Source organism: Burkholderia sp. Se-20378, assembly GCF_017104665.1.
Taxonomy (GTDB): Bacteria; Pseudomonadota; Gammaproteobacteria; order Burkholderiales; family Burkholderiaceae; genus Burkholderia; species Burkholderia lata.
In genome coordinates this window covers 1-51,375 of the sequence record NZ_JAAGPG010000012.1, presented here as the reverse complement: position 1 = coordinate 51,375, position 51,375 = coordinate 1, and the positions used below count along the sequence as shown (strand labels likewise).

The following is a 51,375-nucleotide window of genomic DNA, read 5'->3' as shown; positions in this document are numbered from 1 at the left end:
ACACGCGCAGGCATCGGGCGCGGGCGCCACGCCGCCGTCCGGCGCGGCGGCGGCCGTACTGCCGACGATCGACGTGACAGGGAAGGCCGACCGCACGTCGAGCGGGCTCGTCGGGCTGCGCACCACGGCCGGCACGAAGACCGACACGCCGGTGGCCGAGATCCCGCAAACGATCAATCTCGTGACCGCACAGCAGATCGAGATGACCGGCGCGACCGACCTGAACCAGGCGCTGCGCTACGTGCCGGGATTCGCTACGTTCGGCGCCGACAGCCGCACCGACTGGTATGCGGCGCTGCGCGGCTTCACGCCGACGCTGTACGTCGACGGCGTGGCCGCGCCGAATACGGCCGTCATCGCGAACTGGCGTGTCGACCCGTACACGATCGACTCGATCGCCGTGCTGCGCGGGCCGACGTCGGTGCTGTACGGCGCGGGCGAGCCCGGCGCGATCGTCGACGCGCACACGAAGCTCGCCGACGGCGAGCGCGTCCGCGAAGCCGGCGTGCAGATCGGCAATGACGCACGCAAGCAATTCATGGTCGACGTCGGCGATACGCTCGATCCGGACGGCCGCTATGCGTACCGCTTCGTCGGCGTGGCGCGCGACGGCAACGCGGTCACCGGCCCGAACGGCGACCGGCGCGTCGCGCTGGCGCCGTCGTTCCGCTGGCGGCCGAACGCCGACACGTCACTGACGCTCTCGGCGACGTTCCTGCAGGACAGCGGCGATATTTCGTCGAACTTCCTGCCCGCGTCGGGCACGGTGTTGCCGAACCCGAACGGCCGGCTGTCGCAGGACATCTACATGGGCGACCCAGGGTTCAACGACTACCGGAAGAAGCAGTGGTCGCTCGGCTACGCGCTGGAGCATCGCGTGAATGCGATCTGGTCGCTGCACCAGGACGTGCGCTGGTCGCACCTGTCGCTCGACGACGCCACCGTGTTCGGTAACGGCTACATGCCCCGCAGCACCACCAACATGATGCGGTTCGCGGGGCTGTTCCAGCTCAACTACAGCCGGCTCGATATCGACAACCATGCGCAGGCGCGCTTCGGCACGGGGCCGCTCGAACATACGCTGCTGCTCGGCGTGCAGTATGACCGGCAGACGACGACCAACAGCGTGTGGCTCGCGCTGGCGCCGTCGCTCAACCTGTACCACCCCGTCTACCGGCCCGTCACGGATGCGATTTTCTCCGGCCCGACGTCGCTCGGCCACGTCGACCAGTACACGGCGATGAACGCGTTCGGCGTGTACGCGCAGGACCAGATCCGCTGGAAGCGCTGGACGCTGACGCTCGGCGGTCGCGAGGATTTCGTCAATGCGCGGTTCGACGACCGGACGGCTGGCACGCAGGCGCAGCAGGACGTCAGTGCATTCTCCGGGCGTGTCGGGCTCACCTATCAGGGCGACGCCGGGCTGTCGCCGTACGTGAGCTATTCGACGTCGTTCGATCCCGTCATCGGCGTCAGGATGTTCGGCGGCGGCTTGCCTAAACCGACGCGCGGCAAGCAGACGGAAGCCGGGCTGCGCTGGCAGCCGCCCGGCAAGAACCTGATGCTGAGCGCGGCCGTCTACCAGATCGACCAGACCAACGTCGTGACGCCGACACCGGTGAGTCTCGACCCGACCGGCACGACGTCGGTGCAGACCGGCAAGGTGCGCTCGCGCGGGATCGAACTGAGCGCGGTCGGCAAGGTCAGCCGCGAGCTGTCGGTCGTCGCGTCGTATGTGTATCAGGACGTCAAGAACGTGCAGGCGAACGACGCGTCGCTGAACAACTGGCCGGTGTCGGTGCCGCTGCCGCGGCAGATGGCGTCGATGTGGGCCGACTGGACCTGGCGCACGGGGGCGCTGTCGGGCCTCGGGATCGGCGGCGGCGTGCGCTACCAGAGCGCGTCGGCCGGCGCACCCGACAACTCGCTGACCGTGCCGAGCGTGACGCTGGTCGACCTGGCGCTGCACTACGAGATGCCGCACTGGCGGTTCGCGCTGAACGTCGCGAACCTGTTCGACCGGAGCTATGTCAGTGGCTGTCAGTCGTACGCCGTCTGCGTGTTCGGCAACGAGCGGACCGTACTGGCCACCGCGAAATACAACTGGTAATCGCAAACGCGCGGCATGGTCCTACGCGCCGCGTTGCGGCTCCCGTCGCGCGGCGCGTTCGCCGGCTTGGCGCTGGCGTCGCCACTCGGTCGGCGTGAGGCCGAAACGCTCGCGGAATGCGGTCGCGAAATTCGCCGGCGTGGAAAAACCGATTTCCTTCGCGATGCTCGCAATGCTGAGCGACGTCGAATCCAGCAGATCCTGCGCGATCCGCAGCCGTTCGTGCCGCAGATACTCGAACACCGTCTGGCCGAGATTGTCGCGAAACGCGCGTGACAGCCGCTTTTCATGGGTGCCGACCGCGCGGGCCAGCTGCTCCACCGTTGGCGGATCGTTCAGCGTCCGTGCCAGGTGGCGGATGGCCGCGCGCACGATGATGTCGTCGTCCTTGCCGGCCACGAACGGGCTTTCCAGGTCGACGGGCCGCTCCCGCTTCTCCCGCGCGAGCTGCACGCGAATCCGCGCGAGCACTTCGGCGGGCTCGAACGGCTTCACCACATAGTCGACGCAGCCGATTTCGAATCCCTCGAGGCGTTCGTGCAGCGCGCCGGCCACGGTCAGGAAGATCACCGGAATCGCACACGTCAGCGGATCGGCGACAAGCAGCCGGCACGCGGTGAAACCGTCCATCCGTGGCATGCGGACATCCATCAGGATCAGGTCGGGCATGAGCGCCTGCGCGCGCTGGCACGCCTGCAGCCCGTCGGATGCGATGCTGATCCGGCACCCGGTGCCGCGCAGGATGTCGATCAGCAAGCGAAGCTGGTCGGGCTGATCGTCGACGATCAGGATATGGGCGTCGCCCAATGCGGAGATCGATGGATGCATCGTGCACCTGTTCTGGAATGGCTGCTGGCTGCGTTCCTGCGGGTGGCCGGCCCGGTTCGGAGTAATCGTCGGAAGCCGCTCTATGGCGACGCACAAACGCATCGATATTCGGATTTCGCCCCGCTACGCGACAGACAACCGGTCGGCGTAATACCCGGCATTGCTTGTTTTGATCACTGATCCGGTAATGGCGCGGAGCGTTGCCGTCGTCGCGCGCCGAAAAGTGCGCAACCGTCGGTATCGATGCGAGCCGAATTGTAGGGGCATATTTCAATTCTTGCCAGACGCATTGACTCTATCTGCTTCATTCCGTTTTTCGGATTCTTCATCGTGTATTGTGATTTGTGTTTGCAGTACGGAACGCCGCTGCCTGTCCAATTCCGCCATTTTCATTTGCTCCGCCGCGTACGGTCGCGCAGCGCCGCATTTTTTTGAAAAAACTTTTTTCTGGCATTTACTTTTAATCCGCCTCAGCAAAGATTTTATCCGCCCGGCGAAACACTTCTAATAATTTCAATGGCGCGAAATCGTTTGCGAGATGCGTATTTTTAACGTAACACATTGAATATATTGAATTTTACAATCTATAAAGAATGTCGCCTTCAATAATTTTCGGTCGTGTCCCATAATTCGTCCGAACTTTGAGCGCAGGGTTGCACCGAGCAACACAAGGCACGGCGGGTTGGGACGGACGTTGTGCGATTCGGGTCCGAGGGCATCAATTGATGTGACTCCGAACGCATGTCCGTCACGCGCAAGCGAAAATCCGGTTGCCGTGGATGAAATAAAAGAAGCGGGGTTGGTCGCGGTCGGCGCGACATCAAATCAGGGGTGTCCATAACGGCGGGTTGAATCTCCGGATTCAGTCGTTGGGCGAATTCGCCCATATAAAACGATATGCATTCCTAACGCATTGCCTGAATTAACGGAACGGGCCGTCACACGAACGGCGTGCCCGGGCTTTCGAACGTCCCATCGCTACGGGCGGACGATGCGTGTCGCCTTCGACACGCCCGGGCCGCGCATGGGAATCGGGTTCCGCACTGAAGTCGCAATCGTAACCGCAGCTGAAGTCTTCAACAAAAGTAAGTAGTCCGTATTCAAACCAAACGCAAAAAAACGGAGCAGAAGGCCATGAAGAGGAAGCAGATTTCGGCGCTTGCCGCCGCCATGTTCACGGGTGCAGGTGTCCTGATCTCGGGCGCCGCGCATGCGGACAATTTCGTCGACCGCGGCAACCCGGACAACGCGCTGAGCGGTCAGTGCATCGACGGCACGAACCCGCTGTGCGTGTCGACCAAGAGCGGGGGCTACGCCGCGGTGAGCACGACCAATGTCACGATGGGAACGAATGCCCGGGCCGGTACCAGCGGCATCGCGATCGGCGACCAGTCGAATGCGGCCAGCAAGGGAGGCACCAGCAGCGGCGGTTCGATTGCTGTCGGCGTCGGCGCGCAGGCGCTGGCGAACTCGGCGACGGCGATCGGTACGGTGGCCGTCGCGCAAGGCAATACGGCGCTCGCCATCGGCCGCCAGTCGGCCGCGGTCGGCGACTTCTCGATGGCAGTCGGCAACGTCGCGGACGCTCGCGGCACGAGCTCGATCGCACTCGGCCACTCGGCGCTGGCAAGCGGCGATCGCTCGGTCGCGATCGGCGGCGCCAACCCGACGACGAGCGACGGCGTGTCGGCCGGCGCATCGTATGACGCGGCCACCCAGACGCGCGCCGGCGGCACGCAATCCGTGGCGATCGGCGCGGGCGCGCAGACGAACGACAACAACCAGGTGGCGATCGGTTCGGGCAGCGTCGGTGCGAACAATGGCGGCACGCCGGTGTTCGGCGGCACGGCCGCGCCGGTTGGCGGTGCGGTGTCGTTCGGTGCAATCGGCAAGGAGCGCCAGCTCAAGAACGTCGCGGCAGGCGCGGCCGATACGGATGCCGTCAACGTCCAGCAGTTGAAGAACGTGAACGGCACGCTCAGCACCAGCATCGCCACGGTCGACGCGCGCGTGACGTCGGTCGGCAATTCGCTGTCGACCACGATCTCGAACGTCGACCAGCGCGTGACCAACGTCGGCAACAGCCTCAGCACCAGCATCGTGACCGCAACGAAGAACGTCGTGAAATACTCCGACGATTCGCACGCGGCGATCGCACTCGACGGCAGCAACGGCACGACGATCAACGGCGTCGCGGCCGGTGTCGCCGACACCGATGCGGTCAACGTCGGTCAGCTGAAGGGCACCGTCGCACCGCTGCAGACGTCCATTTCGACGGCGGCGTCGAACATCACGAACCTGCAGACCAGCGTCACCGGTATCAACACGTCGCTGAGCACCGCAACCACGAACATCAGCAACCTGCAGGCAGCCGACGCACGCAACGTGAAGTACGACGGCCAGAGCGGATTCGACTCGGTGACGTTCGCCGGCACGAACGGCACGACGCTGCACAACGTCGCGGCCGGGGTCGCGAACACGGATGCCGTGAACGTCGGGCAACTGAATGGCGGCCTGTCGTCACTCAGCACGAGCGTGACGAACAACATCAGCACGACGCTCGGCAGCCTGAGCACGTCGATCACCAACCAGATCGGCGACGCGACGAAGAACGCCGTGCAGTACGACGATGACGCCCACAGCGGCGTCACGCTCGGCGGCAAGGGTGCGCAGTCGCCGGTCGCGCTGCACAACGTCGCGGACGGTGTTGCCACGGGCGACGCCGTGAACGTCGGCCAGCTCGGCAAGGCTACCGACACGCTGAACCAGTCGATTACGAATGTCGGCAACAGCGTGACGACGCTCGGCAACCAGGTCACGACGAATACGGGCAACATCGCCGCGCTTCAGCAGGATGCGCTCCTGTGGAACACGAACCTCGGTGCGTACGACGCGAGCCACGGCGGCAACGGCCCGCAACGCATCGGCAACGTCGCGGCCGGCGTCGCCAACACCGACGCGGTCAACGTCGGTCAGTTGACGAACACCGTCGCACCGCTGCAATCGTCCATCTCGACGGCAGCATCGAACATCACGAACCTGCAGGGCAACGTCACCGGCATCAATGCATCGTTGAGCACGGCGACCACCAATATCAGCAACCTGCAGGCGGCCGACGCACGCAACGTGAAGTACGACGGCCAGAGCGGATTCGACTCGGTGACGTTCGCCGGCACGAACGGCACGACGCTGCACAACGTTGCCGCTGGTGTCGCGAACACGGATGCCGTGAACGTCGGGCAACTGAACGGTGGCCTGTCGTCGCTCAGCACCAGCGTGACGAACAACATCAACACGACGCTCGGCAGCCTGAGCACGTCGATCAACAACCAGATCGGCAATGCGACGAAGAACGCCGTGCAGTACGACGATGACGCGCACAGCGGCGTGACGCTCGGCGGCAAGGGTGCGCAGTCGCCGGTCGCGCTGCACAACGTCGCGGATGGTGTCGCCACGGGCGACGCCGTGAACGTCGGCCAGCTCGGCAAGGCCACCGACACGCTGAACCAGTCGATCACGACCGTCAGCAACAACGTGACGACGCTCGGCAACCAGGTCACGACGAATACGGGAAACATCGCCGCGCTCAAGCAGGACGCGCTCCAGTGGAACGCGACCCTCGGCACCTACGACGCGAGCCACGGCGGCAACGGTCCGCAACGCATCGGCAATGTCGCGACCGGCAAGAACGGCACGGACGCGGTCAACGTCGACCAGTTGAACGCGGCGATTCAGGACGGCACGAGCCAGCTCGATGCGCTCGCGGTGAAGTACGACGATGCGAGCAAGAAGCAGGTTTCGCTCGGCGCGGGCAACGGCGGGAGCCCGGTGCGCCTGACCAACGTCGCGGAAGGCAACGTTGCGGCCGGCAGCACGGACGCGGTGAACGGTGCGCAACTGCGCCGCGCGACCGACGGTACGGCAGCCGCGCTGGGCGGCGGTGCAACGGCGAATCCGGACGGCTCGATCACGGCGCCGGCCTACAAAGTCGGCGGCGGTTCGTTCAACAACGTCGGCGATGCGCTCACGAACCTCGACGGTCGCGTCGGCAGCAACACGACGACGCTCGAGAATCATGAAACGCGCATCGGCAATGCCGAAACGAACATCGCCGGCAACACGGCCGCGATCGCCGGGCTGCAGCAGGACGCGCTGCAGTTCGACCCGAAGGCCGGCGCCTACAACGCGGCGCGCGGCGGTGCACCGACGAAGCTGACGAACGTGGCCGACGGCAACATCGCCGCGGGCAGCACGGACGCGGTGAACGGCGGCCAGTTGTCGGGCGTGAAGTCGTCGCTCGAACAGCAGATCACGCAGGTGTCCAACCAGGCGGGCGAGGCCGTGAAGAACGTCGTCAAGTACGACGTCGACACGAACGGCAACCGGCTGAATTCGGTATCGCTGATCGGCGGCGACACGAATGCGGCGGTCGTGCTGAAGAACGTCGCCGCGGGCACCGACGATACGGACGCGGTGAACGTGAAGCAGCTGAAGGGCGTCCAGTCGAGTCTCAACCAGCTCGGCGCGCTCGCGGTGCAGTACGACGACAGCTCGAAGAGTTCGATCACGCTCGGCGGCGCCGGCGGCACGCGCATCACCAACGTGCAGGCAGGCACGCTCAGCGCGACCAGCACGGACGCGGTGAACGGCTCGCAGCTCTACGCGACGAACCAGCAGGTCGCGAAGAACACGACCGACATCACGAACCTGCAGGGGAACGTGACCAACATCGCGAACGGCAAGGCCGGCCTCGTGCAGCAGCAGGATCCGAACGGCGCGGTCACGGTCGGGAAGGACACCGGCGGCACCAGCGTGAACTTCTCCGGCACGGCGGGCGACCGCGTGCTGACCGGTGTGGCGGCGGGCGTGAACAACAACGACGCAGTCAACATGGGCCAGTTCAACAATGCGCTGAAGAACGCGGCGGCCAACGACCAGATCCGCGCGGCGGCGACCGATGCGAACACCACGTGGATCACGCGTGCCGATGCAGGTTCGATCGGCTCGACGGCAACCGCAACCGGCAAGAACGCGGTGGCGGTCGGCCAGGGCTCGGTCGCCGATCGCGACAATTCGTTCTCGGTGGGCGCGAAGGGCAGCGAACGCCAGGTCACGAACGTCGCGGCCGGCACGGCGCCGACCGATGCGGTGAACGTGCAGCAGCTGAACGACAACCTGTCGGCCGCGTCGAATCAGGCGAAGGGCTACACCGACCAGCGCATCGGCCAGGTGTACAACTCGTTCAACGACCTGAAGAAGGACATGTACGGCGGCGTGGCATCGGCAATGGCCGTGGCCGGCCTGCCGCAACCGACGGGCGCGGGCCGCTCGATGGTCTCGGCGGCGACGTCGAACTATCACGGCCAGCAGGGTTTCGCCGCCGGGTACTCGTACGTGACGGAAAGCAACCGCTGGGTCGTCAAGGCGTCGGTGACGGGCAACACGCGTTCGGACTTCGGCGCGGTGGTGGGCGCGGGTTACCAGTTCTGACGCCGTCCGCGCAGCATCGATTGACCGTGAGGGCCGGGCAGGGTTTGTGATGTCCGGCACGGGCGGGAAATCCGTGGCCCGGGGTGGCTTTGTCTACCCCGGGCCATCGATGTTTGATGCACCACGAAGTTCGACGTCGCTGCGCCGAGCCTGTCCGGCAGTGCATGCCGCTTGCCCTGCGCCCGAGTCTCACGCTGCAAACACCGGAACAACGAAGTCGGCCGGATGCCGCCACCGATTCTGGCCACCGGCCACGGCAAATCGGTCAGTGTGACTCGCGATCCGGTGGATTGTGTAATTTGTATGAAAGCAAGCGTGTGGCCGGTGCCAGGTGCCCGCGCATTTCAAGCGTTACCGCCAAGGCGGGAAGCAACGCCCGTCAACGCCGTCGATGGATGATTTATTCGCCGATAGTGGTGATAATCGTCGACTGGCGCAACGCAACCCGCGTTGAGCGTGTCCGAGCACGTCTTCCAAGCCCGTATTGGCGCCGACAACGACAAACGAAAACGATGAAACCCGTCAACAAGATGCTTCCCGCGCAGCGCTTTGCGTTGCCGCGTCAAATTCGGCTGCCTGCCTACGCGGCGCATGCCGCCATGCCGTCCGCTTTTCCGGCTGTGTACGACGCCCGGTGCCGCTGAGCGCCCGGTCACGCCGCTCCATTCGTTCAACCAGCCCCGGCGCCTGAATCGATCGCCCGGGCAATCGGTATCGCACGGCGATACCCGTCGGTGCATCCCGTGAAGTCGCATCGGGTCACATGACGACGCGTCACGGAACCGCACACGAGGGTAAAAACACATGATCGGAAAGTATGCGTGGCTGTCTGTCGTTTCGCTTCTGGTCGCGGCATGCGGGGATCGATCGGGGCTCGCCGATACCGCATCGAATGCGCAGCCGGCGGCGGCTTCGGCGACACCCGCCGTCGCCGCGCAGAGCGCGGGGAGCGAGAAGATCCCGGCACCCGTGCCGCCGAGGCCCGGCCGGGTGCTCGAGGGCATTTACCAGCGGGATGCGCATGGCGAGGACACGATGGAGATTGCCAATGGAAGCCAGGCCTCTTACTGGTACGGCCACGCGTTCGATCTGAACGGCAACCATTACTTCACCGGCTTCGCTTACGACACGCCGAACAAGTACGCCGAACAGGAGAAAACCGCCGCCCCGGCGCCCGACGCGAGGGTGACGCTCACCGAAGCCACCTTCGAATGGACCACGGATGGCGGCGTGGCCGGCTGGAACATGGTCGAGTCGGAACGCTCGATCGGCGAGTTCGGCGGCTACGAGAAGGCCGACACGATCGACGACAAGGAGCCGGCCGTGAGCACGACAACGCCGGACGGGCAGATCGTGCTGGCGGTCCCGACCTGGTATCTGGCCTCCGGCACCCGGATCAAGTCGTTCAGCCTGTTCGTCTATCAGCGCACCAATGCGTCAAGCAATCCTGACGATACCGACTGGACCTATGCCGGCAACGTGTCTCGCGGCAATGACAACGGCGCGGCGTGCGATGCCGACGGCACCGGCAATCACGTCCCGTGCGTGACCGGCTCGTCGACCCTGACCTTCGTGTCGACCGATCGTCGCGATTGGCCGCGCGTTCGTGTGGCAATGAAGGGGACGGGCATCGACCACGCCGGTCAGAAGAAAACCTACGGCGCGGCGGATGTCGTCGAATACCGGTTCAATCCGAAGACGAAGGTTTACGAAGCGGCAAAGACGTAAGACGGCATGCAGCATGCCGCATTCAACGATGGTTTCACTTGTCCACGAAGAGGATCGAATGACGAAGCCCGTCTCGAGAAACCGCATGTCGATGGTGTGGGCGTGTGCGGCGATTCCGTTCATTGCGGGTTGCGCGCATGTCTGTTCCGCCCTGGATTCCAGCCCGGTGTGCGCGACGATGTATCCCGGCCCGGTTCAGAAGGCGGCCAAGGCCATGGTGGGGCAGCCGATCTCGGTGGCGTTCAAGGCGTTCGGCCCTCCGTTCATCAATCATCCGCCGCTATCGCAGTCGCCGGAGTCGGCAAGTTATACCGGGAACTACTTCTGGGACAACTCGCGGGTCCACGTGAGCCCGAACCTGTCGTTCGTCCAGACCGGCAGCCAGTACGTCGGCAATCATATGGTCGGCGTGACTCGAGCGGGAGACGGCCACGCGGACATTCCGGTGTATCAGGACGACTATCGGGCCACCGGCTATTACGACCACGAAACCGTGCTCGACTACGTGTGCATGATCACCATCAAGACGAATCATGCCGACATCATCACGAAGGTGGATGTGGGCGGGTGCCGGAAATGACGGTGTTCCGGCCGATCCGGGCCGAATGCGAGTAGCGCGATCCGCGGCGATCCCAACTGTGCCGCGGCCCCCGGTTTCACGCGGGTTCGCGCGCGGTCCGGACGTGCGGCCAATGCGAGTAGTCGAACGTGAGCGTCGGCTCGTATTCTGAATGCGTCGGGCGGAACGGCATGGGGCCGCCGCCGATCAACGCATGACAGAGACTCGCAATGACTGCCATTACGCAAACCATGAAGCTCAACCACCTGAGCTTCCCCTCGGCCGACACGCTGGCGACGGCCCGATTCTTCGAGCGCCACCTGGGCTTCACGATCGCGGGAAGCTGGGAAAAATCCTGGATCCTCAAGCGTCCGGGCTTCGACGTGGTGATCGATCACGTCGGCGATGACACGCCGGCATGGCCGACGAATTTCCACGTCGGGTTCGAACTGCCGAGCTTCGACGACGTTCGCACGCTGTTCGAGCGCTTCAGGGAAGAGGGCGTCGAGATGGTGACGGACGTCTTCAACAACGGGCGCGGTTCGCGTTTCTTCTGCCGCGCACCGGGCGGTGTGATGTTCGAACTGAACACGCGCGCGGATGCCGCGCCGGAATATCAAGGCACCTTCGACGACTGACGCAGGTACGCGTCGCGCCGCGCTCAACCGCTAGCGCGGGTCAGCCTGGCGATGACCGCGCGGGCAGGCGAAGGCTGGGTGATTGTCGTCGTGCGCAGATCGTAGCAGCGCGCGACATCGCCGATCCGCACTACCCGCAACCCGATGCGCGGTTTGCCGTTGCGCAGGACTTCAAAAGCAAGAAACGGAGTGCCTGCCCGCGTATGCCCCCCTACATTGCCGTGATGAACCTCACTCACGGGATGTAAAAACAATGACCTTGCTCGAAGGAAAAGTCGCCATCGTCACCGGCGCCTCGACCGGCATCGGCCGTGCGATCGCGTTGATGTTCGCGGCGCACGGCGCGTCCGTCGTATTGGGCGCGCGAAGCGAAGCCGCGCTGAATCAGGTTGCCGACGAGATCCGTCGTCAGGGCGGGCAGGCGCGCGCATGCGCCGGCGACGTCGGTCACGTCGATACGCATCGACGGCTCGTCGCGACGGCCCTGAGCGAGTTCGGTGGTCTCGACATCGCGATCAACAACGCGGGGACGGTCGGGCCGCTCAAACCGCTCGCCGACGTCTCGCTCGACGAGTGGCAGCAGACGCTGTCGACCAACCTGACGGCGGCCTTCCTGGGCGCCAGTAACCAGATTCCCGTGATGCTCGAACGCGGAGGCGGTTCGATCGTCTTCACGTCCAGCTTCGTCGGAACCAGTGTCGGGCTTCCCGGCATGGCCGCATATGGCGCGTCCAAGGCCGGCTTGACGGGATTGGTGAAAGGCATCACCGCGGACTATGCGGCACGCGGGATTCGGGCAAACGCACTGTTGCCGGGCGGCGTGGATACCGCGATGGGCGGAGACCGTGACCAGAAGGAATGGGCGGCCGGGCTCCACGCGATGAAGCGTATCGCGCGCCCGGACGAGATCGCCTCCGCGGCGCTGTTCCTGGCGAGCCCGATGGCGAGTTTCGTTACCGGCTCGGCCCTGTTCGCCGACGGCGGCAATGCGGCCGTGAAGTGAGGTCCTGTTGGCCCGGGCTCAACCGCCGGCGCGGGTCAGTCGGTCGATGACCGCGCGGGTATGCGACGGCCGGGTGATTTCCGTCCAGTGCAGATGCGCGAATTTCGGGTCGTCGCGCAGCGCGGCGAACTTGATGCGATTCCTGGCGAACGTGGTGTATGACCACAGCAGCACCGACTCCCGGGAGAATGCCATCCGCAGCGACTCCCGGTTGCCGTGCGACAGCTCGGTGCGCAGGAGCCCGCGGCTCAACGTGCGCCAGAGCACGCGGGAGAATACCGTCCGTCGCCCGAAGTTGAGCCAGATCACGTGCGTGGCTCTCGACCAGAGTACGTCGCGTACGGCGCTGTAGTTTCCGTCGGCGACCCATCGGTCGCCGGCGGTCGCGGCCAGCACGGCGTTCTCGAATTGTTCCGGCGGCACGGCTGTCCAGTCGGGGCCCCAGTAGAGTCGATCCAGCTCGATATATGGGCAGCCGGCTGCAGCCGCCAGTGCGCTGGAAAAAGTGGATTTCCCCGCTCCGCTGGTTCCAACGACGACGACGCGCATGTGTTTGACCGCGGTTGAATTTTGAAGCCGCGTATTGTGCCTCATGCCCCGAAACGGTGCTGCATCATCGATCGGTTCGAGGCCGCCGGCGCACCGGTCGTCATGCACGTCCGGTCGTACTCGATACGACGGTAACGACAGGCGTGGCGCGTCGTGCAGGCATGTCGCGCGTTTTGTACAATCTCGCGCGAGGGTCGCGCAGCGCACGGCCATCACGTACGTCAACAAGATCGAAAGAGAGAAACGATGGCGACCGAACTCGGGGTGCGAGGGAGCATGTACGCGGGCGGCGCTTGCGACGGAATCCCGCGATGGAGGTACGGCTGGACAAAGGCCGGGCACGCGTCTCAATCGGATCGAGCCAGCGCATGAGCGACAAACCCGTTCTTGCCGCCGGCGCGCCGTGCGAACCTGCCGCGTCGACTGCGCCGCTGATGACGCTCGCGTGCCTGCTCGTCTTCATGGCGCAAATGGCGACGACGGTGTACCTGCCGTCACTGCCTGTCGTCATGCGCGAATTGACGATGACGCAAGGCGGCGCCGAGTTCTCCATCTCCGCGTACGTGATCGGCGCGGCGCTGCCGGTACCGTTCTGGGGCGCTGCCGCGGAACGCTGGGGCAGGCGTGGCCCGTTGCTGATTTCGCTGCTGCTGTTCGTCGCCAGCAGCCTGCTGCTCGCCATCTGCACGGTCGCACCGGCGCTGCTCGTGTTGCGCGCCCTCCAGGGCGTCGGAGGTGGCGGCGCGGCGATCATTGCCAGAATCATCGTCCGCGACAACTGGCGCGGCGACGAGCTGGCGCGACGGCTCTCCGTGTTGTCGATCGCCTTCATCACGGCGCTGGGCGGCGGCCAGTTCGTCGGCGGGCTGATCGGCCGATACAGTCATTGGCAAGCGGGTTTCGTGCTGATGGCGGTCATCGCCGCGCTGGCGATCGGTCTGTCGTATGCGTTGCCGTTGAAGGCGGGAAGCCGCACCACGGTCACGTCAGGCACGGCCGGCACATACCGGGCCCTGCTGCGGCGCCCGGGTTTCCTTTGGCCGGCTTGCGCGGGCGGGTTGGGGTTCGCGACGACCGTGACCTTGCAGGAAGTGAGTCCGTTCGTGTTCCAGGCGCATTTCAAGCTGGCCGTGACGAGCTTCGGCAGTATCGGCCTGTTGCTCGGCGTCGCCTATTTCAGCGGCGCGATGCTGGTCAATCGCCTCGTGAAGCGGCTCGGCGGCGTGCGGTTGATGCATGCCGGCGCCGCGCTGGTTGCGCTCGCAACCACGTTGATGCTGGCGTCGTGGCTGGGCGGCCTGCTGACCGATTTCACTGGCCTGTGGATCTTCATCGCGCTGTATTGCCTCGCGATTTTCGGCCAGGCGGTGCTGTTTCCGAACAGCATGGCAACCGCCGTCAGCGATGCGCACGAGCATGGCGCGCATGCGATGGCCTTGTGCGGCTTTCTACAGCAAGGACTGGCGGGCATCGCGGCGACGGCGGCGGTGCTGCAGCACCATGGCGGCACGTGGACGCTCGCCGTATTCGTGCTGGGGGCGCTCACGTGGCTGGTGGTGCGGTTCAAGGTGAGGGCCGGCTAGGCAGCGGACGTCACCGGATGGTTCGTCGGCCGCATGCGGCTCGCCCGGAAGCAGCAGCGTGCGAAACCAATGACTGAGCGCGGGCATTCCAATATCAGAAGAAACGTGGCGCGACATGCGACCGGTCGCGCCGCGCTGCGCCGCTCCGCTCGAGCGAACGATTCGTAGAAAGCATTATCTCGCGTGTCGCGTGACAGGCTTTCACTACGAATTCAAAGGGATCGCCATCAAAAGCGAGAGCCGAAGAGGCATTAAAGGTGCATGGATGCGCCGGGAATGGCAACAATCAAAATAAATATTTAATAAGGCAAGTAGTATCTGCCGATTTACCCCGGCGTCACGTCATCCGTCCTGCGCAACCCGCGCCACGCGCTGCCTCGCCCAGGCAGCACCGGGCTCGCCGGCCCATTCCGCCGATGCAACGTTGCCGATCCCGCCATCGCGGCCGACGAGATCATTTCAGATTTATCACCAAACCATGACTCGATTAACGTCGATGACAGCAAAAATTAAACTGTCAGAAAATATCTTGTAATTATAAAAATGACCTTCTAGCATCCCTCTGCGGTTCGTGACATGTCTTACATCAAAGTCTGTACTTGATGCATTCCTCGAACATCACCCACTTATAAGCCGGGGGATTACATGAAGAAACTGTCTCGTCTGCTGTCCATCTCCGCGATTACCGTCGCGAGTCTCAGTGCTTTTGCCCAGGCCGGCGACCAGTCGGCTACGGTCGACAAGGCACTGCAACTGATCCAGCAGAACCCGTCTGCCTTCAGCCTTGCAACTGGCGGCGCGGCACGCACGTTGAAGTTCGCAGGGCCGCAGGCGAGCGCGCCGGCGGATGGCGATCAGTTCCAGGTACGCGACGTGATCGTCGACCCCGACGGCACCGAGCACGTGCGCTTCGACCGCTTCTACGCAGGCCTGCCCGTGATCGGTGGCGACGTTGTCGTCCATTCGAGCAAGGGGCAGTTGAAGCAGGCGAGCGTGACCCAGCTCGCACCGATCAATCTCGCCGGTAACATCGGCAAGGTCGGCGACCGCTCGGTGGTACGCAACGCACCCGACGTCGGTGCTGCCCGGGTCAAGCGCATTGCAGCCGCGCGTTTCAACTCGGACGTGCGCCGCGTCGATGACGCGGAACTCGTCGTGTTCGCACGCGACGTCGCACCGACGCTGGCCTACGCGGTGCGCGTCTACGGCAAGGCGACCGATGCGCATGGCGATGCCGTGCTGTACTACGTCGATGCGCGTAACGGCGCCGTGCTCGACGCGCAGGACCTGATCAAGACCGCCGCCGCGACCGGCACCGGCCGCTCGCTGTACTACGGCAACCTGACGCTCACCACGGACCAGACGGGCACGAACGCGTACCGGATGCTCGATCCGAGCCGAGGCTCCGGCTCGGTGTACGACGGCCGCGGCCTGACCTCGGACGACGTCGAACAGGCGACCGACCTGCCGATCTTCACGAGCAGCACGAACGTGTGGGGCAACAATACGACCACCGACCGGCAGACTGTCGCCGCCGACATCGACTATGGTCTCGCGCTCACTTGGGACTACTACAAGACCGCGCACAACCGCAACGGCATCTTCAACGACGGCCGCGGCGTGAAGAGCTATGCACACGTCGTGTTCAACACCGGCAGCGGCACGACCGGCGCGAATGCGGCATGGCTGAATTCGCACGTGATGGTGTACGGTGACGGCCAGCCCGGCACCAGCCTGCCGAAACCGGTCGTTTCGGTCGACGTCGCCGGACACGAGATGAGTCACGGCGTGACCGAGGCCACGGCCAACCTGAACTATTCGGGCGACGCGGGTGGCCTGAACGAGTCGACGTCCGATATTTTCGGCACGCTCGTGAAGTACTACGCCAACAACCCGAACGATCCCGGCAACTACGTGATCGGTGCGCGTGTGGTGAGCGGCGGCCTGCGCAAGATGTACAAGCAGGATCTCGACGGCCGGTCGTTCAGCTGTTACCCGTCCGGCGGATTCTCGTGGTCGAATCCGCGCCACGACCCGCATTTCACGTCGGGCGTCGGCAACCGCCTGTTCTACCTGCTCGCGGAAGGCCCGACGGTGCCGTCGACCGATACCGGCCTGACGAAGGCGCAGCTGGTCTGCAACGGCGACACGACCTTCAGCGGCGTGGGCCGCGAGAAGGCCGGCAAGATCTGGTACCGGACGCTGACCGTGTATCTGAACGCCAACTCCAGCTACCCGAACGCACGTCGTGCATCGATCCAGGCGGCGAACGACCTGTACGGCGCGAATTCGGCCGAAAGCACGGCGGTCGCTCGCGCGTGGAGTGCGGTCGGGGTGAACTGATGGCGCCCGTGTGAGTGCGTTGAACGCCCGGAGATCGCGTGGCGGACCCTTCGCTTCGGAGCAGTGCGAGCCGATCGAAGCCACGCGACGCCCGGGCGAACGACGGGCAGAAGTTGATCGGCCGCCTGCGGTTGCAGGCGGCCGATTTTTTGGTATCCGGATTTCATCACACCCGCCGTCTGTCCCGATGATCGCGCAGCGCTTCGCCTTGCCACGTGTCAAGCCGTTCGCCGGGATGCACGTGTCCGTCCGATCGATCACCTTCCGGTCCGTCCGCCGCCATCCAGTGTCATCCCCGGCTGTCGGGTAAACCTCCACAACGGCATGCCGTCGCCCGCACGCAATCGCCGTTCGCGAATCGCCCGTGCGCCGAACGCGACTTGGCGCACGTGTGCCGGGCATTTACCCTTGGTGACGCATCCGGTGTATTGCGAGGACGTCGAGTTGGGGACGAAAGAGAGAGGGAGAGGAGGAGGGCATCATGACGGAAGCCATGTCCGGCGGCTACCTTGACCGATTCGTGATCGGTGCGACTTACCGGCACCCGATTCAGCATACGCTCACCGAGGCCTGCAACCTGCTATTCAGCACGCTGACGCATAACGCGGAGCCGTTGTATCTGGACGTCGAGCATGGCGGATCGTCCCCGTACCACGCACGGGTGGCAAACAGCACGTTCGTATTGTGCGTGGCCAGCGGTGCGCACGCGTACGAACTGAATCAGACGATTCGTTCCATCGGACTGGGCTGCACGGACGTCCGATTCGTCCGGCCCGTTTTCGTCGGCGATACGATCTGGGCAGAAAGCGAGACCGTGGACCGGTGCGATGCGGGTCACGAAGGCGCCGTGATCGAGTTCGAATGTCGTGTCTACAATCAGCGCAACGAGCTGGTCATCAAGTTTCGGAGCCAATGGTCGATGTCCACGCCCGCATTGCCGCTCCAGTGACGAACGCCGGCGCGATGCGCGCGATCTCGCCCGACCGACGGCGCACGCGCGATTCGCGAGCAGGCCGTGTGCGTTGATGCTACCGTGTGCATCCGACATCAGAGGAACGGCGCCGGTAGTCACGTTGCCGATCCGATGCATCGGCCATGCAACCGGTGAACAGGAAAGACGGCTTCAACTGTTCGTTTCCCGGACAGGATTCCCATAAAAACGTGCCTCCCCGATGAGCGGCGGGTCAACCCGCGCCATCGTGGGGCGAGCACAGTGCCGTGTCGCCGCCAGTCGATCGCTGCCGCGAGCGTACGATCGGGCGACCGGACGGAAGGAGACATCATGAGTGCGTTGAGCGTGCACGGTTTGACCCGCCGGGTCGACCTCTTTACGTTGCGCCTGTTTCTTACGGTCGTGGAGGAACGCCAGATCCGGCGTGCCGCGACGCGGGAGAACATCGCGCCTTCCGCCGCGACCAAGCGTGTCCAGGACCTGGAGGACATTGCCGGCGTGCAATTGCTCGAACGCATCCCGAACGGGGTCGTTCCGAATGCGGCAGGTGAAGTGCTCGCACGCTACCTGCGGCAGATGTTCGAAAACTTCGAGGACATGCGGCGCGAGCTCGGCGAATTTTCGGCGGGCGTGCGCGGACACGTCAGCGTTGCGTCGACGGGCGCCAGCGTCGTCCAGTATCTGGGGCGCGAATTCGGCGAGTTCGCACGCAATTTTCCGCAGGTCGAACTCGAGCTGAAGCAGGAACCGAACACGAACCTCGTGCGAGCCGTGATGACGGGCGACGTCGATCTGTGCGTGTACGTGGTGAGCGCCGACGTGGACGACTCGCCGCTGGAAACGCTGCCTTATCGTACCGACAGCTTCGTCGCCGTCGTGCCGCGCAATCATCCGCTCGCGGAACAACGCACGGTGAAAACCCTCGATCTCGTTCGCGAGCCCTTCATCGCGCAACCGGTCAATACGACGCTGATGTTCAAGGTCAACGAAGCCGCGCATGCGCTCGGGGAGACGATTCGCGCCAGGTTCACCGTGTCGGGCGCCGACGTCGCACTGAGTCTCGTACAGGCGGGCCTCGGCGTGACGGTGCTCCCGGAATGCATGGTCCCGATGGACAGCCACGAACGGTGTGCGGTCCTGCACATCCAGGAGCCGTGGGCCGTGCGGGTGCTGCGGGTCGGCACCCGAAAAGGCAAGGCCACGACTTCGGCCACGCGCGCGCTGATCGACCAGCTTACCGGGCAGCCGAAGGCCGCGCCGTCGTCCGGCACGCTGGCCGATTGATCGACGGGCCGGGCGCGGCCACAGCGCGCCGCGCCCCGTTTCCCCGACTCCCGCTCCACATTCCCGGTGCTCGACCGCGTGGCCGCCAACCTCTGGCGTTACATCGCGGGCGGCACCGCGTCCTCCGTCATCCTGACCGGTTCCCGACACCGCATCGTCCACCGCGCCCGACGTTCGTGAACGGCGAACGGCCGTCTCGCAATTCGTGATTTGAAGATGCAGCGCGTGCCTCATAGCATTGATGGCGCCACCGATGCAACGCACGCCGTGCGAATGCGCGGCGGCCGCCGGCGGCCCGGTACACGAGCCATGCTGAATGAAAAAAGGAAAGGCACTGCGACCTTCCAGACACGGAGACATAGGAACCATGCGTCAATTCGATTTGCAGGCGGTGATCGACGAAGCCCGATTCGGTCGATTCCATGCCGTCGTTCTTTGCTGGTGCATCCTGATCATGATTCTCGACGGGTACGACCTCGCGATCGTCGGCATTTCGCTGCCGTTGATCATGAAGGCGATGCACATTTCGCCCGTCACGGCCGGCGTGATCGCCAGTTCGAGCCTGTTCGGCATGATGGTCGGCAGCATCCTGCTGGGCAGCATCGCCGACCGTATCGGGCGACGCCCGGCGATCGTGCTGTGCGTACTGCTTTTCAGCGTGTTCAGCGCCGCGGCCGGCGCGGTCTCGAGCGCCGTCGCGTTTTGTGCGCTGCGGTTCCTGGCGGGACTCGGCCTTGGCGGCATCGCACCCACGTGCGCCGCGCAGATGACGGAGTATTCGCCGCGGCGCATGCGCAGCATGCTCGTTTCGCTGATGTTCGCGGGCTACTCGGGCGGCGGCGTGCTGGCGGCGCTGCTCGGCAAGACCCTGATGGAAAACTACGGGTGGCGGTCGATCTATTACGCAGCGGCCGTGCCGATCGTGCTGGTTCCGGTGATCTGGCGCACGCTGCCGGAATCGCTGTCGTTCCTGGTGCTCAAGGGCCGTGACGCGGACGTGCGCAGGATCGCGCAACGGCTGATGCCCGGCCAGGTTCTGCAGCCGGGCGACCGCTTCGCGATGCCGAAGGCGGCGGCCGGCCCGACGAGGCTGCTTGGGGCGATCTTCAGCGAAGGGCGCGCGTTCAGCACGCTGATGTTCTGGGTGACCTGCATCACCAATCTGTTCATGGTCTACGGGCTGAGTTCGTGGCTGACCAAGCTGATGGCGTCCGCCGGCTACAGCCTCGGCTCGGCGCTGACGTTCGTGATGGCGATGAATCTCGGTGCGGTGGTCGGCGCGATCGGCGGCGGCTGGCTGGCCGATCGCTTCAATATCCAGCGCGTACTGATCGGCATGTACCTGGTCGCGGCCGTCTCGATCGCGCTGCTCGGCTACAACGCGCCCACCGCGTTGCTCTATGCGGTCGTGACCGTCGCCGGCGCCTGCACGATCGGCACGCAGATCGTGGTCTACGCCTACGCGGGCCAGTTCTACCCGACCAACGTGCGCTCGACGGGGGTAGGCTGGGCCGCGGGTATCGGGCGCCTCGGCGCAATGTTCGGCCCGATCCTCATCGGGGTGATCGTGGGGCTCGCGCTTCCGCTGCGTTTCAACTTCTATGCGATGGCGATTCCCGCGGTGATCGGCGCGCTCGCCGTCGCGCTGGTCAACGACCGGTTGTCCGACCGCGTCAGGAGCCGCGCGGCGCAGGATCGCGCCGGCGAGCTGGGCGCCGTTGGCGAAGGCAGCGCCTAGCGCGCGGTGCGTATACCGGGGCGCAGTGAAGTTGAGTAGCGTCAGTAGTCCGAAAATAAACTGAAGTCGACAATCGAACCCACCGAACAGGAGTGTCACATGAATCGCATGAAAGGCAAGACGGTCATCATCACGGGGGCCGCGAGCGGCATGGGCGCGGCCGGGGCCGGATTGCTCGCGCGCGAGGGCGCCAACGTGCTGGTCACGGACATCCGCGCCGACGGCGCGGCGCAGGTGGCCGCCGGGATTCGCGAACAGGGGCTGAGCGCGGAGCACTGCGGCCTCGACGTCACCGACGCGGCGCAATGGCAGGCCGCCGTCGACAAGGCGCTCGCGGCGTGGGGGCGAGTCGACGTGCTCGTCAACAACGCCGGGCTGCCCGGCACGCCGGTTACCTGGGAGCAGGCGACGCTCGAAAGCCTGAACAAGCTGATCGAGCTGAATCTCAACGGCCAGTTCCTGGGGATCAAGACGGTCATTCCGGTGATGGAGCGCACCGGCGGCGGATCGATCGTCAACATGTCGTCGATCGCCGGCATGGTCGCCTTTCCGGGGCTCCACCCAGGCTATGGCGCATCGAAGGGCGCGAATCGGCTGCTTTCCAGGTGTGCAGCGATCGACCTGGCCGGCCGCGGGATTCGCGTGAACTCGGTTCATCCGGGCGTGATCCGCACGCCGCAGAGCGAATACCTGTTCGACGATCCGGAGGTCATCCAGGTCATCCACTCGAAGATTCCGCTGGCGCGCGCGGGGCGGCCCGAGGAAGTCGCGAACGTGGTGCTGTTCCTGGCCAGTGATGAATCGTCCTACGTGACCGGCGCCGAACTCGTGGTCGACGGCGGCTTTACCGCACTCTGACGCAAACCATCGAACGCACGTTCCACGAAGGGCATCGCGCCAATCCATGCGCGATGCCCTTCGTGCTTCCGGGTTTCAGATGACTTGCCGCGAGCGCAGCGCTGCGACTTCGTCGCCGTCCATCTGCAGCCACGCCTCGAGCACGGCCTGCGTGTGCTGGCCCAGCTGCGGCGGCAGGCCGGCTTCGGGCTCCGGCACGTCCGACATCTTGATCGGGTTGCCTGCGACCTGGATCGGCCCCCAGACCGGGTCGTCGAGCGTCATCAGCATCTCGCGGGCAGCCACGTGCGGGCAGTCGAACAGGTCGGCGACATCGTTCACCACCGACGCCGGCACGCCGCCGTCACGCAACATCCGGACGGCGTCCGTGCGGGTCCGTTCGGCCAGCCATGCATCGATGTGGCGGTTGAGCGCGTCGCCATTGGCGCGGCGGGAGATGCCGTCGACAAAGCGAGGATCGTCGGGCAATTCCGGTCGGCCGATCACGTCGCAGAACCGTCGCCAGATATGCTCGCCGAGCACGGCAATGACGATATAACCGTCGTTTGCGCGGTACGTGCCGAACGGCGCGGTGACCGCATGCACGCCCGGCGGCGTCGGCTGGCGCAGCGCGGAATACATCGCGACCGAGATCTCGTTCTGGATCAGCGACGCGTCGTAGAGCGAGATGTCGACTTTCTTGCCGCGGCCGGTGCGCTGGCGCTGATAGAGCGCAAGCAGCGCGCCCTGCATCGCCAGGATGCCGCCTTGCAGGTCGGCCAGCGAAAAGCCGAGATAGGTCGGACGATCGCCGGTGCGATCGGGCCGGTACATCAGCCCGCTCATCGCCTGCCCGACGATGTCGAACGCCGGGTAATCCGTATACGGACTGGGCTTCACGTCCGTGTGGCCGAACCCGGAGATCGCGACGTAGATCAGGCGCGGATTGCGTTCGCGCAACACGTCGTAACCGATGCCGAGCCGATCCATGACGCCGGGGCGCAGGTTCTCCACGACGATATCGGCTTCGCGCGCGAGCTCGATGAAGATCCGCTTGCCGTCGGGATGCTTCAGGTCGAGCGTGACGCTCTTCTTGTTGCGGTTCGAGCGCAGAAACGACAGGCCGTGCGCGACCCCGTTCGCGTCGGTCTTGACGGGGCTCGTGCTGCGGGAAAAATCTCCGCCTTCGCGCGATTCGACCTTGACCACTTCCGCACCGGCATCGGCGAGCCACATCGATGCGTAGGGGCCCGCGATGAAATTCTCGACCGCGAGTACCCGCACGCCGTCCAGCGGCCGGTCGACGGTGTTCGCCGTCATGTTGTCGGTTGCATTCATTGCAGGACCCCCTCGGCGCGCAGCGCATCGACTTCGCGAGCGTCGATGCCCCAGTCGCACAGCGCATCCGCCGTATGGGCGCCGGGCGCGGGCGCACCGCCGCGCAGCGTCGGCTTCGTCCGGCTGAAACGGGGCGCCGGCCCCGGCTGCACGATGCCGTCGATTTCGACGAACGTGCCGCGGGCGACGTTGTGCGGGTGATGCGGCGCTTCGGCGAGCGACAGCACGGGGGCGAGGCAGACGTCGGTGCCGGCCGCGAGCGCGCACCATTCGTCGCGCGTCTTCGTGGCGAACACCCGAGTGAAATGCTCGCGCAGCACGGGCCAGCCGTGGCGGTCGTGCTGATCGGGGAGCGGCGTGTCGGAGAGCCCCAGCAGCACGAGCGTTTCGCGATAGAAGCGCGGCTCGTTGGACGCGAGCGATACGTAGCGATCGTCACGCGTGCGGTAGACGCTGTACCACGGCGTGCCCGAATCGAGCCGGTTGTCGCCGCGCCGGTCGCTCCATGCGCCCGCCGCGTACATGCCGTAGATCAGCGTCATCAGGTGCGCGGAGCCGTCGACCATCGACGCATCGACGACCTGTCCGGCGCCGGAGCGCGCGGCTTCCAGCATCGCGCACACCATGCCGAACGCGAGATACATCGCGCCGCCGCCGAAATCGCCGACCAGGTTGAGCGGCGGCACGGGTGGCCCGTCGCGTTCGCCGATCGTGTGCAACGCACCGCTCAGCGAGATGTAGTTCATGTCGTGTCCGGGCGCCTGCGCGAGCGGGCCGTCCTGGCCCCAGCCGGTCATGCGCCCGTAGACCAGGCGCGGATTGTGGGCCAGCAGGTCGTCGGGGCCAAGGCCGAGCCGCTCGGCCACGCCGGGGCGAAAGCCTTCGAGCGCCGCGTCGGCGGATGCGGTGAGCCGCTTGACCAGCTCGACGGCCTGCGGCCGCTTCAGGTCGATGGCGACCGAGCGGCGGCCGCGGTTGAGCAGATTGAAGCGGTGATCCATGTGCACGCCGCTGTCCGACGGCACGATGCGGTCGAGGCGCAGCACGTCGGCGCCCATGTCCGCCAGCAGCATCGCGCAGAACGGGCCCGGCCCGATTCCGCCGAGTTCGATGATTTTCAGACCGGCAAGCGGTCCGGCTCCTGCGTTGTCTTTCAAGATTGTCTCCCGGTGTCATTCTGTCGCGCAGCCGTCCGGCCCGGAGCGTGCCGGCCCGGATGCGGGCCATGCGGAAATACTAGAAGCGCGCGATGAGCGCCTCAAGTGACGATTCGTGAGCGCACGAGTTCCGGAATACGAACGCGTCGCGACGGCATCGCATCGCGACGATTCGTGCATCGTGAATCGCGGATTCGCGAGTCACGACTTGAGCGTTGCCGGGCGCGATGACTACCATCATCGTTACTACGCCGCATGCGTCGGGCCACGAGTCGAACGAACCAGGAACAGGCGCTCGCAGGTTTCTTAGCTGCGTTGCGCGAACAATTAGAAATACAAATGATTGAAGAAGCACGGAGGGTGAAACGCATTGCTTCGGATGATTGGCGCTGCCGGCTGCACGCGAGCGGGGCGCTGTCCACGAATGCCGGCGTGACGAATACCCACGGCCGGTCGGCGACCGGCCTGACCATCGGCGGCGCGTTACAAGCGCGCGACAGGCACGACGATCGTGCTTCAACAGCAGGATCGCTCGCAAGTTCCAGCGCAACGCCGCATCGAGCGGCCGGCGCAATCGACGCTGCACGCGACAGGGACGAGGATCGCCCCGTCGATGACGCGCAGCGAAACATCAAGAATCGTCATTAACGGAGACAGGCAGTGACCGCTCATTCCATGAAGTCAGAATCCGAACATCCCGGCCTGGCCGCGGCGCTTGCATGGTGCCGCTCCGGCGCCAAGCAGCATTTCATCGACGGCAAGTGGGTGCCGGCCGCGTCCGGCAGGACGATGGAGACGTTGAACCCGGCGACGGCGGACGTCCTCGCTCGCATCGCCGAAGGCGACAAGACGGACGTCGACCTTGCGGTGGCCGCCGCGCGGCGCGCGTTCGAATCGTCGGGCTGGCGCGGCATGGCTCCGCATGCGCGCACCGCCGTGCTGCTGCGCCTTGCAGACGCGATCGAGCAACACGCGGACGAACTGGCCGCACTCGAGACGCTCGACAACGGGATGCCGGCCTGGTTCAGCGCGGCGGTGGTGAAGATGACCGTCGACACGTTCCGTTACTACGCGGGCTGGCCGACGAAGATTCTCGGTACGACCGTGCCGACTGACCCGTCGGCCTTCATCTACACGCTGCGCGAGCCGATCGGGGTCTGCGGCCAGATCAATCCGTGGAACGTGCCGCTGCTGCTGGCCGGCGTCAAGTTCGGGCCGGCGCTCGCGTGCGGCAACACGATCGTCGCGAAGCCTTCGGAACTCGCGTCGCTGACCTGCCTGCGGCTCGTCGAGATTTTTCACGAAGCCGGGCTGCCGCCGGGCGTGATGAACGTGGTGACCGGCTATGGGCAGACGGTCGGCGCGGCGATCTCCGAGCATCCGGGTATCGACAAGGTCGCGTTTACCGGCTCGACCGCAATCGGCAAGCAGATCCTGCTCGCGTCGGCCGGCAACCTGAAGCGCGTGACGCTCGAACTCGGCGGGAAAAGCCCGCATATCGTGTTCCCGGATGCCGATCTCGACAAGGCGCTTGCCGCCGCGGTCAACGGCTTCACGCGCAATTCCGGGCAGATCTGCTCGTCCGGCACGCGCCTGTTCGTTCATCGCAGCATTCACGATGAATTCGCGAACGAAGTGGCGAAGCTCGTCGCGAGCCTGAAGGTCGGCAACCCGTTCGATGCCGACACGAAACTCGGCCCGCTGATTTCGTCGAAGCAGCGCGAACGCGTGATGTCGTACGTGGACGCGGGCAACGACGAAGGCGCGACGCTGATGACCGGCGGCCGGCAAGCGGGCGATGCCGGTTACTACGTCGAGCCGACGGTGTTCTCCGGCGTGAGCAACACGATGAAGATCGCGCAGGAGGAGATCTTCGGCCCGGTCGTTTGCGTGATTCCGTTCGATACCGAGGAAGACGTGATCGCACAGGGCAACGATTCGACCTACGGGCTTGCCGGCGGCATCTGGACGCGCGACATCGGCCGGGCGCACCGGATCGCGGGCGCGTTGAAGGGGGGCCGGATCTGGATCAACACGTTCGGCGAAACCGATCCGGTGATGCCGTTCGGCGGCTACAAGCAGTCGGGGCTGGGCCGCGAGTTCGGCGCCGAGTCGATTCAGACCTACACGGAAGCGAAGTCGGTGATGCTCCGCTATTGATCGGGGGCGGGCCGGTCGGAATCCTGAGCGATATCGGCAGCGGCCCGCTCTTTTTCACGTGCTCGAACTTGCGCGAAAGCCCCGCATCAAGTACGTGCGCGCACGTCGAAAAGAAGGCCTTCTTCCGGAGGCGCATTCGCTGCATCCGCGATCAGGTTCCGCGCGAAACGCGGCACCTCCGGCATGTACGTGCGCATGCCGGACGCAACGATTCGTGCAATGCGAATCGCGGGTTCGCAAGTGAAAACTTGAGTGCGGCCGGTGCGCACGACTAGCATTGAATCAAAGCAATGCCAGGTCAAACCGGAGACGTGAATGGAAACTGCATGGCAGGTGGCCGACGTGGCGTGGCGCCCTGAACCCGAGGCGGCACGCGCCAGTGCACTGGCTGCGTTCATGCGATATGTCGGCATCGAGCAGGCCGATCCGGCCGGGTACCGGCAACTGCTGGAATTCGCTGCGACACGTCCCGACGCCTATTGGAACGCGCTCATCCGGCATATGGACCTGCGTTTCTATCAACCGTACGACGCGGTGGTCGATACGCGCGACGGCATCGAGTGGGCGAAGTGGTGCGTCGGCGGCACGACCAATGCGGTGCTGAATTGCCTGGACCGCTATCGCGGCACGGCACGTGACCGGCAGGAGGCCGTGGTCTGGGAAGGCGAGGACGGCGCCGTGCGCCGCTGGACGTATGCCGAGCTCGACGCGCAGACGAGCCGCCTCGCGGCCGGGTTGCGCGAGATCGGCTGCCAGCCGGGCGACGTCGTCGCGCTCTACCTGCCGATGGTGCCCGAGGCCGTGGCAGGCATGCTGGCGATCGCGAAGATCGGCGCGATCGTGCTGCCGCTGTTTTCCGGATTCGGCGCGCAGGCCGTCGCGAGTCGCCTGCAGGATGCGGGCGCGGTGGCGGTGCTGACGGCGGATGCGAGCACGCGTCGCGGCAAGGTGACGCCGATGAAGCAGACGATCGACACGGCGCGCGCGGATGTGCCGACGCTGAAACACGTCATCGTGCTGCGCAACCGCGGCGCCGAGACGGCATGGGATGCGCGGGTCGATCATTGGTGGCATGACCTGATCGACGGCCAGTCGATCGATGCGCCGACCACCGAAATGCCGGCCGACGCACCGATGATGCTGATGTACACGTCGGGCACGACCGGCAAGCCGAAAGGCACCGTTCATTCGCACTGCGGATTGATCACGAAGCTCGCGCTCGACATGGGGCTGTGCGCGGACATGCGCGCCGGCGACCGGCTGATGTGGTTGAGCGACATGGGCTGGCTGGTCGGGCCGATGCTGATCTACGGCACCACGCTGCTTGGCGGCACCATCGTGATGGCCGAAGGCGCGCACGATTTCCCCGACGGGGGGCGGTTCTGGCGGCTGATGGAACAGCATCGCGTGAGCGTGCTCGGCATCGCGCCGACGATCGTGCGCAGCTTCATGCAGGCGGGCGGCGCGGGCATCGAAAACCGCGATCTTTCCGCGTTGCGGATCGCGCTGTCGACGGGTGAGGCGTGGACGGTCGACGCGTGGCGCTGGATGTTCGACAAGGTGTGCGGCGGCAGCCGGCCGATCATCAATTATTCGGGCGGCACCGAAGTGGGCGGCGGCATCGTGACCGGCACCGTGATTCATCCGCTGAAGCCGTGTGCGTTCGCGGGCCCGATTCCAGGCATGGGGGCGGATGTCGTCGACGACGCGGGCCGGTCGGTCGGGCCGGGCGGCACCGGCGAGCTCGCGTTGCGCGGGCCGTCGATCGGCCTCACGCGCGGGCTGTGGCACGACAACGAACGCTACCTGGCCAGCTACTGGGGCAAGACGCCCGGAATGTGGCGGCACGGCGATCGCGCGGCGATCGACGAGGACGGGTTCTGGTACGTGCTCGGCCGCGCCGACGATACGCTGAAAGTTGCCGGCAAACGCACCGGGCCGTCCGAGATCGAGACGCTCGTGCTGGCGACGGGGCAAGTCGCCGAAGCGGCGGCGATCGGCGTGCCCGACCGCGTCAAGGGCGAGACCGTCGGTCTCGTGGTCACGTTGATGCCGGGTGTGGCCGCCGGCGCGGGCGTCGAGAACGCGTTGAGCGCGGCCGTCGTATCGGGGCTCGGCACCGCGTTTCGGCCGGCGCTCGTGCTGTTCGTCGACGATCTGCCCAAGACACGCAACATGAAGATCATGCGCCGCGCGGTGCGTGCCGCATGCCTTGGTCTTCCGCCCGGCGACCTGTCTTCGCTGGCCAACCCGGAGACGCTGGATGCGATCGCGGCGGCGGCAAGCCGGCACGGCATTTCAAGTGCGGTGGACGGCAGATGAGCGAGTGCTTCGAGGATCTCGTCGTGTCGATACTCCATCGCGTGGCAACGACCACGATCAATCGGCAGAACAGGACATACGCAACGCGTTCGGAAACGGCGGCGGCATACACACGGACCCCGGCACGTCCGACTGCATGTACGCGCCCGATGAATCGTACAAAGGCGTGCGCGCATACCCAGGAGCGTCCACTGGATTTCCGTCACCGCATGAAGTGACGCCAGCGCGACGCTCCATCATTTTTCCGCATCAACCAGGCAACCAGGAGACAAATGTGACTACGAATGCCATGAGGCCGGCCCGATCGCTGCTGTTCGTGCCGGGCAACAAGCCGGACTGGATCGAGAAATCGGTTACCGCGAAAGCGGACGCGCTGATTCTCGATCTCGAAGACAGCGTACCCGTGCCGCTGAAAGTCGAGGCCCGCGCGGTCGTCCGCTCGAAGCTGGCATGGCTGGCCGAGCAGCGGCAGCGCGTGTACGTCCGGATCAACCGCAGCCCGTACCTGTACGACTTCGACGACATCCTCGCAGTGGTCGGGCCGCACGTGGAGGGGATCGTGATCTCGAAGCCCGTCGGGCCGGAGGACATCGACTGCGTATCGATGATGCTCACCGAGGCGGAATTCCGCAACGGCGCGGCGCTTGGCTCGACGCGCGTGATACCGCTGCTCGAGACCGCGCGTTCGCTGCAGTTCGCGTATGAAATCGCGTCGCGCGAGCGCGTCGGCGCGATCGTCGGCGCAACGGCGAAGAACGCGGACGTCGCGCGTGCCCTCGGCTATGTGTGGACGCCCGACGGCCGCGAAAGCCTGTACTTCAAGTCGCGCGCCGTGATGGCCGCGCGTGCGGCCGGCAAGCATGCGATCGGCGGCGTGTGGCAGCAGGTCAAGGATCTCGACGGGTTGCGCAAGTCGTCGCTGCTCGACCGCAATCTCGGCATGTCCGGCGAGCTCGCGCTGCATCCGTCCAACGTCGCGACGATCAACGACGTGTACAGCCCGTCGCCCGACGAAGTCGCGTACTACGAAGGCATGATCGCCGCGCTCGACGAGGCGCAGGCCGGCGGCCGCGCATCGTGCATCTATGACGGCGAACACATCGACATCGCCCACGTCAAGACCGCGCACGAGATCGTTGCGCGGGCGAAATCCCTCAATCACTGACTGAACAAGGAACCAGACAAATGCCCGGACTCTATTTCGAAGATTGCCGTGAAGGCCTCGTGGTCGAACACGCGATCCGCCGCACCGTGACGGAAACCGACAACGTGCTGTTCTCCGCGATGACGTACAACTGCGCGCCGCTGCACATCGATGCCGAGTACAGCAAGGGCTCGATCTACGGGCAGCGGCTCGTCAACAGCATGTTCCTGCTGGCGCTCGTCGCGGGCATCACCGTGTATGAAACGACGCTCGGCACGACGCTCGGCAACCTCGGCTTCCAGGAGATCAAGTTTCCGAAGCCTACCTTCCACGGCGACACGATTCGCGTACGTACCGAGATCGTCAACGCGCGGCTGTCGAAAAGCCGCAGCGACTCGGGCATCGTCGTGTTCCGCCACGTTGCGCTCAACCAGCGCGACGAGGAAGTCTGTACGGCAGTGCGTACCGGCCTGATGATGCTGCGCCCGAAGTAAGCGCACGGCGCGCGTGCAAGGTGGTTTGCCGCGCGCGCCCCTGAACAATGAAGCGAAGGCGGCCGACGACGGCCGCGTCGACGTGGTGACCGAGAGCGGCGAGATCGACGGCCGCCGGCTCGCGCTTGATGCGTGCGAGATCGCAGATGCCGGGATTGGCGCGTAATCTAGGGCGACCGCGTGGCGATGCGCGACGATCGCCGCCGGTTCATCCCGCTTCATTCAATCGAAACGAGGTTCTCATGAGACAGGCAGTGATCTGCGAACCGGTGCGCACGCCGGTGGGGCGCTACGGCGGCGTGTTCAAGGACATTCCGGCCGCGACGCTGGCCGAGACGGTGATCCGCGAGCTGGTGCGGCGCACGGCGCTCGACCCCGCGCGGATCGACGACGTGATCTTCGGCCAGTGCTACCCGAACGGTGAGGCGCCTGCGATCGGTCGCGTCGCGAGCCTCGACGCGGGCCTCGGCATTCGCGTGCCCGGGCTGCAGCTCGACCGTCGGTGCGGATCGGGCCTGCAGGCGGTGATCGATGCGGCGATGCGCGTGCAGACCGGCGCGGCCGACCTGGTGCTTGCCGGCGGCGCCGAGAGCATGAGCCAGGCGGAGCACTACATGCTCGGCGCACGCTGGGGCGGCCTGCGCGGCGATTCGTCGCCGCTGTGGGACCGGATCGCGCGCGGGCGCATCACGTCCGGCGGCCGCCATCATCCGGTCGAAGGCGGGATGCTCGAGACCGCCGAGAACCTGCGACGTGAATACGGGATCACGCGCGACGCGCAGGACGCGCTCGCCTACCGGTCGCACAGCCGCGCGATCGCCGCGCACGAATCCGGCCGCTTTGGCGACGAGATCGTACCGGTGCAGGTGAAGACGAAGGGGGGCGCCACGCTCGTCGATCGCGACGAGCATCCGCGCGCGGACGTGACGATGGAAAGCCTGGCCGCGCTGCGCCCGGTCCGCCAGAAGGTCGATGCGGAATCGACGGTGACGGCCGGCAACGCGAGCGGGCAGAACGACGGTGCGGCTGTCTGTATCGTGACGACGCCGGAGCAGGCGGCCGAACTCGGCCTGCGCCCGCTTGCGCGCCTCGTCACGTGGGCGGTCGCGGGCGTCGAGCCGGAGCGGATGGGGATCGGCCCCGTGCCCGCGACCGAGCTCGCATTGCGGCGCGCGGGCCTCGCGCTGAAGGATCTCGACCTGATCGAGCTGAACGAGGCGTTCGCGGCGCAGGTGCTCGCCTGCACGGCGGGCTTGGGATTCGACGCCGGCGATTACGAGCGGCTGAACGTCAACGGTTCCGGCATTTCGCTCGGCCATCCGGTCGGCGCGACCGGCGTGCGGATTCTCGCGACGATGCTGCGCGAACTCGATCGCCGCGCGGGGCGCTACGGGCTCGAGACGATGTGCATCGGCGGCGGACAGGGGCTCGCGGCGGTATTCGAGCGCGTTGCCGCGTAACGGCAATCATCCGGTTCGCGAAAGGAGAACACGCGCTTCGCGGATGACGATTTGAATGTTTGACATGCGGCTTATACGATCCGAAAGCAGTTTGTTGGTTGAATAAAATGCAGAAACGCTTGCGCAACATCGCCTTTATTAAAAATTGAATAATCAAAAGGAGACGTAAAGTGATTTCAGATATTGATCGACTGGTTGCCATTGAAGATATCAAGACGCTTCAGTACAAATTTTTCAGGGCGGTCGATTACGAAAAAGACAAGATCGCGGGGCTGCTCACGCACGATGTCAGGATTTCGTTCTCGGACGAGACACCGGCGGAAGCCGTGAAACTGACGCAACCTGTGGTACTGAACGGGCCGGATACGTTCGTGTCATTCCTCAAGCAGTTCGTCGGCGCAGAGCGCTCGGTTCACCTCGGACTCATGCCGCAGATCGAGTTCGACAGTGCCGACAAGGCGAATGGCATCTGGTGGATTCAGGGCGTAGGCACGGATCCCAAAGCCCGCGGCCTGAAGATCGGCCTGGGTTTTGAAACGATGGAATGCGACTATGTTCGCGTCGACGGCAAGTGGTTGATCTCGAGCCTCTCGGCTCGAATTCAGGTACACATGTGACCGGTCGAAGGTCGTTCACCGCGAATCCCGACTCGGAGCGTACGTTGGCGAGTGTCCGTGCCCAGGTCGTCGCGGCAGAAGGGCAAGTTGCGGTAGACCAGATTCAACGCTTCCGGGTGCCCGGTGGAGGTTGCGAGACCCGTCACCCGCGTCGAACGTCACGTCGAGCCGTTCTACAAGATGGACCTCGGCGCATGGTCGTTATCGTTCCCGCGCCGGCGCCCCGTAGAGACCGGGACGCCGGCTGACGTTACCAGACCTGCGATTTCGATCGAGTCATACGCAAAATCGGGCGCGGCCAGTGGTTTGTCCGCGCCCGGTGATCGTTCCAGCCAGGAACAATCGATTCGATCAGAACGCTTTGCTGAAAAACAGCAGCAAGCCATTTGCCTTGGCCGTGTTTCTCGCCCAAATTCCAAATTGAGCCTTGAGTTTGACGCTCGCGCCCCATTCCGGGATGCTGTACGCGATTACCGGGCCGGCCACCGCAATGCCAAAGCGGTCTCCGGGTACGAGCTGGCCGTTTTGTCGATCCTCGGTGACCTGGCGAGCATAATAACCGGCGACGCCAATCTGCCAGCGCCCGATTATTTCACTGATCGCGGCGTCGATATCGATGACCAGCCCATTGTTGTAATTCGTCGTCGGGTTTCTGCCCGCAATATCAAAGAAGACATGCCCGTCGAGTTCCAGGCCGTCACCCAGGCGGTTGGGGCCGGTCAGGTAGGTGAGCGCGAAATTCGGGATGTAGTAGAACGTGTTCTGACCCGTCGAGACAATCCGCTTGGAATCGTAGGTACCTGCCGCGAGCATCATCGAGTACGCCAGTTTGACCGTCAGCCCTCTCCCCGGATTGTCTCCGACCTGGGTGCTCCACATCAGGATGTCGGAGTAGACGTCATTGAATCCCCGCCATGACTCGTATCTGTCGTTGAGCTTGACCCGCCCGATGCCGCCGCCGTCCGCGACCATCGTACCCAGCGTTCCCCCAAACAACTTGAACGGATAGATGTAAAGAAGCGCGAATTCGCTCAGGCCGCTCGACGTCGAGAAATCGGCAATGGAATTCTGGCCGCCATTCCCCATGAGCGAATAGGATTTCACGTAACCGACAACCAGCCCCCCGTAAAATCCGGCTTTGTCCGGCAAGACTGCATTCTGTATGTCGGTTCCTCCGACCGGCCCTCCGTACGCAACACCTTGCGCTGGAAAAGCTTCGGACGAAATCAGGCACGCCAGCAGGCTGGCTGAAAATAGCTTCCACATCACTTGTCTCCGTTTGATTCTTCTCGACTTCTTGTTTGGGTCGGTTTGATATGCTTTCGGCGGTGAAGTGCGGATTGGTGATTATCTATTTATTGCGTTGGCCTCCGGATTGCTTTGATTCTTTGGATATTTTGATCACGGATATGGATGTTTGATTTTCGTGATCAAGTCGGAGGAGGCGGACTTCCTCCTTCGAGGTGGACGTCTGTCGTTTTCATTTTTCGTCCGGATGGTCGTCGATCCGGAGTTCGCATGGTCAGCGAATCTGTCTGAGTGACGGCTTGTGAGATATCGACGAGCGTGAGGGCGCGATTGATTGCCCGGCACAACATTGACGTTGCTCGATCCAGGTAGTCGCCAGTCTGAATGTGCCGCTTGAGTCTTTTCGTGTCGGGCCAGTCCAGACCGGGCCCGCACGAGGTATTTCGGCGTGCGGCCGATAGTGAAGTACCGGACCGCGTTGCCGCCGGTCCGGCATTTTCAGTGCTGCCGATCAGGCGAATTCGACGCGGCCGCGTGAGTCCTTGAGCGTCGCCACCGTTTCATCGACCAGGCGGCGCAGCACGTCGCCGGCCGGCGGCACGTCGCGGATCAGGCTGGAGCCCTGGCCCGCCGGCAGCGGCTGATGATCCTTCAGATCCGCTTCAACCGACGCGAAGCGGACCGGCCCGATCGCGACGCGCTGCTCGGGATACGGCAGCATTTCGTCCTCGTGGCCTTCCCACACCTCGGTGTAGCGGTTCTTGAGCTGGCGCACGTACAGGCCGTCGAACAGCAGCGAGCGAATGGTCTGGTCGTAGCCGGCCTCGACGATCGACTGCTTGTAGTTCGGGCCGACCGTTGCTTCCTGGCTGCCGATGAAGCGCGTCCCGACCCACACGCCCTGCGCGCCCTGGGTCAGCACGGCGGCAATCTGCGCGCCCGTCACAATGCCGCCGGCCGCGACCACCGGCACCGGCGAAAACTCGAGCACTTCCGCGAGCAGGGTGATCAGGCCGACGTCGCCGGTATGGCCGCCCCCTTCGGTGCCTTGCACCACGACGACGTCGGTGCCGGCCTTGATCGCGGCCTTCGCATGGCGGGCCGAGCCGACCATGCTGATGACCTTGACGCCGCGCGCGTGGCATTCGTCGACGACCCACGCCGGCGTGCCCAGCGCGCAGGCGATGACTTCGACCTTGTGCGCGAAGCAGATCTCCAGCTTGGTTTTCGCGTCCTCGATGCCCATCGCCTGATCATCGACGGGCTTGACCTCGATGCCGAGCGCCTCGATTTCCTTTTGCAGTTGAACGATCGGCGACGGCAGATTCTCGATCTTGATCGACGCGAGGTTCTTGGGCGCGCGCAGCGGGAAGCCGATATCGACGCACAGCGGCTTGTCGGTCAGGCTGCGCACGAGCTTGATTTCCTGTTCGACGCGCTCGGGCGTCGGCGAAATCGCGGCGATCGTGCCGAGGCCGCCGGCCTTCGACACGGCGGCGGCCAGCGGGCCGAACGCCACGCCGCCCATGCCGGCCTGGAGAATCGGGTATTCGATGTTGAGCAGTTCGCACAACGGGGTTTTCAACCTGGACAAGTCTGCCTCCTGTTTTGATGGATGTTCGACGACCGTTCGATCGCGCAGCGCGACGCTTGCCGCCCGTGTGACGGGTGGCGCGTCGTCGCGGGGAAACCCGGTTGCGCGATGCATGCGTGCGGGTTTCGGTGAATTCAATGTAACAAGGCGTCCCGGCAGGTTCAAATCGCAAGTCGCGACGGCGGGGTTCGCGCTTTCCGAACGCTTCGGCCGGGTTCGGTCACGGTGTATTCGCAGGACCAACGAACTCAGCCGGCCGGTTCGCGGATGCCGAATGCCGCGTTCGCCGAATACCAGTTGCACCGCGTATCACGGTCCAACACACTCGATAGCGACAGAAACAAACCGATTGCGCGTGCTGTCGTCGCGCGCACGTCGAGCATCGAGGAGGACATCAGGATGGACCTGCGTTACACCGCGGCGGAACACGCATTCCGCGAAGAAGTGCGCGCGTTCGTCGACGCGAACTTGCCGAACGATATCCGGGACAAGGTTCTGGGGCACCGCCGCGTCGAGAAGGACGACTATGTGCGATGGCACCGGATCCTGAACGCCCACGGCTGGGGGGCGCCGGCCTGGCCGAAGGAGCACGGCGGCACCGGCTGGAGCCCGCTGCAGCGCCTCATCTTCGAGATCGAGTCGTTCAAGCTCGGCGCACCGCGCCTGCTGCCGTTCGGTCTGCTGATGATCGGGCCGGTGCTGATGAAGTATGCGTCGCCGCAGATGCAGGCGCGGTTTCTGCCGCGCATTCCGGACATGGACGACTTCTGGTGCCAGGGTTATTCCGAGCCGGGCGCGGGCAGCGATCTCGCCTCGCTGAAGACGCGCGCGGTGCGCAAGGGCGACAAGTATGTCGTCACCGGGCAGAAGACCTGGACGACGATGGCGCATTTCGCCGACTGGATCTTCTGCCTGGTTCGCACCGACCCGGACGCGAAGCCGCAGGAAGGCATCTCGCTGCTGCTGATCGACATGAAGACACCCGGCGTGACCGTCCGCCCGATCGTGACGCTCGACGGCGGCCACGACGTCAACGAGACCTGGCTCGAGGAGGTCGAGGTGCCGGTCGAGAACCTGGTCGGCGAGGAGAACAAGGGCTGGACTTACGCGAAGTATCTGCTCGGGCACGAGCGCACCGGCATCGCGGGCATCGGCCACTGCTACCGCGAGCTGCGCCAGCTCAGGCACTACGCGCAGATCACGCCGGACGGCACCGGCGGCGTGATGATCGACGACGCCCGGATGCGCGACAAGATCGCGCGGATCGAGATGGACGTGATGGCGCTCGAGATGCTGCTGCTGCGCGTCGCCACGCAGGGCGCCGGCAAGGCGCCGGGGCCGGAAGCGTCGATCCTGAAGATTCGCGGTTCCGAAATCCAGCAGGACATCGCGATGCTGCAGCAGGAGGTGGCCGGGCCGCACGGCTGGCCGTACTCGCCGGACTGGCTGCTCGACGGCGCCATTCAGCCGGTGAGCGGGCCGGACTGGGCATCGCCCGCGGCATCGACGTACTTCGACATGCGCAAGATCTCGATCTTCGGCGGCGCGACGGAGGTTCAGAAGAACATCATCTCGAAGATGATTCTCGGTTTCTAAGGAGCAGGCATGGACTTTACCTACAGCGAAGAGCAGCAGATGATGGCCGACAGCCTGCGCCGGTTCGTGGAGACCGAATATGCGTTCGAGCGGCGTCGCAAGCGTTCGCGCGAAGCCGGCGCGTTCGATCGCGCGGTGTGGTCGTCGCTCGGCGAGCTGGGCGTGCTGGGGCTCACGATCGACGCCGACCACGGCGGCTTCGGCGAAGGGCCGGCGAGCCGTCTCGTCGTGCAGCGCGAACTCGGCCGCGGGCTCGCGCTCGAACCGGTGGTGCCGTCGGCGGTGGTGGCGGGCGCCGTGTTCGGCCGGTACGGCAACGATGCGCAGAAGCAGGCCTGGCTGCCGGCCATCGCGAGCGGCGAGAAGATCGTGTCGGTGGCGTATCTCGAACCCCAGTCGCGCTATTGCGCGGACGCCGTGCGTACGGCCGCCGAACGCAGCGGCGACGGCTACGTGATCACCGGCCGGAAAGCGCTCGCGTGGCATGGCGAGGTGGCCGACGCGCTGCTCGTGACCGCGCGCCTCGCGGGCTCGGGCGACATCGGCTTGTTCGTGGTGCCGCGCGATGCCGATGGCGTGACGGTGGCGGGCTATCCGACGATGGACGGGTTGCGTGCCGCGGATATCACGCTCGACGGCGTGACCGTGGCGGCCGACGCGATGATCGAAGGCGGCGTTGATGCGCTTCAGCATGGCATCGACCACGGCATCGCGGCGCTGTGTGCGGAGGCATCGGGCGCGATGGAGCGGCTGATCGAGATCACCGCCGAGTATCTGCGCACGCGCCAGCAGTTCGGCAAGCCGCTCGGCGCGTTCCAGGCGTTGCAGCACCGGATGGCCGACATGCTGATCCAGAAGGAGATTGCGCTGTCGATGGCCTACGTCGCGGCCCAGGCGCTCGACGAAACCGGGGCGGACGAACGCACGCGCAAGATTGCGGCCGCGAAGGTGATGGTGGCGAAAGCCGGACGTTACGTCGGCCAGCAGGCCGTGCAGCTTCACGGCGGGATGGGGATGACCGACGAGCTCGAGGTCGGCGACTATTTCAAGCGACTGACGATGTTCGATCCGCTGTTCGGCGACAGCGACTACCAGATGGCCCGCTACACGGCGGCGATGGCGTAGCGCGGTCTGCGCCGGCTCGCGCGCGAGGCGCGGCCTGGCTCGCCCGGGCCCGGTCTCAGGGCATGAACGGGACGTCGAGAAGCGCGGCGGCGAGCTCGGCCGCCGCCAGCTTGAGTGGCGGGGCGATCCGGTTCCTGATCGCGTCGATGTCGGGATGCAGGTCCACCGCGCCGCAGCTCAGGGCCATCGGCGTCGCGAAGCGTCCGATGCTGATCGGCAACGCGATGCCGTACACGTCATGTTGAAACTCGCCGATCGACGTACAGACGCCGGTCGAATCCAGTTCGTCGAACGCGACGTCGAAGCTCGCCTTCAACGCAGGCGCGCGCGCATCCGCCGCTTTCAGCAAACGCGCGATGTAGTCGTTACGCGCGTCTTCCGGCAGCCCCCACAGCCAGGCCTTGCCGATCGACGTCGTGCTCATCGGCAGCAGCGACCCGACGCCGAGCTGCAGTGTCGAATTCCGCACGCTGTAGCAATGGGCGACGTACAGCATCTCGAGCCGGTGCGGTACGGCGAGCGCAACCGCCGCGCCGAGCGTGTCGGCCAGCCGTTGCATGAGCGGCTGCGCCAGCCGCGTGACGGGATTGGTTTCCAGGTAGGTGTGGCCGATGCCGAAGATGCCGGCCGCCAGTTCGAAGCGGGGGCCGCCCGCCACGCGGCGGATGAGTCCCAGTTGAATCAGCGTGGAGGTCAGGCGGGACACGACCGAGCGCGACAGGCCGGTTCGCTGGACGAGGTCACCGTTCGTCAGCGCGATGCGCTCCGCATGAAATGCATTGAGCACCTGCATCCCGCGTTCGAGCGTCATCGTCGTTTTTTCGGCTTCGTGAGGCATGGCGGCACCTGCGGTCGTGTGGGGCGGCGAGAAGGGTCAGCGGCGCGCGGGCAGGCGTTCCTGCAGCACGCGGGCACACGCGACGAGCCGCGATCCGAGTTCGCGCTCGACGGCCGCCTGCGCAACCCGCGCGGTGCGGCCGACGCAGCACAGCACGAGGGGCGGGCGACCGGGCAGTGTCAACGGCGCGGCCACGCAGGTCAGCTCGGGCTCCCATTCGCCATGCAGCATGCAGAAGCCGAGTTCATGCACCTGCGCGATCTTGTCGTTCATCCGGTGGCGAATGGCCGGCGGCCACGCATCGCCGGCATGGCGCTCCACCTGGGTCCGCAGATACTGCCGTTCGTCTTCCGGGAGCGCCGCCAGCAACGCCCAGCCCATCATCGAATACGCGATCGGCACGTGCATGCCGGGCGACAGCTGCAATTCCAGCAGCGAGCGGCGGTTGACGTGCGTTTCCAGCAGGATCACATCGAGTCGATCACGTGTGCCGAGCAGGACGTACGTATCCGTCGCTTCCGCGAATGCCCGCATTTCGATACTGGCGAGCCGCAGCATCTCGGGGTCGGCGATCGCGGCATAGCCCAAGGCCAGCGAAGCCGATGCCAGCGAATACCGTTTGCTCTTGTCGTCCCGATGCAGGTAGCCGAGCGCGACCAGCGAGCGCAGCAGACGCAGCACGGTCGGTGCGGGAATGCCGGTCGCGTCCGCGATTTCCTGGTTGCCGAGCGACGGCTTGTCCGGCGTAAACGCGGAGAGAATCGACAAGCCGCGCGCGACCGGCGCCACGACGACGGTGCCATCGGCCTGATTGCTGCGCGATGTACGGGGCCACGCCAGATCAATTCCATAGGGTCCGCTGAGGGACTTCTTGCCCGCGTGCCGGGGCAGCGATCTTTCGGGTTGCATCGTGGTGTCGAGTCGATGGTTGGGTGGCGCGTCGGATCGTGCGTCGCAGGCGCGAGATTGCCGAGGCAAACCTCGCGCATCGGTCATGCAGGTCCGGTCGACAAGAATGGGGGCTCCCGTGCTTTGAAATTCTACTGCACCGGATTTGTGCTGTCTGCCGCGTGAACTTTCAAAGCACGGGAAGGCATGGTGCTCTCGATTGTCGGGCAGGGTAGGCAGGTCTCCAATGGAGTCCGCACGGGATGACAACACTGGAGACACGCCATGCAATACCCTGACGAAACCGTATCGACGCGTCGTGACGGCGCACCTGCCGTACCGGATCTCGACGTGATCGTCGTCGGCGCCGGATTCGCCGGCCTTTACGCGCTGTACAAGTTCCGCAAGCTGGGCCTGCGTGCGCAAGCGCTCGAAGCGGGCAGCGGCATCGGTGGCACGTGGTTCTGGAACCGATATCCCGGCGCGCGATGCGATGTGGACAGCGTCGAGTACTCGTATTCGTTTTCCGACGACCTCCAGCAGGAATGGAACTGGCCGGAACGATTCTCCGCACAGGGCGATATTCTCCGATACATCAATCATGTCGCCGATCGCTTCGATCTTCGCCGCGACATCCGGCTGAACACCCGCGTGCAGTCGGCGAACTTCGACGAGTCGAACGGCGTCTGGCGTGTCGAGACCGTCGGCGGGCAGGTGGTCACCGCACGTTTCTGCGTGATGGCGACCGGCAATCTGTCGTTGCCGCGCGTGCCGGAATTCAAGGGACTCGATACCTTCAAGGGCGACTGGTATCACACCGGTCTCTGGCCCGACGAGCCGGTCGACTTCACCGGGCGACGGGTGGGCGTGATCGGTACGGGTTCATCCGGCATCCAGGTCATTCCCATCGTCGCGAAGCAGGCGAGCGAGCTGTTCGTGTTTCAGCGCACGGCAAACTTCACGCTGCCGGCTCGCAATCGCGCGCTGTCCGGCGACGAACTTGGCCGGCACAAGGCGCGTTACGAATTCTGGCGGGCCGAAGCGCAGAACACGCCCTTTGGTATCGCCGGGCACGCGGCGCCGACGAAGAACGCCCTGGACGACACGCCCGAGGATCGTCTCGCCACGTTCGAGGAAAAATGGAAGGCCGGCGGCAGTATCAGCTTCCTGTATGCGTACAAGGACCTGCTGACCAACAAGGCTGCGAACGACACGGCCGCGGAGTTCGTCCGCAACAAGATCCGCAGTACGGTGAAGAATCAGGCGACCGCCGAGCTGCTCGTGCCGAAGGACTACCCGATCGGCGCGCGGCGCCTGTGTCTCGACACCGGCTATTACGAGACCTTCAACCTGCCGAACGTGACGCTGGTCGACACGAAGTCGGCACCGATCGTCGAAATCACGGAAACGGGCGTGAAGACCGCCACGGGCGACTATGCGCTCGACACGATCGTGTTCGCGACCGGCTTCGATGCGATCACCGGCGCACTGGCCGACATCGATATCCGCGGACGCGACGGCCTGCCGCTGAAGCAGAAATGGGTGCACGGGCCGCGCACCTATCTCGGGCTGATGACGGCGGGGTTCCCCAACCTGTTCATCGTGACCGGTCCAGGCAGCCCGTCGGTAAAGTCGAACATGGTGTGCGCGATCGAACAGCACATGAACTGGATCACCGATTGCATCGGCAAGCTCGCCGCGCACGGCACCGCGACCATCGAGCCGGATCCGGACGCGGAGACGCGCTGGGTCGAGCATGTCAACGAGGTGGCCGACGCGACGCTGTATCCGCTGGCCGAGTCGTGGTACACGGGCGCGAACGTGCCGGGCAAGCCACGCGTGTTCATGCCGTATGTGGGCGGTTTTCACCGGTATCGCGCGATTTGCGACGACGTCGTCCGCGATGACTATCGCGGCTTCGTGATCGCCGATGTTCAGGCAGCCGAGGCGTGACGCGCGGTATCCATCGCGCGTGAAGTCGCTGCGAGCCTGCAGGGCTTTGAATCTGCAGCCGCCGCCGCGCTGAAGCGACCACGACGACGAGATGAACCGCCGCGGCAGCGCGTGCGGTTGCATCGACCATTCACAAGCTTGTTCGAGGGTGTCATGACATCAGTAATGGACATCGGCTTTCTGGGGCTGGGGAAGATGGGGGCGCCGATGGCTGAACGCCTGCTGGGGCAGGCCTGCCGGCTGCATGTGTACGATCCGTCTGCGCAGGCGCTGGCGCCGTTCGTCGATGGCGGCGCCGTCGCGCACGCGTCGCCGCGTGCGGTCGCCGATGCGGCGAGCATCGTCTTCGCGTGCTTGCCGAGCCGGGACGTGTCGCTGGCGGTCGGCCTCGGGCCGGACGGCGTCGTGCACGGTTCGGCGGTTCGTCTTTACGTGGAGATGTCGACGATCGGCCAGGACATGATCGAGCGAATCGGCGAGGGCCTCGCGCAACGCGGGATCGATATCGTCGACGCGCCGGTTTCCGGCGGCCCGTCCGCCGCGCGGGCCGGCACGCTCGCGATGCTGGTATCGGGCATGCCGTCCGCGGTCGAGCAGGTGTCGCCGCTGCTTGAGCGTATCGGCAAGGAAGTGTTTCCGATGGGGGACCGCCCCGGCATGGCGCAGATCATGAAGATCGTGAACAACGTCGTGATGGCGGCCAACCTGGTGGTCTGTGCCGAGGGGCTCGCGATGGGCGCGAAAGCCGGCCTCGACGCGGACAGGATGATGCGATTGATCGACTCCGGTTCCGGCCAGAGTTTCGCGTGTTCGAAGATCATGAGCCGGGCCGTGTCGGGGGCATTCGACTTCGGTGCCGCGCTCGCCGTGATCGAGAAAGACATGGCGCTCGGTCTTGCCGAGGCGCGCCTGATGGACGTGGCGATGCCGGCCATCGAACGCGCGCGGGACGTCTGGCACGCGGCGTATGAAGCCGGCCAGGGCGGCGAGGACTTTACGTCGATCCTCCGGTACGTCGAGGAGCGGAACGGCACGCGCGTTCGGGGGCGTGCCGTTCAGGCGTGACGCTCGCGGGCTACGCCGCAGCCCGCCGCAGCGGCGGAACGCCGAGCAGGAAACTGTGCATGCCGAGGCAACTGACGATCTGCATGACCTGGAGCACTTGCGCCGGTGTCGCGCCGTAGCGCAGCGCATTGCGCGTATGAATGCGCACGCCCGGCTCGAACATGTGGGTGGTCGATACGTCGATCGCCACATACAGCAGTTCCTTGACGACGGGCGCCAGGGTGCCCTCGCGCCAGGGCGTGGACGAGAACGCGGTATAGCCGTCGAAAAACGCCGGCGAACTGCGGACCATCGCCGTCAGTTGATCGCTCCAGTAGCCGCGGCTGGCAGTGAACGCCGATTTGACCTGCTCGAATTTCTCGTCGAGCGGAAATGCCGCATCGACCGACTGGCCGTTTGCCTCGATTTCCTCGAACAGCACGGGTACGCCGACCATGTACGAGTGAATGCCGAGCACCGACGAGATCTGCAAGGCCTCCGCGATTTCCTGGCGCGTGGCGCCGTGACGCAGCGCGCCCTGGATGTGCAGCGCAACCGCGTCGCCGTTCAGGTGCGTGACGCTCGCGCTTGCCGCGATCATGACGAGATCGCAGAGCTTGGGCTCGAGATGGCCGCCATCCAGTGCGGCGCGGGCCATCACCAGGTAATCGTTGAAGAAGACAGGATCCTCCGCGAGCGCCTGGTCGTGCACGTCGCTCCAGTAGCCGTGTAGTCGTTCGAACTCGGCCTTGAGCGCTGATTTGTCTGTCATGAGTGTCTCCTCTGGAAGCGTGTCAGGTAGCGCGTATCGACGTGTGCCCGGGATATCGAAGCGTTTCCGGCGGCGGCCGGGATGCTGCCGTTGCCGCGCCTGTTTTGCATCACGTCAGTCCTGATTGAAAAGTACGAGAGGAGGGTGCCGCAATTGAAACGCGCGCAAGTTTCCGTACTTTGAAAGCATCCGCAACGCGGCAAGACCGCGTACGCCTCTGCAGAGCGGGGGCTTCCAAAGCACGGGACGGAGCGCATCGCTCAATTGACGACGCTATCCCGACGCTCGACCATCAATGAACGAGCAAAAGAATGACGGAGACGCATTTCACGAATCCCCACCAGGTAATCACGGTCGTTCTGTCGATCGGCTACATCGTGCCGCCGCGTGCGTGCACGCGGGGCCAACGGCATTCGAGTCAATCGATTCCTGGCACGTCCGTTTCTCGATCGAAGCCGCTTTTCGCGTCGATGTCCGCGCAAGCGCGTGTCGTTCATTCGGCGGAGCGGAGCGGCAAATCGTCGTCGTGAGCGTATCCGGGTGGTGCCGGTGAAACCTCGTTCGGGAAAGCCTGATGGTGCATCCCCTGACGCGTACGGAGCGGTTCCTGCCGGTTTATCAAAGTACGGAATAGTTGCACCGGCCTGGTGATCCAGACCCCGGTTCCGCGTTCAATATTCGAAGAAGGCTGCAGGGACGTCGCTGCATCGCTCGCACGCCCCGGGTCGAAACTGGAATGACGCATGTCGTGTAGTGAAAGTACGGAAACCCAAAAATGGACATGAAACTTGCACGCCGGCGAGTCCTGATCACCGGCGCATCACAGGGCATCGGCGAGGGTCTCGCGAAGGCGTTTGCCGCAGAGGGATGCCACCTCGTCTTGACCGCACGCTCTGCAGACAAGCTGGAACAGCTGGCAGCCGAGCTGCGCGCCGCGCATGACGTGCGCGTGGACGTGCTGGCGCTGGACATGACGGCGCCCGGCGCGATCGACGAGGTCGTCGCGTTCGCCGGCGACGTCGACGTCCTGGTCAACAACGCCGGTGCGATTCCGGGCGGCACGCTGTGGGACGTCGATGAAGCAGCATGGCGCAAGGGCTGGGAGCTGAAGGTGTTCGGCTACATCAACCTGACGCGCGCGATCTACACCGGGATGAAGGCGCGCGGCGGCGGCGTGATTCTCAACAACATCGGCAATGGCGGCCAGAACTTCGACTTCAACTACATCGCGGGCTCGACCGGCAATGCCGCGTTGATGGCGTTCACGTGTGCGCTGGGCGGCCGCAGCCTCGAGGATGGCATTCGGGTGGTGGGCGTCAACCCGGGGCCGGTCGGCACCGAGCGCATCGCCAAGGTGCTGCGAAACCACGCGGCGCGCCTGCTCGGTGACGAAGCGCGTTCCGACGAGCTGATGGCGGGCTATCCGCTGGGGCGTGCGGCGACGGTCGAGGAAGTCGCCGATCTGTTCGTCTATCTGGCGTCGCCCCGTTCGGGTTACACCAGCGGCGCCATCGTCACGGTCGACGGTGGCATCACGTCCAAGCGTTCGGTGGCCTGACCATGTACAAGCATGTTTTCTCACCGCTCCGGATCGGCGCCGTCGAGATTCCGAACCGGATCGTGCGCACCGCGCATGCGACGCGCCTGGCCAACCGATACGTCAACGACGACCTGATCGCCTATCACCTGGCGCGCGCAAAAGGCGGCGCGGGGTTGTCGATCATCGAAAGCACGTCGGTTCACCCGTCATCGACCTTTTCGCTGACGGCGAGCGACGACGGATCGATCGCACCGATGCGCAAGCTGGTCGATGCCATTGCCCCAACCGGCATGAAGCTGTTTACGCAGCTCTGGCACGGCGGCTACACCGATCCGGCGGCGGACGGCGGCCTGCCGTGGGCCGTATCGGCACTGGCGGGGCGCTACTCGGTCGCGCCGCCGATTTCGATGACCACCGACCAGATCGAAGAGGTGATCGACGCGTACGCGAAGGCGGCCGTCCGCATGCAGGCCGCGGGGCTCGACGGCGTAGAGGTGCTGGCCGGCGCCGGCTACCTGTTCTCGCAATTCTTCTCGCCGGTGCTGAACCAGCGTACCGATGCGTACGGCGGCAGCTTCGACAACCGCATGCGGGCGTTCATGGAGACGCTGCGCGCGATTCGCGCGGCGACGTCGCCGGAATTCGCGCTCGGCGTGCGCATCGGCGGCAGCTCGGACGCGCGCATTCTCACCGACGAGGACGTCAACGCGATCGCGTTGCGGGCGCAGGCCGAGGGGCTGATCGATTTCGTCAACATCACGCACGGCGACTACTACTTTCACGTCGACCGCTATGCGGGCATGGACGCGCCGGTCGGCTACCAGTTGCCGCACGCCGAGCGCATTTCGGAAGGCGTGACGGTGCCGCGCATCATCGTGGGCCGCTACGCGACGCTGGACGATGCCGAGCAGGCGTTGAAGACCGGGCAGGCCGACATGATCAACATCGTGCGCGGGATGATCGCCGATCCGTTGCTGGTCGTGAAGAGCCGGGAAGGGCGCGGCACCGAGGTGCGGCCGTGCATCGGCTGCAACCAGGGGTGCCTGGGCGGCGCGTTCGCCGGCCGGATGGGCTGCGCGGTGAATCCGGCGGTGGGCTACGAGCAAACGCTGTCGGACGAGACGATCGTCAAAGCCGAGACGCCGCGCAAAGTGCTGGTGGTGGGCGGCGGCGTGGCGGGCATGGAAGCGGCCCGCACGGCGCTGCTCGCCGGGCACCGCGTGACGCTGGTCGAGGCGATGTCCGACCTGGGCGGCCTGCTGAACTGCGCGAAACACTTGCCGAAACTTCACCCGATCGGGGACATCGCGATCTGGCTGGAGAACGAGATCTATCGCCTGGGTGCGGACGTGCGGCTGTCGACCTACGTGGACGCGGACGACGTGCTGGCCGAGGCGCCGGACGCGGTCATCGTGGCCACGGGCTCACAGCCTGCGGACGTGCATGAGTTCCGGCAGACGGCCGACCCGGCCGCGCAGGTACCGATTGCGCGCGAAGCGACGGTGCTGACGTCGCTGGACCTGGCGATCGCGCCGCCGCAGGACCTGGGGCGCACGGCGCTGGTTTTCGACGATGTCGGGCACTACGAAGCCATTGGCTGCTGCGAAGCGCTGATCAATCGCGGGGTCGAGGTGACCTATGTGACGCGCCACCTGATGTTCGCCCCGGCCGTCGAGACCACCGGGCGCACGCAGGCTGCGTTGCGGAGGCTGCACAATGCGGGCCGGCTGCGCATCGTCACGCAGTCGGCGCTGGTGTCGATCGACCGTGGCAGTGCCGAGATCCGGCCGCTTTTCGGAACCCAGGCGGAGCGCATCCCGGCCGACACGGTGGTGCTGGTGGGCTACCGGGAGTCGCAGAACGAAATCTGGGCGGCGTTGCGGGGGCGTGTGGGTCAACTGCATCTGGTGGGCGATGCGCGGTCGGCTCGCGATATCCAGCCGTCGATTCGTGAAGGTCACATTGCCGGACGATCGATAAAGTAGGAGCGGGAGATCGATCAACTGGAACAGGTCAGTCTCGACGGATCGCTGCAGGCTGTACGAGTAGCTCCGTTGAGCTGGCAGTGGCGCAACTGCGGATTGCCGCAGCCTCGCGCCACGCCGATTTCATGTGCTACCCGGACGTTTCATTGCACGGGTGCCTCGACGACGAATACGCCTTCCTCAAAATCGCGTCGCGCTCCCCGGCAATCGACGATCCCCCCTCAACAAACCTGAAGGTGAACCTCGGCGGATTCCCCCCGCATTACTCTTTGCCTCCACCCCGCGTCAGACCGGCAAACCACCGGCCGAACCTTCGCGACCCCATCCCGCCTCGTTCCGGCACTTTTTTCAGAAAAAATATCTGCCGGGCAATCGTTTGCGCACAGCCGCGCGGCGTTCAGTTTATTCATCACATGCCGATATCTTGAAGGCGCGCCTGATCGAAGCGGCATCGCCCCCGCCGCGTCGATCAGGAATGGCATCAGCCCATGCGACGGATAGGGGAAGAAAGGTTTTGGTGACAGTTTTCGGGTGCATCGTTCATCGGCACAACCACTGGCTGGTCTTGCTTGCCGCATTGTTGTGCGGAGGAGGCTCGTGGGTCACCGCGCGCCTGTTCCAGCGCACGGTGAACACCTCCGGCACGCAGCGGCTCGGCTGGCAGGTGCTGACGGCCATTTCGGCCGGCGTGGCGATCTGGTGCACGCACTTCATCGCGATGCTCGGCTTCGACGCCGGCGCGCCCGTGCACTTCAACCTGCCGCTCACGCTCGTGTCGCTGCTCATCGCGGTCGGCGGCAGCACGATCGGCTTCGCGCTGACGACCTGTCGCATCGTTAAGGTCGCGCCCGCGCTCGGCGGCGCGATCGTCGGCGTGGCGATCGTGCTGATGCACTACACCGGCATGCTCGCGTGGCGGGTCGAAGGGATCGTGTCGTGGGACCTGAGCTACCTGATCGCGTCGGTGCTCCTCGCAATGACCCTCGCCGCGCTCGCGCTGCACCTCGCGATGCGGCCGTCGCCGCACGCCGTCAACCAGATGGCCGGCGTGCTGTCGCTCGCGATCCTCGCGTTGCATTTCACCGGGATGTGCGCGCTGCGCATCACGCCGCTGATGCTCGACGGTACATGGACCGATGTGAACGAGCTGCGTCCGCTGGCGCTGGCGGTCGCGGGCACGTCGCTCGTGATCGTCTGCACCGGGCTCGTGAGCTATGTGATCGACAGCAACGTGCGGGCCGAATCGCTTGAACACCTGCGCCGGCTGGCGCTGAGCGACATGCTGACCGGCCTGCCCAACCGGGCCAGCTTCAACGAGCGGCTGGACCTAGAAATCGCGCTTGCGCAAGCGCACGGCAGGAAGCTCGCGCTGATCGGCATCGACCTGAACCGCTTCAAGGAAATCAACGACCTGCGCGGCCACCACGCCGGCGACGAGGTGCTGCGCATCCTTGCGCGCCGCATGGCGAACCTGCTGCGCGAAGGTGAATTCGTCGCCCGCATCGGCGGCGACGAATTCGCGGCGCTCTGCCGGATGGACGACGACACGCGCCTGATGAACCTGCTCGAGCGACTCGAGCCGGCGCTCTACAAGCCGGTCAGGCTGGACGACTACGAGGTCGTGCCGGGCGCGAGCTTCGGCGTCGCCATCTACCCGGACGACGCCGCCACCAAGGCCATCCTCATCAACAATGCGGACCTCGCGATGTACCGCGCCAAGGGCAGCATTGCGCAATCGATCTGCTTCTACGAGCCGGCGATGGACCTGATCGTTCGCGCGCGCCGCAGCCTCGCGGCCGACCTGCGCCGCGCGGTGGCCGACAACCAGCTGAGCGTCCACTACCAGGTGCAGACTTCGCTCGCGACCGGCGAGATCCGCGGCTACGAGGCGCTGCTGCGCTGGCAGCATGCGACGCTTGGCACAATTCCGCCCGCCGAGTTCATTCCGCTCGCCGAGGAAAACGGCGTGATCCTGGATATCGGCGCGTGGGTGCTGCGCGAGGCATGCGCGCGGGCGGCCACGTGGGAGCCGCCCTATGCGGTCGCGGTGAACGTATCGGCCGTGCAGTTCATGCATGCGGACCTGACGGCGCTCGTGGCCGACGTGCTCGAAGAAACCCGCCTGCCGGCGTCGCGCCTGCAGCTGGAGCTGACCGAATCGACGATCTTCGCCGGCCGCGAGCGCGCGCTGGACACGCTGCGGCAGATCAAGGCGCTGGGCGTGAGCATCGCGCTCGACGATTTCGGTACCGGCTATTCGTCGCTGGACACGCTGCGTTCGTTCCCGTTCGACCGCATCAAGCTCGACCAGTCGTTCGTCTCGGACGCGGAAGCGAAACCGCAGGATCGCGCGATCATCCGCGCCGTGCTCGCGCTCGGCAAGAGCCTGGGGATTCCGATCCTGGCCGAGGGCATCGAGACGCGCGACCAGCTTGCGCTGCTGGCCGACGAAGGCTGCGACGAAGCGCAGGGCTTCCTGCTCGGCAGGCCTGCGCCCCTCAACGAGATCGTCGGCAGCGGGCAGATTGCGCTGACCGGCGGCAACCGCGTCCGCACGCCGGTTCCCGCGTCCGAATCGGCCGTCGAGGCCGACCTCGGCCCGGACCCGCGCGGGTACCGACGTCCGCCCGACACGGCAACCTGAACCCGGGTTGCAGCATGCAGGCTCACATGAAAACCCACTACGCACGGATGACAAGACTGGCAAGCAACGCGGCGCCGGCCCGGAACCCGGACCTGCTCGCAGCGCAATACCGGGTATTCGCCGGCCAGATCCCGGTGTCGTACCTGATCCTGATCTCGAGCACCTGGAGCCTCGCCATCACGCACCTGCGCAGCACACCGTGGTGGCTGTCGGTCGCGATGCCGGCCGCGATGACGCTCGCGGCGCTGGCGCGGCTGCTGCACTGGCACCGCACCCGGCTGCGCGAGCCGACGCCGGACACCGTGATGCGCGCGCTCACGGTCACCAACTGGCTGGTGGTCCCGGTCGCCGTGACGTTCACCACCTGGGCGCTGCTGCTGTTCCCGTACGGCGACGCGTGGCAAAAGGCCCAGGTCGCGTTCTACCTGGCGATCACGGTGATCGGCTGCATCTTCAGCCTGATGTACCTGCGCACGGCTGCGCTGAGCGTGGCCGTGATCGTCAACGTCGCGTTCATCGTGTTCTTCATCTCGACCGGCCAGCCGACGCTCGTCGCCACCGCGGTCAACATGGCCTTCGTGTCGGCGGCGCTGATCGCCGTCATCTCGGTCAACTACCACGGCTTCCTGCGCACCGTCGACGCGCAGGCCGAATCGCGGATGCGCGAGCAGGCGCAGACGCGGCTGATGCGGATGATCGACGACATGCCGGTGGCCGTGATGACCGCCGATCCGGAGACGTTCCGCATCAACTACCTGAACGCGACGTCGCGCAACCTGCTGCGCACGATCGAGCACCTGCTGCCGATTCGCGCGGACGACGCGCTCGGTGCGTCGATCGACTTCTTCCACCCGCACCCGCAGCACCAGCGCCGCCTGCTCGCCGATCCGGCGAACCTGCCGCATCGCGCGCGCATCGGGCTCGGGCCGGAAGTACTCGACATCCAGGTCTCGGCCGTGCGCGACGCCGAGGGGCGCTATATCGGCCCGATGCTGTCGTGGTCGATCGTCACGCAGCAGGCCGAGGCGGAGGCGCGCATCCACCAGCTCGCGCATCACGATTCGCTCACGGGCCTGCCGAACCGCGCAACCTTCCTGGCCGAATTCGACGCGAGCCTGCGCCGCTCCGACAAGGTGCTCGCGCTCCTCTTCATCGACCTCGACGGTTTCAAGCTGATCAACGACGCGTGCGGGCATTCGGCGGGCGACGAGGTGCTGCGCCAGGTCGGGGAACGCCTGCGCGGGCAGTGCCCCGAGCCGGCGATGATGCTCGGTCGCATCGGCGGCGACGAATTCGCGGTGCTGCTGCGCGACACCGACGCGGACGGCGCGATGGGCGCGGCCGCGCGGCTCGTCGACACGCTCGTTGCCCCCTATGCGCCGTCGCCCGACCGCCAGTTCCGCATCGGTGCGTCGATCGGCTGCGTGCTGGCGCCGCATCACGGCAACGACGGCGGCGTGCTGCTGTCACGCGCGGACATGGCGCTCTATGCGGCCAAGAAAGCCGGGAAGGGCACCTACCGGATGTTCTCGCCGGACATGGAAACGAGCGCGCAGGAGCGGGTCGCGCTCGAATCGAAGCTGCGCGTCGCGCTGGACGAGAACCAGGGGCTGTACGTGTTCTACCAGCCGATCGTCGATGTCCGCACCCGCCAGATCACGACGCGCGAGGCGCTGCTGCGCTGGCATCACCCGCGCGCCGGCTGGATTTCGCCGGGCCGCTTCATTCCGGTGGCCGAGCGCGGCGGCCTGATCGACCGGCTTGGCCGCTTCGTGCTCGAGCAGGCCTGCCGGGAGGCGGCGCGCTGGCCCGAC

The 51,375-nt window shown here is 65.4% G+C and carries 37 protein-coding genes; 28 read left to right on the top strand and 9 right to left on the bottom strand.

What is annotated here, in order from left to right; translation table 11 throughout:
* On the top strand, nucleotides 1–2,110 hold a 2,110-nt coding region (locus tag G3N93_RS03690; protein ID WP_206132291.1), incomplete at its 5' end, for a TonB-dependent siderophore receptor.
* Nucleotides 2,111–2,131: 21 nt separating this feature from the next.
* On the opposite strand, the gene G3N93_RS03685 is transcribed toward G3N93_RS03690, so the two are convergent.
* Complete coding sequence (locus G3N93_RS03685; protein WP_174933043.1) at nucleotides 2,132–2,938, bottom strand: response regulator; 807 nt, start codon at nucleotides 2,936–2,938, stop codon at nucleotides 2,132–2,134.
* A 1,134-nt stretch (nucleotides 2,939–4,072) separates the two neighbouring features.
* On the opposite strand from G3N93_RS03685, the gene G3N93_RS03680 reads away from it, so the two are divergent.
* The 5 genes from G3N93_RS03680 to G3N93_RS03660 all read left to right on the top strand — a co-directional run bounded on the left by G3N93_RS03680 (nucleotide 4,073) and on the right by G3N93_RS03660 (nucleotide 12,356).
* Entirely contained in the window at nucleotides 4,073–8,428 is a 4,356-nt protein-coding gene (locus G3N93_RS03680; protein ID WP_206132290.1) for a YadA-like family protein, read from the top strand.
* Between the two features lie 1,035 nt (nucleotides 8,429–9,463).
* Entirely contained in the window at nucleotides 9,464–10,156 is a 693-nt protein-coding gene (locus tag G3N93_RS03675) for a hypothetical protein (RefSeq protein ID WP_206132289.1), read from the top strand.
* A gap of 58 nt (nucleotides 10,157–10,214) precedes the next feature.
* Complete coding sequence (locus tag G3N93_RS03670) at nucleotides 10,215–10,736, top strand: hypothetical protein (RefSeq protein WP_174986391.1); 522 nt, start codon at nucleotides 10,215–10,217, stop codon at nucleotides 10,734–10,736.
* A gap of 209 nt (nucleotides 10,737–10,945) precedes the next feature.
* On the top strand, nucleotides 10,946–11,353 hold the full coding sequence (locus G3N93_RS03665) for a VOC family protein (RefSeq protein WP_174933027.1): 408 nt from the start codon (nucleotides 10,946–10,948) through the stop codon (nucleotides 11,351–11,353).
* A gap of 253 nt (nucleotides 11,354–11,606) precedes the next feature.
* Complete coding sequence (locus G3N93_RS03660; protein ID WP_206132294.1) at nucleotides 11,607–12,356, top strand: SDR family oxidoreductase; 750 nt, start codon at nucleotides 11,607–11,609, stop codon at nucleotides 12,354–12,356.
* An 18-nt stretch (nucleotides 12,357–12,374) separates the two neighbouring features.
* Here G3N93_RS03660 and G3N93_RS03655 read toward each other — a convergent pair whose 3' ends face one another.
* The gene (locus G3N93_RS03655; protein WP_206121323.1) at nucleotides 12,375–12,905 is read right to left on the bottom strand and encodes a toxin; all 531 of its coding nucleotides are present in this window, start codon (nucleotides 12,903–12,905) and stop codon (nucleotides 12,375–12,377) included.
* 161 nt (nucleotides 12,906–13,066) lie between these two features.
* On the opposite strand from G3N93_RS03655, the gene G3N93_RS03650 reads away from it, so the two are divergent.
* The 6 genes from G3N93_RS03650 to G3N93_RS03625 all read left to right on the top strand — a co-directional run bounded on the left by G3N93_RS03650 (nucleotide 13,067) and on the right by G3N93_RS03625 (nucleotide 21,663).
* Nucleotides 13,067–14,488 (top strand): MFS transporter, encoded by a 1,422-nt coding sequence (locus G3N93_RS03650; RefSeq protein ID WP_241026383.1) that lies wholly within the window; start codon nucleotides 13,067–13,069, stop codon nucleotides 14,486–14,488.
* A 645-nt stretch (nucleotides 14,489–15,133) separates the two neighbouring features.
* Nucleotides 15,134–16,831, top strand: a complete 1,698-nt coding sequence (locus tag G3N93_RS03645) for a M4 family metallopeptidase (RefSeq protein ID WP_174933019.1) — start codon at nucleotides 15,134–15,136, stop codon at nucleotides 16,829–16,831.
* Between the two features lie 481 nt (nucleotides 16,832–17,312).
* Complete coding sequence (locus G3N93_RS03640; RefSeq protein ID WP_050781542.1) at nucleotides 17,313–17,780, top strand: MaoC family dehydratase; 468 nt, start codon at nucleotides 17,313–17,315, stop codon at nucleotides 17,778–17,780.
* Nucleotides 17,781–18,113: 333 nt separating this feature from the next.
* Nucleotides 18,114–19,067, top strand: coding sequence for a LysR family transcriptional regulator (locus G3N93_RS03635; protein ID WP_174940455.1), 954 nt, complete (start codon nucleotides 18,114–18,116; stop codon nucleotides 19,065–19,067).
* Nucleotides 19,068–19,434: 367 nt separating this feature from the next.
* A complete protein-coding gene (locus G3N93_RS03630; RefSeq protein ID WP_174940457.1) occupies nucleotides 19,435–20,805 on the top strand; it encodes an MFS transporter in 1,371 nt (456 codons plus the stop codon).
* A 99-nt stretch (nucleotides 20,806–20,904) separates the two neighbouring features.
* Nucleotides 20,905–21,663 (top strand): SDR family NAD(P)-dependent oxidoreductase, encoded by a 759-nt coding sequence (locus G3N93_RS03625; protein ID WP_174940459.1) that lies wholly within the window; start codon nucleotides 20,905–20,907, stop codon nucleotides 21,661–21,663.
* Between the two features lie 75 nt (nucleotides 21,664–21,738).
* Here the strand turns inward: G3N93_RS03625 and G3N93_RS03620 are convergent, their stop codons facing one another.
* A complete protein-coding gene (locus tag G3N93_RS03620) occupies nucleotides 21,739–22,980 on the bottom strand; it encodes a CaiB/BaiF CoA-transferase family protein (protein WP_206132288.1) in 1,242 nt (413 codons plus the stop codon).
* A complete protein-coding gene (locus tag G3N93_RS03615; protein WP_206132287.1) occupies nucleotides 22,977–24,137 on the bottom strand; it encodes a CaiB/BaiF CoA-transferase family protein in 1,161 nt (386 codons plus the stop codon). The genes G3N93_RS03620 and G3N93_RS03615 overlap by 4 nt, the downstream gene beginning before the upstream one ends.
* Nucleotides 24,138–24,476: 339 nt before the next feature.
* Here G3N93_RS03615 and G3N93_RS03610 point away from each other — a divergent pair, with 339 nt between their 5' ends.
* From G3N93_RS03610 to G3N93_RS03575, 8 genes are all read left to right on the top strand, one after another.
* Complete coding sequence (locus tag G3N93_RS03610) at nucleotides 24,477–24,785, top strand: hypothetical protein (RefSeq protein WP_206132286.1); 309 nt, start codon at nucleotides 24,477–24,479, stop codon at nucleotides 24,783–24,785.
* A 27-nt stretch (nucleotides 24,786–24,812) separates the two neighbouring features.
* Complete coding sequence (locus tag G3N93_RS03605) at nucleotides 24,813–26,297, top strand: aldehyde dehydrogenase family protein (protein WP_174986407.1); 1,485 nt, start codon at nucleotides 24,813–24,815, stop codon at nucleotides 26,295–26,297.
* Nucleotides 26,298–26,612: 315 nt separating this feature from the next.
* The gene (locus G3N93_RS03600; RefSeq protein ID WP_206132285.1) at nucleotides 26,613–28,619 is read left to right on the top strand and encodes an AMP-binding protein; all 2,007 of its coding nucleotides are present in this window, start codon (nucleotides 26,613–26,615) and stop codon (nucleotides 28,617–28,619) included.
* Nucleotides 28,620–28,908: 289 nt separating this feature from the next.
* Entirely contained in the window at nucleotides 28,909–29,784 is an 876-nt protein-coding gene (locus G3N93_RS03595; protein ID WP_174933789.1) for a CoA ester lyase, read from the top strand.
* Nucleotides 29,785–29,804: 20 nt separating this feature from the next.
* Nucleotides 29,805–30,257 carry a MaoC family dehydratase gene (locus tag G3N93_RS03590; RefSeq protein ID WP_174933000.1) on the top strand — a complete coding sequence of 151 codons (453 nt, stop codon included), beginning with the start codon at nucleotides 29,805–29,807 and terminating at the stop codon, nucleotides 30,255–30,257.
* A 25-nt stretch (nucleotides 30,258–30,282) separates the two neighbouring features.
* On the top strand, nucleotides 30,283–30,423 hold the full coding sequence (locus G3N93_RS03585; protein ID WP_206132284.1) for a hypothetical protein: 141 nt from the start codon (nucleotides 30,283–30,285) through the stop codon (nucleotides 30,421–30,423).
* A gap of 76 nt (nucleotides 30,424–30,499) precedes the next feature.
* On the top strand, nucleotides 30,500–31,717 hold the full coding sequence (locus G3N93_RS03580) for an acetyl-CoA C-acetyltransferase (protein WP_206132283.1): 1,218 nt from the start codon (nucleotides 30,500–30,502) through the stop codon (nucleotides 31,715–31,717).
* Between the two features lie 170 nt (nucleotides 31,718–31,887).
* Nucleotides 31,888–32,334: a nuclear transport factor 2 family protein gene (locus tag G3N93_RS03575; RefSeq protein WP_011349837.1), complete on the top strand. Its 447-nt coding sequence runs from the start codon at nucleotides 31,888–31,890 to the stop codon at nucleotides 32,332–32,334.
* A 351-nt stretch (nucleotides 32,335–32,685) separates the two neighbouring features.
* Here G3N93_RS03575 and G3N93_RS03570 read toward each other — a convergent pair whose 3' ends face one another.
* Both G3N93_RS03570 and G3N93_RS03565 read right to left on the bottom strand, forming a co-directional pair.
* Nucleotides 32,686–33,600, bottom strand: a complete 915-nt coding sequence (locus tag G3N93_RS03570) for a transporter (protein WP_206132282.1) — start codon at nucleotides 33,598–33,600, stop codon at nucleotides 32,686–32,688.
* Nucleotides 33,601–34,093: 493 nt separating this feature from the next.
* Nucleotides 34,094–35,290 (bottom strand): nitronate monooxygenase family protein, encoded by a 1,197-nt coding sequence (locus tag G3N93_RS03565; RefSeq protein ID WP_277396305.1) that lies wholly within the window; start codon nucleotides 35,288–35,290, stop codon nucleotides 34,094–34,096.
* A gap of 285 nt (nucleotides 35,291–35,575) precedes the next feature.
* On the opposite strand from G3N93_RS03565, the gene G3N93_RS03560 reads away from it, so the two are divergent.
* Both G3N93_RS03560 and G3N93_RS03555 read left to right on the top strand, forming a co-directional pair.
* A complete protein-coding gene (locus tag G3N93_RS03560; protein ID WP_206132281.1) occupies nucleotides 35,576–36,772 on the top strand; it encodes an acyl-CoA dehydrogenase family protein in 1,197 nt (398 codons plus the stop codon).
* 9 nt (nucleotides 36,773–36,781) lie between these two features.
* Nucleotides 36,782–37,897, top strand: a complete 1,116-nt coding sequence (locus G3N93_RS03555; RefSeq protein ID WP_206121334.1) for an acyl-CoA dehydrogenase family protein — start codon at nucleotides 36,782–36,784, stop codon at nucleotides 37,895–37,897.
* Nucleotides 37,898–37,952: 55 nt separating this feature from the next.
* Here the strand turns inward: G3N93_RS03555 and G3N93_RS03550 are convergent, their stop codons facing one another.
* Both G3N93_RS03550 and G3N93_RS03545 read right to left on the bottom strand, forming a co-directional pair.
* Complete coding sequence (locus tag G3N93_RS03550) at nucleotides 37,953–38,735, bottom strand: IclR family transcriptional regulator (RefSeq protein WP_206132280.1); 783 nt, start codon at nucleotides 38,733–38,735, stop codon at nucleotides 37,953–37,955.
* A gap of 36 nt (nucleotides 38,736–38,771) precedes the next feature.
* Nucleotides 38,772–39,896, bottom strand: a complete 1,125-nt coding sequence (locus G3N93_RS03545) for an IclR family transcriptional regulator (RefSeq protein ID WP_254601530.1) — start codon at nucleotides 39,894–39,896, stop codon at nucleotides 38,772–38,774.
* Between the two features lie 12 nt (nucleotides 39,897–39,908).
* Here G3N93_RS03545 and G3N93_RS03540 point away from each other — a divergent pair, with 12 nt between their 5' ends.
* Together G3N93_RS03540 and G3N93_RS03535 are read left to right on the top strand one after the other, a co-directional pair.
* Entirely contained in the window at nucleotides 39,909–41,576 is a 1,668-nt protein-coding gene (locus G3N93_RS03540; protein WP_206132279.1) for an NAD(P)/FAD-dependent oxidoreductase, read from the top strand.
* Between the two features lie 153 nt (nucleotides 41,577–41,729).
* Entirely contained in the window at nucleotides 41,730–42,641 is a 912-nt protein-coding gene (locus G3N93_RS03535) for an NAD(P)-dependent oxidoreductase (RefSeq protein WP_206132278.1), read from the top strand.
* Nucleotides 42,642–42,651: 10 nt separating this feature from the next.
* Here the strand turns inward: G3N93_RS03535 and G3N93_RS03530 are convergent, their stop codons facing one another.
* A complete protein-coding gene (locus G3N93_RS03530) occupies nucleotides 42,652–43,392 on the bottom strand; it encodes a carboxymuconolactone decarboxylase family protein (protein ID WP_206132277.1) in 741 nt (246 codons plus the stop codon).
* A gap of 775 nt (nucleotides 43,393–44,167) precedes the next feature.
* Here G3N93_RS03530 and G3N93_RS03525 point away from each other — a divergent pair.
* The 4 genes from G3N93_RS03525 to G3N93_RS03510 all read left to right on the top strand — a co-directional run.
* Complete coding sequence (locus G3N93_RS03525) at nucleotides 44,168–44,950, top strand: SDR family oxidoreductase (RefSeq protein WP_174940489.1); 783 nt, start codon at nucleotides 44,168–44,170, stop codon at nucleotides 44,948–44,950.
* Between the two features lie 2 nt (nucleotides 44,951–44,952).
* Nucleotides 44,953–46,917 carry an FAD-dependent oxidoreductase gene (locus G3N93_RS03520; RefSeq protein ID WP_241026382.1) on the top strand — a complete coding sequence of 655 codons (1,965 nt, stop codon included), beginning with the start codon at nucleotides 44,953–44,955 and terminating at the stop codon, nucleotides 46,915–46,917.
* A 517-nt stretch (nucleotides 46,918–47,434) separates the two neighbouring features.
* Nucleotides 47,435–49,561, top strand: coding sequence for an EAL domain-containing protein (locus G3N93_RS03515; protein WP_307873384.1), 2,127 nt, complete (start codon nucleotides 47,435–47,437; stop codon nucleotides 49,559–49,561).
* Between the two features lie 26 nt (nucleotides 49,562–49,587).
* Nucleotides 49,588–51,375 (top strand): bifunctional diguanylate cyclase/phosphodiesterase (locus G3N93_RS03510; protein WP_241026380.1); only part of this gene is annotated, 1,788 nt, incomplete at its 3' end.

Coding starts and splice junctions, on each gene's coding strand:
- G3N93_RS03625 (WP_174940459.1), top strand. CDS start 20,905: ATGAATCGCATGAAAGGCAAGACGGTCATCATCACGGGGGCCGCGAGC.
- G3N93_RS03670 (WP_174986391.1), top strand. CDS start 10,215: ATGACGAAGCCCGTCTCGAGAAACCGCATGTCGATGGTGTGGGCGTGT.
- G3N93_RS03620 (WP_206132288.1), bottom strand. CDS start 22,980: ATGAATGCAACCGACAACATGACGGCGAACACCGTCGACCGGCCGCTG.
- G3N93_RS03565 (WP_277396305.1), bottom strand. CDS start 35,290: ATGCATCGCGCAACCGGGTTTCCCCGCGACGACGCGCCACCCGTCACA.
- G3N93_RS03665 (WP_174933027.1), top strand. CDS start 10,946: ATGACTGCCATTACGCAAACCATGAAGCTCAACCACCTGAGCTTCCCC.
- G3N93_RS03610 (WP_206132286.1), top strand. CDS start 24,477: ATGATTGAAGAAGCACGGAGGGTGAAACGCATTGCTTCGGATGATTGG.
- G3N93_RS03605 (WP_174986407.1), top strand. CDS start 24,813: ATGAAGTCAGAATCCGAACATCCCGGCCTGGCCGCGGCGCTTGCATGG.
- G3N93_RS03675 (WP_206132289.1), top strand. CDS start 9,464: ATGGAGATTGCCAATGGAAGCCAGGCCTCTTACTGGTACGGCCACGCG.
- G3N93_RS03685 (WP_174933043.1), bottom strand. CDS start 2,938: ATGCATCCATCGATCTCCGCATTGGGCGACGCCCATATCCTGATCGTC.
- G3N93_RS03645 (WP_174933019.1), top strand. CDS start 15,134: ATGAAGAAACTGTCTCGTCTGCTGTCCATCTCCGCGATTACCGTCGCG.
- G3N93_RS03580 (WP_206132283.1), top strand. CDS start 30,500: ATGAGACAGGCAGTGATCTGCGAACCGGTGCGCACGCCGGTGGGGCGC.
- G3N93_RS03525 (WP_174940489.1), top strand. CDS start 44,168: ATGGACATGAAACTTGCACGCCGGCGAGTCCTGATCACCGGCGCATCA.
- G3N93_RS03590 (WP_174933000.1), top strand. CDS start 29,805: ATGCCCGGACTCTATTTCGAAGATTGCCGTGAAGGCCTCGTGGTCGAA.
- G3N93_RS03530 (WP_206132277.1), bottom strand. CDS start 43,392: ATGACAGACAAATCAGCGCTCAAGGCCGAGTTCGAACGACTACACGGC.
- G3N93_RS03595 (WP_174933789.1), top strand. CDS start 28,909: ATGAGGCCGGCCCGATCGCTGCTGTTCGTGCCGGGCAACAAGCCGGAC.
- G3N93_RS03660 (WP_206132294.1), top strand. CDS start 11,607: ATGACCTTGCTCGAAGGAAAAGTCGCCATCGTCACCGGCGCCTCGACC.
- G3N93_RS03535 (WP_206132278.1), top strand. CDS start 41,730: ATGACATCAGTAATGGACATCGGCTTTCTGGGGCTGGGGAAGATGGGG.
- G3N93_RS03650 (WP_241026383.1), top strand. CDS start 13,067: ATGTCGCGCGTTTTGTACAATCTCGCGCGAGGGTCGCGCAGCGCACGG.
- G3N93_RS03555 (WP_206121334.1), top strand. CDS start 36,782: ATGGACTTTACCTACAGCGAAGAGCAGCAGATGATGGCCGACAGCCTG.
- G3N93_RS03600 (WP_206132285.1), top strand. CDS start 26,613: ATGGAAACTGCATGGCAGGTGGCCGACGTGGCGTGGCGCCCTGAACCC.
- G3N93_RS03635 (WP_174940455.1), top strand. CDS start 18,114: ATGAGTGCGTTGAGCGTGCACGGTTTGACCCGCCGGGTCGACCTCTTT.
- G3N93_RS03655 (WP_206121323.1), bottom strand. CDS start 12,905: ATGCGCGTCGTCGTCGTTGGAACCAGCGGAGCGGGGAAATCCACTTTT.
- G3N93_RS03560 (WP_206132281.1), top strand. CDS start 35,576: ATGGACCTGCGTTACACCGCGGCGGAACACGCATTCCGCGAAGAAGTG.
- G3N93_RS03640 (WP_050781542.1), top strand. CDS start 17,313: ATGACGGAAGCCATGTCCGGCGGCTACCTTGACCGATTCGTGATCGGT.
- G3N93_RS03570 (WP_206132282.1), bottom strand. CDS start 33,600: ATGTGGAAGCTATTTTCAGCCAGCCTGCTGGCGTGCCTGATTTCGTCC.
- G3N93_RS03540 (WP_206132279.1), top strand. CDS start 39,909: ATGCAATACCCTGACGAAACCGTATCGACGCGTCGTGACGGCGCACCT.
- G3N93_RS03520 (WP_241026382.1), top strand. CDS start 44,953: ATGTACAAGCATGTTTTCTCACCGCTCCGGATCGGCGCCGTCGAGATT.
- G3N93_RS03550 (WP_206132280.1), bottom strand. CDS start 38,735: ATGCCTCACGAAGCCGAAAAAACGACGATGACGCTCGAACGCGGGATG.
- G3N93_RS03680 (WP_206132290.1), top strand. CDS start 4,073: ATGAAGAGGAAGCAGATTTCGGCGCTTGCCGCCGCCATGTTCACGGGT.
- G3N93_RS03630 (WP_174940457.1), top strand. CDS start 19,435: ATGCGTCAATTCGATTTGCAGGCGGTGATCGACGAAGCCCGATTCGGT.